This window comes from Achromobacter sp. MUI-25009338 (genome assembly GCF_057359325.1).
The window spans coordinates 3,210,965-3,265,541 of record NZ_CM170627.1 but is presented as its reverse complement, the minus strand read 5'-3'; the positions used below and the strand labels follow the sequence as shown (position 1 = coordinate 3,265,541).

Genomic DNA, 54,577 nt, shown 5'->3' with positions numbered 1-54,577 from the left:
TCGAACTGAACAACACCGATTTCGGCACGGCCCAGAACGTGGCGGCGGCGCTGAACAAGAAGTTCGGCCAGGGCACGGCCACGGCGCTGGACGGGCGCGTCGTGCAGGTGCGCACCCCGATGGAGCAGGCCTCGCAGGCGCGCTTCCTGTCGCTGGTGGAAGACCTGCAGGTTACGCGCGCGCCCACGGTGGCCAAGGTCATCATCAACGCCCGCACCGGCTCGGTGGTCATGAACCGCACGGTCATGATCGAAGAGGCTGCGGTGGCGCACGGCAACCTGTCGGTCATCATCAACCGCCAGAACCAGGTGTCGCAGCCCGACACCCCGTTCACCGAAGGGCAGACGGTGGTGGTGCCCAACACCCAGATCGAAGTGCGCCAGGAAAACGGCTCGCTGCAGCGCGTGCGCACCAGCGCCAACCTGGCCGACGTGGTCAAGGGCCTGAACGCCCTGGGCGCCACGCCGCAGGACCTGCTGTCCATCCTGCAGGCCATGAAGTCGGCCGGCGCGCTGCGCGCCGAACTGGAAATCATCTGACGGCCATGGCATACACGCATGACGCGGCGCGCGGCGCCCAACGCCAGGATTCGGTCTTCGACCTGGGCCGGCTGTCGGACCTGAAGCGCGAGGTCAAGACCGATCCGGCCGGCACCGACCAGCAGAAGCAGGTGGCCAGGCAGTTCGAGGCCCTGTTCCTGCAGATGATGCTCAAGCGCATGCGCGAGGCCACGCCCAAGGAGGGCCTGTTCGATTCGCAGCAGACGCAGATGCTGCAGTCCATGGCCGACGAGCAGCTGGCGCTGCACCTGGCTTCGCCCGGGATCGGCCTGTCGGCGGCCATCCTGGCGCAGATGCAGGAAGGCAAGCCGGGCGAGCTGCCGGCCCAGTCGGTCGAACGGCTGGGGCAGGGCGGCGGACTGGATTTCCGCAGCGGCAACTCGCGCGAGGTGTCGGCGCTGCTCAACGTGATGCGCAACAACCGCCCGAGCGACCGGGCGCTGGCGGCCGCCGAGGGCGCGCCCGATCACGTGGTGGATTTCGTCTCCAGGATGTCGCGCGCGGCCAACCTGGCCGCGCAGCAGAGCGGGGTGCCGGCGCGCCTCATCATGGGCCAGGCGGCGCTGGAATCCGGCTGGGGCAAGCGCGAGATCAAGTTCGACGACGGCAACACCAGCTACAACCTGTTCGGCATCAAGGCCGGCGCCAGCTGGAAGGGCAAGGTGGTGCACGTGCTCACCACGGAGTACGAGAACGGCGTGGCCAAAAAGGTGACGCAACCCTTCCGCGCCTACGCCTCCTACGAGGAGTCGTTCGCCGACTACGCCCGCCTGATCGGCAACAGCCCGCGCTACGAGGCCGTGACGCAAGCGCGCAACGAGATCGAGGCCGCCCGCAAGATCCAGGACGCCGGCTACGCCACCGATCCGCAGTACGCCCAGAAGCTGATCGGCGTGATGGGCCAGCTGCGGGGCGCGGCGTCCAGGGTGGAAATTTCCCGCCAGATGTTGGAAGGACTCTAAATTCGGATCATCTGCTGCCGTTAATGGAGTATCCAGACATATCGGTTGCGGTTAAACACGGGGCATTGTCAGTATGAATTTGTATAACTCGGCGTTGGGCGGGCTGAACGCAGCCCAGGCAGGTTTGGCCACCACCAGCCACAACATCAACAATGCCACCACGGCCGGCTACAACCGCCAGCGCGTCATGACCTCCACGGCCGGCGCCCAGGCCACCAGCAACGGCTTCATCGGCCGCGGCGTGCAGGTCGACACCGTCGTGCGCAGCTACGACAGCTTCCTGTACCGCCAGCTCGTCGGCGCGCAGGGCAGCGGCGCACAGCTGCAGGCCCAGTTCGACCAGGTTTCGCAGATCAACAACCTGTTCGCCGACCGCACCGTCGGCATCGCGCCGGGGCTGAACAACTTCTTCACCAGCATGAACATGGTCGCCAGCAAGCCGGGCGATCCGGCCGCGCGCGCCGACCTGCTGGGCAAGGCCAACAGCCTGGCCACGCAGATCCGTTCGGCCTACACCGAGATGCAGAACCAGCGCGTCGGGCTGAACACGCAGATCACCACCACGGTGGAGCAGGTCAACAGCTACCTGGCCCGCATCGACGACCTGAACACCCAGATTTCGCTGGCTTCGGGCAAGGCCGGCGGCAGCCCCCCGAACGACCTGCTGGACCAGCGCGACCTGGCCGTGATGGAGCTGAACCAGCTGGTCGGCATCACCACGTACCAGCAGGGCGACAAGATCAATATTTCGCTGGCCAACGGCGGCCAGGCGCTGCTGTCGGGCAACACCATCTATCCCCTGCAGGCCGTGGCCTCGTCCAAGGACGCCGGTCGCACGGTGCTGGCCTATACCCTGCCGGCCGGCGCGGGCAAGACGGTCGCCGTCGAACTCGACGACAGCGAAGTCACCGGCGGCAAGCTGGGCGGCCTGCTGCAGTTCCGCAGCCAGTCGCTGGACGTGATGCAGAACCAGCTGGGCCAGATGGCGGTCGGGCTGGCGCTGTCGTTCAACGCGCAGCACCGTCAGGGCCTGGACCAGAATCGCAACCCCGGCGGCGACTTCTTCGGCATCAGCGATCCGCAGGGCGTGCCCAACGCCCAGAACAAGAGCAACGCCCAGATCTCCGGAAAATTCACGAACCTGGACAACATCAACGCCAAGGACTACGAGATCTCGTTCGACGGCGCGAATTACCGGGTACTGCGCCAGCCGGAAGGCACGCAGGTCTATAACGGCCCGGCCAGCGGCACGCCGCCCACGCTCAACCTGGAAAAGGAAATGGGCGTGACGCTGACCATCAGCGAGCCGCCGCGCGCCGGCGACAAATGGACGCTGTCGCCCACCCGCGACGCGGCCCGCGACATCGAAGTGCTGATCCGCGATCCGGAAAAGATCGCCGCGGCCGACGCCGAGGGCGGCGACGCCAACGGCAAGAACGCGCTCAAGCTCGCCCAGCTGGAAAACGCCAAGGTGCTGGGCCACGGCACCATGAGCACCACCGACATGTTCGCCCAGGTGGTCAACACCGTGGGCGTGCAGACCGCGCAGATCAAGGCCGCCGCCACGGCACAGGGCAACCTGATCAAGCAGGCCACGGCCGCCCAGCAGGCGGTGTCGGGCGTGAACCTGAACGAGGAATACGTCAGCCTGTCGCTGTACCAGGAACAGTACCAGGCCAGCGCCCGCATCATCGACGTGGCCAGCACCATATTCGACACCTTGCTGGGCCTGCGCGGTTGAGCGCTTGGTTGTGATGAATAAACAGATTTTCGGAGTTGCGCCATGCGCCTGAGCACCTCGATGATGTACACCAACGGCCTGAACGGAATTCTGGGCCAGGAATCCGACATGAACCGGCTGGTCGAGCAGATCGGCAGCGGCCGCAAGAACCTGACCCCGGCCGACGACCCGCTGGCGGCCTCGCTGGCCATCGGCGTGGCGCAGACGCAAAGCATGAACGCGGCCTACGCCATGAACCGCCAGACCGCCAACACCTATCTGGGCCAGGAAAGCAACACCCTGGACGCGGTCACCAACGCGCTGCAAGAGGCCCGCACCCGCATCATCCAGGCCGGCGGCGTGCTGTCCGACAGCGACCGGCAGGCGCTTTCAACCGCGCTCAAGAGCACGCGCGAGGCGCTGCTGGGGCTGGCCAACGCCACCGACGGCAACGGCCAGTACCTGTTCTCGGGCAACGACGGCACCAAGGCGCCCTACGCCAAGGACACCTCGGGCAAGATTTCCTATAGCGGCTCGGTCGGCGAGCGCACCGTGCAGGTCGACCAGAGCCGCCAGATTTCCACCAGCGACCTGGGCAAGGACATCTTCGGCCGCGCCAACCCCGGCTCGCAGGCCTATGTGGCCTCGGCTGGCCAGGACAACGCCGGCACGGCGGAGTTCGGCTCGGTCTCGGTGACCCCGGGCAGCGCGAACCTGGCCCGGAAGTATTCGGTCGAGTTCGTGACCGATAACGCTACCGGCGAACTGGGCTACCGCGTCACCGCGACGGCGGCCGACGGCACCAAGCAGGTGGTGCCGGATCTCTCGCAGCCGCCGACCCCTTACGTGGACGGCGCGACCATCGATTTCGGCGGCGTGTCCACCTCGATCAAGGGCACGCCGGCCGTCGGCGACGTGATCGAGGTCGAGAACGTCCAGTCGGCCGACATGGACGTGTTCGCCACCCTGGACAACCTGATCGCGGCGCTGGACGCGCCCAGCGCCGGCGACCCGGTGGCGACGGCCAGGCTGAACAACGCGCTGGCCACGGCCAACAAGAAACTGGCTTCCAACTACGACAACGTGCTGACGGTGAACGCTTCCGTGGGCGCGCGCATGAACGAGCTGGAAGCCCTGGATGCGAGCGGCACGCAGAAAGGACTGTCGTACGCCAAATCGCTGTCGGACCTGGAAGACCTGGATTATTACCAGGGCGCCAGCCAGCTCGCGTTGCGCCAGGTGGCGCTGCAGGCGGCCTCGGCGGCCTTCATGACCATCCAGGGTTCGAGCCTGTTCAGCCGCAATTGACGCCGCGGCGTAGCGCAACGCGCGCCTCTGGGCGCGCCATAGCGTGCACGCGGACGCCGCCGGCCCGGGCCGGGGCGTCCGTGTTCATGTGCAGGGTAGGAAACAGTCGGTTCATGTAGCTCAACACTCGGAAGTCCCATGCTTGTCAATCTGAAAGTCCGCACCTGCATCATCCTAGTGCTGCTGCTGTTCACGGCGGCCATGTTCATCTCCAACGGCGTGGCGTGGCTGGGGCTGGATTCGAGCAACCAGAAGATGGTGCAGGTCAATAGCGCCTATTCCACGCAGGCCTTGCAGCTCGACCGCGCCTACACCTTGCTGCTGCGCGGCCGGCTGCTGCTGGCGAACTCCCTGCTGGACATGCAGCAGGGCAAGACCGAGCAGGCGGGCTCCCAGGCGCAGCGCGCGCAGGTCCAGATGCAGGAGGGCGCCAAGGCGCTGGAGGCCTACCGCAAGGCGCCGGCCATGCCTGGCGCCGAGGCGCTCAACGCCAAGCTGGACACCGCCTTCCGGCAGTTCGACGACATCTCCAAGCGCCAGGCCGCGGCCCTGGCGGCGATGGAGGTACAGACATTCCTGGACCTCAACGACGCTGGCGGCGCCGCCAACACGGCGCTGCGCGAAGCGGTGGGCGCGGTTCAGGACTTCGTGGACAAGTCCACCGACAAGCTGGTGGAAGAGGCCGAGGCCGAACACGCGGCCGCGCGCGTCGTCACCATCGTCCTGTTGGCGATCGCGCTGGCGCTGTCCCTGGGCTGTTGGGTTTTCATCAACCGCACGGTGCTGCGTCCGCTGCGCGAGGCTGGCAATCATTTCGAGAAGATCGCCGGCGGCGACTTCACCGGCCGCGTCGAAGTCCGCAGCAGCAACGAAATCGGCCAGCTGTTCGCCGCGATCAAGCGCATGCAGGAAAGCCTGACGCGCACCGTGGCCTCGGTACGCCGTGGCGTGGACGAGATCAACGTGGGCTCGCGCGAGATCTCGGCGGGCAACACCGACCTGTCCAGCCGCACGGAAGAGCAGGCCGCCTCGCTGGAAGAAACCGCGGCGTCCATGGAAGAGCTGGCTTCGACGGTCAAGCAGAACGCCGACAACGCGCGCCAGGCCAACCAGCTGGCGGCCAGCGCTTCCGAAGTGGCCGAGCGCGGCGGCGCGGCGGTGTCGGAAGTGGTCGGCACCATGGAGCAGATTTCGGCCAGTTCGCGCAAGATTTCCGAAATCGTGTCGGTGATCGACGGCATTGCGTTCCAGACCAACATCCTGGCGCTGAACGCCGCGGTGGAAGCCGCGCGCGCCGGCGAACAGGGCAAGGGCTTTGCCGTGGTGGCGGGCGAGGTGCGCGCGCTGGCGCAGCGCAGCGCCCAGGCGGCCAAGGAAATCAAGGGCTTGATCGAGGATTCGGTCAGCAAGGTGGGCGCCGGTTCGCAGCAGGTGGAACGCGCGGGCGCGACCATGCAGGAGATCGTGGCCTCGGTCAAGCGCGTGACCGACATCATGGGCGAGATCTCGGCGGCGTCCGAGGAGCAATCCAGCGGCATCGACCAGGTCAACCGCGCGGTGTCGCAGATGGACGAGGTGACGCAGCAGAACGCGGCGCTGGTCGAAGAGGCCGCGGCGGCCGCCGGCTCGCTGCAGGACCAGGCGCAGCGCCTGGCCGAAGCCGTGGCGGTGTTCAAGATCAACGCCGGCGAAGTGATCGAAGTGCCGGCCCAGCAACTGGCGCACGCACGGCCCGCGCCGCGCATGCCGGCGCCGCGGCCGGCCGCCGGCGACCATGCCGAGGCGGCCGAGGCGCCCGCGCAGCAGGCCGAGGCGCCCGCGCCCAAGCTGGCTGCGCCGGCGCAGGCAGAACCCAAACCCGCCGCATCCAGGCCGGCCCGGCCGGCGGCGGCCAAACCGGCCATGTCGGCCGCCCGGGCGCCGCGGCGCGCGGCCAGCCGGACGGCGAACGCCACCGACGCCAAGCCCGCCGCCCGCCGGCCGCCGCCGTCGGACGACGATTGGGAGTCTTTCTGACGGCGTAATCCGTTGCTGCTTTGACCTGTTATTTCACTTTTCGCATCGGCGGCGTCGCCGCCGGGGCGCTTACCGGAATATATCGAAGTGTTTAGCAATCTGAAGGTGCGCACGGGCCTCATGCTGGCCCAACTGGTGGTCGCCCTGGCCGCGCTTGCCGCGATCGTGCTGGGTTGGAACAGCATGCGATCGAGCAGCGAGTCGATCAACGCCCTCAATACGCTGGGCGTCCAGCAGGCGGATCTGCTCAAGGACGCCTATGCGCTGATGCTGCGCGGCACGATACGCGCCGATATCGTGGTGGGATTGCGCAATGCCGGCGATACCGCCGGCGTGGCCGAGAACACGCGCACCCTGAAGCAGCAACTGGCCGAGGCCAGGACCAAGATGGAGGCGTTCAAGGCCATTCCCAAGGTTACCGAGCAGGGCAAGGCCGCCGAGTCCGAACTGCTGTCCTCGTTCCAGCGCTTCGCCGATGCGCTGCAGGCCATGGTGGTGGCCCTGGAGCGCGGCGACATGGAGGCCTATCTCAAAGAGAAGAACACCACCGGCGCGGCCGCCAGCCAGGCATTTTCCCAACGCCTGGCCGCGTTCATGGAGAACATCAACGCCTATAGCGTGGCGGCGGTGGAGGCGGCGCGGTCCCAGTCGGCGACCATGGCCATCGTCTACCCCGTGCTGGCGGTGCTGATCCTCGCGGTGTGGCTGGCCGCGTTCCTGTTCATCAACCGGGCGGTGCTGCGCCCCTTGCGCTCGGTCAGCGAGAGCTTCGACAAGATCGCCGCGGGCGACCTGACCGTGCGGGTGGAAGCCACCTCCACCAACGAAATCGGCACGCTGATGGCGGCGGTCAAGCGCATGCAGGAAAGCCTGACGCGCACGGTGGCGGCGGTGCGTCGCGGGGTGGACGAGATCAACGTGGGCTCGCGCGAGATTTCGGCGGGCAACACGGACCTGTCCAGCCGCACCGAGCAGCAGGCGGCTTCGCTGGAAGAAACCGCCGCCTCCATGGAGCAGCTGGCTTCGACGGTCAAGCAGAACGCCGACAACGCGCGCCAGGCCAACCAGCTGGCGGCCAGCGCGTCCGACGTGGCCGAGCGCGGCGGCTCCGCGGTGTCCGAAGTGGTGGGCACGATGGAGCAGATTTCGGCCAGCTCGCGCAAGATTTCGGAAATCGTGTCGGTGATCGACGGCATCGCGTTCCAGACCAACATCCTGGCGCTGAACGCCGCGGTGGAAGCGGCGCGCGCCGGCGAACAGGGCAAGGGCTTTGCCGTGGTGGCGGGCGAGGTGCGCGCGCTGGCGCAGCGCAGCGCCCAGGCGGCCAAGGAAATCAAGGGCTTGATCGAGGATTCGGTCAGCAAGGTGGGCGCCGGTTCGCAGCAGGTGGAACGCGCGGGCGCGACCATGCAGGAGATCGTGGCCTCGGTCAAGCGCGTGACCGACATCATGGGCGAGATCTCGGCGGCGTCCGAGGAGCAATCCAGCGGCATCGACCAGGTCAACCGCGCGGTGTCGCAGATGGACGAGGTGACGCAGCAGAACGCGGCGCTGGTCGAAGAGGCCGCGGCGGCCGCCGGCTCGCTGCAGGACCAGGCGCAGCGCCTGGCCGAAGCCGTGGCGGTGTTCAAGATCAACGCCGGCGAAGTGATCGAAGTGCCGGCCCAGCAACTGGCGCACGCACGGCCCGCGCCGCGCGTGGCCGCGCCGGCGCCCGAAGCGCCCGCGGCGCAAGCGGAGACGCCCGCCCAGGCGGCGCCTGCCGCGCGCCTGACGCATGCGCCTCGCGTCCGCGCCGCCGCCAAGCCGGCCGCGCCCGCGCCGGCCGCGGCTGCCGCGGAAGGCGCCACGGCCACGCGCGGTCCGCGCCGGCCCGCGGCCAGCGCGGCGGCCGAAGGCAGGCCCGCGAGCAGGCCACCGGCCAGCCGGCGGACGCCGCCCGCGGACGACGACTGGGAATCTTTCTGACAGGCGGGTATGCGAGCCTATCTACACCTACTTGCGGCGGCTGTCCTGGCCGCCACGCTCGCCGGTTGCACGGCGACCGGACGCAATTTCGACCCGGACGGGCTGTCCAGCCTGAACCCGGGCCGTTCCACGCTTGCGGATGCCACGCACGCGCTGGGCGCCGCGCCCGACAAGATCTATCCGCAGCCCGACGGCAGCCTGCTGGCGCTCTGGTCGTACAAGGTCACGGTCGTCACCGACGGCCTGTACGGCCGCAAGGAAGCGCTGCTGCGCTTCGGCCCTGACGGCCGGCTGGCGAACCTCGTGGACAGCACCAATATCCTGCTCGAACCCTGGGAGCGCCGCAATCTGCTGGGGCCGGCGCCCGCGTCCGAGCCGCTGCCGGACTGGGCGCTGCCCAAGGTCGAGCCCGGAGAGTCCTACATCTACATACCCGGTCCGGGAGAATCGGCCGGATCGCGGCCGCAAGGCGGGTAACTCCGCCGGGCGGCACAGAGCGTCGCGGCGCAGACCGCGATGTCCGTCGCCCTGAATGCATGCCCTGTGTAACAGGGCATGTCAACAGGGTGCTTTTTGTTTGATCATGCAGTTCCTGGAGGCATGGGGAAATAATATGGAAGCGAGTCTCGAATCCGGTATCAAGTCCGGCAAGGCAGGCAAAAGAAAGGCGCGCGCGCCCAAGGTGAAGAAGAAGCTGCGCCTGCGCGATGCGCGCGTGGGCACGATGCTGCTGTGGGTCATGGCGTTCTTCGCCGTGCTGATCGCGGCGGTGGGCGGTCTGGCCGCGTATTTCCTGCAGCACAACTACGAATCGATCCGCGAGATCAACGGCCTGACCGAAAGGGCGCGCCAGGTCGAGGTGATCAATAGCGACATGCTGCGCGCTCGCGTGGGGCTGATGGTGGCCGCGCGCCACCTGCAGGAGTCCGGCTGGGGCAGCGGCGAGAATTCGGCGCGCGACGCCGCGGCCTCGCTCAAGGACGCCACCGACCTGCTGACCGGCGTGCGCAGCAGCTTCGCCGAGTTCCAGAAGAACATGCTGCAGGACGACACCGGCCGCCAGCTGTCCATGAATCTGGTGCGGCGCTATCGCTCGTACATCGACGACGGCGTGGACACCATGGTCGAGGCCCTGCGCAGCGAAGACTATTCGACGTTCTACATGGTGAACAACGAATACGGCACGCCGCGCAGCGCCGCCTTCATCGCGGCGCTCAGCGAATTCGGCAAGTACATCAATGACCAGCAGAACGCCCTGATCGAACAGGCCGAGGCCAACTTCAACCGCGCCATGATGGCGGTGGGCGTGGCGGTCGCGCTGGCGCTGGTGCTGATGGTGCTGGCCCGCGTGCTGTTCGGCCGCCTGGTGGTCCGCCCGCTGGTGGAAGCCGGCCAGCATTTCGACAAGATCGCTTCGGGCGACCTGACCAGCCGCGTCGAGGTGCGTTCGCACAATGAAATTGGCCAGCTGTTCGCGGCGCTCAAGCGCATGCAGGAAAGCCTGACGCGCACCGTGGCCTCGGTGCGCCGCGGCGTGGACGAGATCACCGTGGGGTCGCGCGAGATCTCGGCGGGCAACACCGACCTGTCCAGCCGTACGGAAGAGCAGGCCGCCTCGCTGGAGGAAACCGCGGCGTCCATGGAAGAGCTGGCCTCGACCGTCAAGCAGAACGCCGACAACGCGCGCCAGGCCAACCAGCTGGCGGCCAGCGCGTCCGACGTGGCCGAGCGCGGCGGCTCCGCGGTGTCCGAAGTGGTGGGCACGATGCAGGGCATTTCCGCCAGCTCGCGCAAGATCTCGGAAATCGTGTCCGTGATCGACGGCATCGCGTTCCAGACCAACATCCTGGCGCTCAACGCCGCGGTGGAAGCCGCGCGCGCCGGCGAACAGGGCAAGGGTTTCGCGGTGGTGGCGGGCGAAGTCCGTTCGCTGGCCCAGCGCAGCGCGCAGGCCGCCAAGGAGATCAAGGGCCTGATCGAGGATTCGGTCGCCAAGGTGGGCGCCGGTTCGCAGCAGGTGGAACGCGCCGGCGCGACCATGCAGGAGATCGTGGCCTCGGTCAAGCGCGTGACCGACATCATGGGCGAGATCTCGGCGGCGTCCGAAGAGCAATCCAGCGGCATCGACCAGGTCAACCGCGCGGTGTCGCAGATGGACGAGGTGACGCAGCAGAACGCGGCGCTGGTCGAAGAAGCGGCGGCCGCGGCCGGTTCGCTGCAGGAACAGGCGCAGCGTCTGGCCGAAGCCGTGGCGGTGTTCAAGATCAACGCCGGCGAAGTGATCGAGGTGCCGGCGCACCAGTTGAGCGGCTATGCCGCGCCCACGCTGACCCAGGCCTGACGCCCGGGGCTTGAACAAAGAACCGCGGCCGCGCACAAGCGCGGCCGCGGTTTTCGTTTTTTCCGCCAACGGGTTATTGACGGTTAAGTTTTCGAAAATATGACCGTTAACGAAAAAAATAGCGCCCGAATCGGGCAATGAAGTGTTCGACGGCCGTCACGCGCCAGCGTGCGCCTGGCCTTACGAACCGGGCGGAAACGTATACGCGGGGCGTCAGGTCCAGTTTGTCCGCCGTTGTTCATTTGCTGTTCTTTGACGAAACCGGAGGCAAGCTGTGCGTGTCAATCTACCCGTCCATAACGTGGAAACCAAGCTGCGCGCCGATCAGTACCTGATCTCGCGCACCGACACCAAAGGCCGGATCGTGTATGCGAATCCGGCCTTTATCGAGGTGAGCGGCTTTTCGCGCGAGGAACTGATCGGCAAGGCCCACAACATCGTGCGCCACCCGGACATGCCGCCGCAAGCCTACGAGGACCTATGGGCCACGCTGCAGGCCGGCGGCTCGTGGCTGGGCCTGGTCAAGAACCGGCGCAAGGACGGCGGTTTCTATTGGGTGCTGGCCAACGCCACGCCCATCGTCGAGCACGGCGAGGTGGTGGCTTATTCGTCGGTGCGGGTGCAGGCCTCGGAAGAGCAGATCCAGATGGCCGAGGAGCTGTATGCGCGCATGCGCGAGGGCACGGCCCGCGGCGTGCGCATCCGGCGCGGGCGTCCGGTGCGGGCCGGCTGGCGGCGCGGCCTGGACGCGCTGGCGTTTCCGTTCAGGCAATGCGTGCGCAGCCGCATGCTGCGCCATGCGCTGCTGTCGGCGGGCATCGTGACGGCGGCGGGGGCCTATGGGATGTATGCCGGTTGGGAACGCATGGATGCGCAGCAGGTGGGGCTGGCGTGCGCCGCCTTGGGCGCCGGCGTGCTGGCGCTGTTCGCAATGAGCTGGCGTCTGTCGCGGTTCGTGCTGGATCCGATGGTGGATGCGGCCAACATGGCGCGGCAGGTGGCGGCGGGGAACCTGACGACGCAGATCGTGCCGTCATCGGATGACGAGATCGGCAGCCTGATGTTTTCGCTCGACGTGATGCGCAAGAGCCTGATCGGGATTGCGCAGGATGTGTACCGAGGCATCGAGGGTACGACCCAGGCGGCCTCGCATATCGCGCGCGGCAATCAGGAGCTGGCCGGCCGCACGGAGGGCCAGGCGGCGTCCCTGCAGCAGACCGCGACGAGCATGGCGCAGCTGACCGCCACGGTGCGGCAGAACGCCGACAATGCGCGGCAGGCCAATGAGCTGGCCGCGAGCAGCATGGACGTGGCGCGGCGCGGCGGAGTCGCGGTGGGCCAGGTGGTGGAGACGATGCACGGGATTTCGGACAGTTCGCGCCGGATCGCCGATATCGTGAGCATCATCGAAGGGATTGCGTTCCAGACGAATATCCTGGCGCTGAACGCGGCGGTCGAGGCGGCGCGGGCCGGCGAGTCCGGCAAGGGGTTCGCGGTGGTGGCGGGCGAGGTGCGCACGCTGGCGCAGAAAAGCGCGCAGGCCGCCAAGGAGATCAAGGGGCTGATCGAGGATTCCGCGGACCGTGTGACCGAGGGGTCGCAGCAGGCCGAGCAGGCGGGCGCGACGATGCAGGAAATCGTGGCGGCCGTGCACCGGGTGACCGATATCATCGCCGGGATCGCGCGGGCGTCGCAGGAGCAGTCCAGCGGGATCGAGCAGGTGGATACGGCGGTGTCGCAGATGGACGTGATGACGGCGCAGAACACGGAGCTGGTGCAGGAGCTGGGGGGAGCCGTGCGCGAGCTGGGCGGGCAGTCGGCGGCGCTGCGGGATACGATCCGGGTTTTTCGCCTTACCGGGCACCAGTAGCTGTCGATGACGCCGTTCGCGGCCGGAGCGCTTGGCGTTCCGGCCGCGATGTTGTCTTTGCCTACTTGCCCGCCAGGGCGTCGGCGACGCGGCTCATGGCGGTCAGGCCGGATTCGAACAGGGATTCCAGGAACGGGCCGGCGTGCGGCAGGACCACGGTCAGGACGGTGACGCCCACGATCAGGGTGACCGGGAAGCCGATGGAGAAGACCGACAGCTGTTGGGCGGCGCGGTTGAGGATGCCCATGGCCAGGTTGATGGTGAGCAGGGCGCAGATGAGCGGCAGGGCCAGGAGCAGGCCGGAAATGAACACGGTCTTGCCCCATTCGACGATCACGCCCCAGCCGTTCTGGTGCAGCTGGATCATGGCGATGGGCAGGGTGTCGAATGAGCGCACCAGCGCGGCCAGGACCAGGAGGTGGCCGTCCAGCGCCAGGAAGGTCAGCATGGCGATGATGTTGAACAGGCGCGAGAGCACGGCCGTGTTGGCGCCGGAGCCGGGGTCGAAGAACGAGGCGAAGGATAGGCCCATCTGCAGGCCGACGAATTCGCCGGCGGTCTGGACGGCGGCGAACACCAGGCGCATGGTGAAGCCCAGCGCGACGCCGATCAGGACCTGCTGCATCACCATCCAGAGGCCGGCGTAGGAGCCTGGCGAGACCGGGGGCATGGGGTCCAGGGCCGGGCCGACCGCGACGGCGAGGACGAAGGCCAGGCCCACCTTGACCTTGATGGGGATGAGCGATTCCGAGAACAGCGGGGCGGTGCCGACCAGGGCCAGGATGCGCACGAACGGCCAGAGGAACTGGCCGATCCAGCCGTTGAGCTGTTCGAGCGTGAAGGCGATCATGGCGGGGCGCTGTTGCGGCGGGTCTGCGATTGCCGGCCGCTCAGGACACCAGCATGGGGATCTGGCCGATCAGTTGCCGGATGTAGTCGACCATCACGCCGATCAGCCAGGGGCCCAGCAGCACCAGCACGCCGCACATGGCCAGCAGCTTCGGAATGAACGACAGCGTCATTTCGTTGATCTGCGTGGCGGCCTGGAAGATGCTGATGACCAGACCCACGACCAGTGTGACCAGCAGCAGCGGGCCGGCCATGGCCAGGACGATCTTCATCGCCTGGTAGGTCATGGTCATGACGGTTTCGGCGGTCATGGCGGCTCCTTGCGGCGTTATTGGTAGAAGCTCTGGGCCAGCGAGCCCATGAGCAGGTTCCAGCCGTCGGCCAGCACGAAGAGCATGAGCTTGAAGGGCAGCGCCACGGTGACCGGGGGCACCATCATCATGCCCAGCGCCATCAGCACGCTGGCGATCACCAGGTCGATGATGAGGAACGGGATGAAGATGGTGAAGCCGATCTGGAAGGCGGTCTTGAGTTCGCTGGTGATGAAGGCCGGCACCAGGATGCGCATCGGCACCTGGGCCGGGTCTTCCATGGCGGGCTGGTTGGCCAGGTTGGCGAACAGCGACAGGTCGTTCTCCCGCGTCTGGTGCAGCATGAAAGTGCGCAGCGGCGCGGCGGCGCGTTCGACCGCGGCCTCGAACTGGATGGAGCCTTCGGACAGCGGTTTGTAGGCGTCGGTGTAGATTTTGTCGAACACCGGCGACATCGTGTAGAAGGTCAGGAACAGGGCCAGGCCGATCAGCACGTGGTTGGGCGGCGACATGGCGGTGCCCATGGCGCTGCGCAGCAGGCCCAGCACGATGATGATGCGGGTGAAGCCCGTCATCATGAGCAGGGCCGCCGGCAGGAACGACAGCGAGGTCATCAGCAGCAGGGTCTGCATGCTGAGCGAATAGGTCTCGGAGCCGTTGGGGCCGGGCGTGGCCGTCAGGGCGGGCAGCGTGGCCTGGGCGACGACGCCCGCCGGGAACAGGGCCAGGCCGAGCAGCGCGGCCGCCCCGAGCAGGGACGGCGCAAGCATGCGGGCGCGGGCGAGAGGCGTGCGGGAGGGCAAACTCATGGGTATGGCGTGTCGCGCGCGAGAGCGCTAGCGGCGCTTGAGCGCCTGGCCCAGCTTGGCCGCGAACGCGGCCGCGGGCAGGGGCGATGCCTGCGGCAACTGGCCGGCGGGCAGGGTATGCAGGGTATTGAGCTGGTTCGGGCCTACGCCCACCACCAGCCAGGTGTTTTCGATTTCGACGACCACGATGCTCTGGCGCGGACCCACCGGCAGGCTAGCGACCTGGCGCAGCAGGTTGCCGCCGCCGCGCTGGGCCAGGCCGGCGCGGCGCGCCAGCCAGGCCGCGGCCAGGATGGCGGCCACCACCAGCAGCAGGCCGAGAATGACGCGGGCGAGGGCGGCTTCGGTCATGGCGCCAGAATCAGCGGCGGTTGTTCAAGCGGTTGATCCGCTCGGACGGGGTGATGATGTCGGTCAGGCGGATGCCGTACTTGTCCTCGACCACCACCACTTCGCCCTGGGCGATCAGGTAGCCGTTGACGAAGATGTCCATCGGTTCGCCGGCCAGGCCGTCGAGCTCGACCACCGAGCCCTGGCCCAGCTGGAGCAGGTTCTTGATGGTCAGGCGGGTGCGGCCCAGTTCTACCGTGAGCTGGACGGGCACGTCCATGATCAGGTCGATGTCGGTGCCCGTGCCGCCGCTGGCGCCGGCCAGCGGCTTGAACACCGAGTGCGCGGCGGATTGCGCGGCCGGCGCGGCTGCGGGTGCGGCGGCGGGCGCAGGCGCGGGAGCGGCGGCCGGAGCCGGCGCCGCGGCGGCCTGTTCGGCCATCGCGGCGGCCCAGTCGTCCTGCGGCTTGAGGCCGTCGGCCTGCGTGGGCGGGGTGGCGCGGGATTGTTCGGCGAGCGCGTCGGCCCAGTCGTCGGCCGGGGACGAGCCGGTGCCGGGCTCGTTCTTGTCAGTCATGGTCAGAGGCCTCGTTGGGTTCTGTATCGTGGGTAAACATGTTCTGCACGCGCAGGGCGTAGCGGCCGTTGAAGACGCCGTAGCCGCATTCCATCAGCGGTACGCCGTCGACGCTGGCGATGACGGTTTCGGGCACTTCCACCGGCAGCACGTCGCCGACCTTCAGGTGCATCAGCTCGCGGATCGACGACGGGATGCGGGCGAATTCCGCGACCACGTCGATGTCGGCGCTGCGCACCTGGCGCGAGAGCTGCTGCGACCAGCGCTGGTCCACTTCGTCCAGCGTGGTTTCCTGCAGCGGGCGCGTGAGCAGGTCGCGCACCGGCTCGATCATGGAATAGGGCAGGCAGATGTTCAGGTCGCCGCCGGTGGCGCCGAATTCGATGTGGAAGGAGGTGACGACCACCACTTCGTTGTTGCCGGTGATGCTGGCGAACTTGGTGTGCATCTCCGAGCGCACGTACTCGAATTCGATCGGGTAGACCGGGTCCCAGGACTTGCCGTAGCTTTCCAGGGTCAGGTTGAGCAGGCGCCGGATGATGCGCTGTTCGGTGGTGGTGAAGTCGCGGCCCTCGACGCGCGTGTGGTAGCGGCCGTCGCCGCCGAACAGGCTGTCGATGACCAGGAACACCAGGTTCGGGTCGTACGTGAACAGGGCCGTGCCGCGCAGCGGCTTCATCTGGACCATGTTCAGGTTGCTGGGCACCGGCAGGTTGCGTTCGAAGTCCGCGTACTTCTGGATCTTGATGGAGCCGACGGTGATGTCGGCGCTGCGCCGCATGAAGTTCAGCAGCACGCTGCGCATCTGGCGGGCGAAGCGCTCGTTGATGAGCTCCAGGGTCTGCATGCGGCGGCGCACGACGCGCTCGGGCGAGCTCAGGTCGTAGGCGCGCGCGCCGGCGTTCTGGCCGGCCGCCTGGGTCTTGTCGTCGCTTTCGCCGGTGACCCCGGCGAGCAGCGCGTCGACTTCGTCCTGCGAAAGAAATGCCTCGTAGGCCATGCTTATTGCACCACGAACGCCGTGAAGAGCACGTCGGTGACGTACTGGCCGTCAGGCAGGGGCGAGAACGGGCGGTTGACGCTCTGCTTGATGGCTTCGGCCATGTCGGTCTTGCCCTGCTGCGTCTGGACGCCGACGGGCGATTGCGAAGACAGCACCATCAGGATGCGGCTGCGCACTTCGGGCATGTACTTTTCGAGCCGGCTGCGGCTTTGCTCGTCGCTGACGCGCAGGGTCAGGCCGACGTGCATGATGCGCTCGGTGTCCGGGTTCTGCAGCGTGACGGTAAAGGGTTCGAGCGGCACGAAGATCGGGGCGGGCACGGCGATGGGCGCGGCCGGCGGCGCGACGAAGTTGGCCGGCGTGGCCTGCGGGCCTTGCCCGGCATGGCCGGCGGCTCCGGGCTGGCCGGGCTGGCCCGCGGGAACCTGGCCGACGCCCAGCTGGACCGGCGCGGCGCCTTGCTGCTGCAGGCGTTGGGAGATGTACCAGGTGGCGCCGGCGCTGGCCGCGGCCACGAGCAGCAGGACCAGTAGCGCCAGCAGCGGACGCAGGATGCGGCCCAGGCCGCCCGGGCGGGGGGTAGATGCGCCGCGCGCAGGCATGGGTGTGGTTTTGGTAGTCGCCATCTCGGTGTCGAAGCTTATTTTGCCGCTGATGAAAACGGGTTCTTAGTGGATGAAAGCATTCTGCCCCAAATGCCGCCCCGGCTTGGGGGCGAAAAACAGGGCGAAAGCCGCGTATCTCAAGCTATTGCTGCACTGCCCCCCCAGCCTTGCCGGCGGCGGGCCGCCGGCAGTTCAGGCGAAGGTGTCGACCAGCGCATTGGCGTTGCGCGCCGGCAGGGCCGCGGCGGGCGCATCGGCCACCGCCACGGCGCCCGCGGCGGCGCCGCCCGCGCCGCGCTGCGAGCCGTTGCCGCCTTGCTGCGCGAACTCCTGCTGGGCGGACTGTTCGCCCACGCTGGTCTGGCCCAGCGAGATGCCGGCCTGGGCCAGCGCCTGCTGCAGTTGCGGCATGGCGGCTTCGACCGCGTGGCGCACGGAGGCATGGGCCGACACGAACGAGGCGCTGGCCACGCCGTCGGCCAGGTTCAGGCTGACGCGCAGCGGGCCCAGGTCGGGCGGGTCGAGCCGCAGTTCGGCGGTCTGCACGCCCTGGCGGACGTTGTGGCTCATCACGACCATCTGCTGGCCGAGCTCGGTGCCCCAGTGCGTGCCGCCCACGGGGGTGGAGACCTGCATCACCAGCGGTATGGCGGGCGCGGCGAAGGCGGCGGGGTTGGCGATGGGCGCGGCAGGACGCTGGGCGGCGGCCAGGGCCTGGGCCACGCCTTCGTGGGGCGCGGCGCCAGCTTGCGGTGCCTGGAACTGCGGGTCGGCCGCGGCGATGGCGGCCTGCGCTTCGTCGCGCAGCGGCGTCTGGGCCTGGGCGGCGTCGTCTTGCGGCTGGCGGGCGGCCTGGGGCTGCACGGCCTCGGGCGCCAGGCGCGGCGCTTCCGTGCGCGGCGCGGCGGGGCGGCCTGCCGGCGCCTGGACGGCCGCCGGAACGGCCGGAGCCGCCTGCTGCGCGCTGCCGGGCTTGGCCGCGGCGGTCAGCACCGGCAGCGCCGCTTCGGCGTCGCGCGCGATCTGCGCGGCGGCGGCCTGGGCCTGCTGGGCGCTGGCCGCGACCGGCGCGCCCACGACCAGGGCGGCGTCCGCGGCGCCCAGCGCCGAGGTCAGCACGGCCGCGCCGGCGCCCATGGCGCTGGCGGCGGCCGCGGCGTCGCCGCGCGCCAGCTGCACCTGTTGCGCGGCCTGGGCGGCGATTTCCAGCGCCTGCTGCGGCAACACCACGGTCGTCTGCGCGGCCACGGCCAGCGCGCCGGCCTCGCCCTGGGCGGCGGTCTGCACCGCTTCGTCGATGGCGCCGGCGGCGGCGTTTTCCGCATGCGCGGCGGGCTCGGCCGGGTTCGGGTTCCGGGCCGGCGTCTTGGCCGGCGGCTTGGACTGGCTCTCGGCGGGGCGCGAGCCAGCTCCCTGGTCGGAGCGCTGGCGCGCCATCACTTCGGAAAAGCTGGGGCCCTTCTGGTTGGCAGGAGTCGGCCGGGCGCCGAGCGTATCGGCGATCGAGGCCTTGGCGCCGGGCGCGACGGCGGGCAGGGGCAGGGGAGCGTTCATCTGGGGCTTCCTGTGGGATATCGCTTAATGCATGCCGGCCTGGCGCTGGACCAGGCGGGCCGAGTATTCGTCGTTGGCGCGCTGTTCGCGGCGGGATTCGGCCACCGCCCGGGCGCGCACTTCGCGCTGGGCCAGCGCGTCGTAGGAGTTGAGCTTGCGCTTTTCCTGTTGCCAGTGCTGGCGGCCCTTGGCCAGGTTTTCGTCGGCCTGGCGCAGCACCGCCTGCTGCTGGCCGATGGCGTCGTCCAGGGTGCCGATGAAGCGCTGGTAGTTGTGGCAGTCGCTGGCCGACATGCCGCTGACCATCGCCTGCTGCAGGCGCGTCAGGTAGTCCTGGCGGTAGTCGTGCAGCATGCCGAGCTGGCGCTCGGCGTTGCCGCGCTCGGCGTTGAGCCGGCCCAGCAGGCGGGCGGCTTCGTCCGTGCTTTCCTTGGCCAGGTTGATGAGCATGTCCAGGGGCAGTTGGCTAGGCATAGGTCGCTCTCATCTCGAAGGTGGCGCGCAACTGGCCGATGGCGTCTTCGTAGCCGATGTTTTCGCCGATGTCCTGCTGCAGGAAGGCTTCCAGCCGCGGATAGCGGGCGATGGCGTCGTCGAGCTGCGGATCGTTGCCGGCGGCGTAGGCGCCCACGGCGATCAGGTCGCGGTTGCGCTGGTAGCGCGACAGGGTTTGCTTGAAGCGGCGCACCACGGCGAACTGTTCCGGCGGGATCAGCGCGGTCATGGCGCGCGAGATCGACGCCTCGATGTCGATGGCGGGGTAGTGGCCGGCCTCGGCCAGGTGGCGCGACAGCACCACGTGGCCGTCCAGGATGGCGCGCGCCGAGTCGGCGATGGGGTCCTGCTGGTCGTCGCCTTCGGCCAGCACGGTATAGAAGGCCGTGATGGAGCCGGCCTTGCCGGATGGGCCGGGCGCGCCCATGCCGGCGCGTTCGACCAGCGTGGGCAGCTTGGCGAAGACCGAGGGCGGATAGCCCTTGGTGGCCGGCGGCTCGCCGATGGCCAGCGCGATCTCGCGCTGCGCCATGGCGTAGCGGGTCAGCGAGTCCATGATGAGCAGCACGTCCAGGCCCTGGTCGCGGAAGTGTTCGGCCAGCCGGGTGGCGTAGGCCGCGCCCTGCAGGCGCAGCAGCGCCGACACGTCGGCCGGCGCGGCCACCACGACCGAGCGGGCCAGGCCTTCCGGACCCAGGTTGTGTTCGATGAATTCCTTGACTTCGCGGCCGCGCTCGCCGATCAGGCCCACCACGATCACGTCGGCCTTGGTGTAGCGGGCCATCATGCCCAGCAGCACGCTCTTGCCCACGCCGGAGCCGGCGAACAGGCCCATGCGCTGGCCACGGCCCACCGTGAGCAGGCCGTTGATGGCGCGCACGCCGGTGTCGAGCACGGTGTCGATGGGCGCGCGCGACAAGGGATTGATGGGCTGGGCCGACAGCGGCGCGAGTTCGGCGCCGGTCAGCGGGCCCAGGCCGTCCAGCGGCCGGCCGGCGCCGTCGAGCACCCGGCCCAGCAGCGCGTTGCCCACGGGCAGGTGGCGGCCCAGCTGGGGCTTGGCGTTGCCGTTGAGTTCGGCCTTGCGCGGCAGGGGAATCTGGCGCTGCACCGGCGGCTCGCCGGGCACCACGCGGGCGCCGGGCGGCAGGCCGGAGATGTCGGCCTGGGGCATCAGGTACAGCGTGTGGCCGTCGAAACCCACGACTTCGGCGTCGGCCCAGTGGTCGTGGCCGCGCGCGATTTCGATGCGCGCGGCCGCGCCCACCGGCAGGCGCAGCCCGGTGGCGTGCAGCACCAGTCCGGTGGCGCGCGTGATCTTGCCGCTGACCAGCCAGGGGTCGGTCGAGGCGGCGCGGATCGAGCCGATCTGCAGCTGGGTCTGCCAGCGGTCGATCACCGGTGCGGCCGGCTTAGGTGCGGCCGGCGCAGGCTGCGGCTTGCCGTTCACGCCGGGTCCTCCCAGGCCACGTTGCGTCCGAGCGAGGCCGCGACCCGGCGCCAGCGCGTCTGCAGCGTGGCGTCGATGTCACCGAACGGCGTCTCGGCGCGGCAGCCGCCGCGCGTGATGGACTCGTCGGCCAGCACGCGCCAGTGGCCTTCTTTCAGCTCGTCGGCCAGGTGCAGGCGGATGAGTTCGATGTCTTGCGGGTTGGCCCACAACCGCATCTGGCCGCCGGCCGAGGGGTTGATGTGCAGCACTTCGCGCACGGCGGCGGCGACGGCCTCGGGCTGTTCGGCCAGCGTGGTGCGCACGACCTGCTGCGCGATGTCCAGCGCCAGGGTCAGCAGGCCCTGGCCCATTTTTTCCTCGAGCGCGCCGAGCGAGGCCGCGCAGGACTGCATCAGCGCGTGCAGCTGCTGCGCCTCGGCGGCGGCCTGTTCGCGCGCCTGGGCCAGGCCTTCGGCGTAGCCCTGTTCGCGGCCGGCGGCCAGCCCGGCTTCGAAGCCCGCCTGGCGGCCGGCTTCCAGGCCGGCGGCATGGCCTTCGGCGTGGCCGGCCTCGCGGCCCTCGGCCATCGCCTGGGCGCGCAGCTGCGCCATGACGACTTCGGGGTCGGGGCCGGGATCGGGTTGGGGCTCGGGCTCGGCCTCGACGGCCGCGGGCTCGTCGAACGACAGCATCTGCCAGCGCCGCCAGGCGGCGCTGCGCGAGATCGGCGCAGCGGCGAGGCTGTCCGCGTCAGACATAGGTGTCGTCCCCCTGGTTGCCCAGGACGATCTGGCCGCTTTCGGCCAGGCGGCGCGCGATCTGCAGGATCTTCTTCTGTTCGGCCTCGACCTTGGACATGCGGATCGGGCCCTGCGCCTCGAGGTCCTCGCGCAGCATTTCGGCGGCGCGGCTGGACATGTTGCGCAGGAACTTGGCGCGCAGCTCTTCGGGCGCGCCCTTGAGCGCGACCATGAGGGTGTCGTTGTCGATTTCCTTGAGGATGAGCTGGATGGCGCGGTCTTCGACGTCGAGCAGGTTGTCGAACACGAACATCTCGTCGATGATCTTCTGCGCCAGGTCGTTGTCGCGCTCGCGCAGGCTGGCGACCACGGTTTCCTCTTCGGCCGAGTTCATCATGTTCAGGATTTCGGCCGCGGTGCGCACGCCGCCCATCTTGCTGCGCTTGGCGCCCTGGCCGGCGAGCACGGAATTCAGCACCTCGGTCAGTTCCGACAGGGCCGCGGGCTGCACGCCGCCGAAGGTGGCGATGCGCAGCATCACGTCGTTGCGCAGGCGGTCGGTCAGCAGCGCCAGCACGCCGGCGGCGCGGTCGCGCTCCAGGTGCACCAGGATGGTGGCGATGATCTGCGGATGCTCGTCGCCGATGAGTTCGGCCACGGTGGTCGGGTCCAGCCAGTTCAGCGCGTCGATGCCGCTGCCGCCTTCGCCGGCTTCCAGGATGTCCTCGATCAGGCCGGCGGCGCGGTCGCTGCCCAGCGCCTTGGTCAGCACGGTGCGGATGTAGTCGTCTGAGCCCAGCGTGACGGCCATGAACTGGTCGGCCTCCTGGCGGAATTCTTCCAGCACCACGGCCACGTCGTTGCGGGTGACCTGCTTGAGGGTGGCCATGGCCGCGCCGACCTGCTGGACCTCACGGGCGGTGAGGTACTTGAACACTTCGGCGGCGGCGTCCTCGCCCAGCGACATCATCAGGACGGCGCTGCGCGTCATGCCGTCGAGCGGCGTGGAATCATTTTTCATCTTTGCTTATCCAAGTGCGCAGCACCATCGCGACGGCGCGCGGGTCTTTCTCGGCCATCGTGCGGGCGCGCTGCAGGTTGTCCTGGTAGCGGTCGACTTCCTTGGCGCGGGCCGTTTCCTGGGCCTCGCGGGCCGCCTCGATGCGTTCGGCCTCGGCCTGCTCGGGATCGACCGGCGGGTACAGGTAGTTGCCCACCGTGCGGCGCAGCACGCGGTACAGCCACAGCGCCAGCACGCCGCCGACCAGCCAGGCCAGGATCGTCTTGAACAGGGCGATCATTTCCGGATCGCGCCACACCGGCACCGGCGGCGGGCCGTCGTTGAACTGGCTGTTGACCAGGTTCAGCGAATCGCCGCGCGCTTCGGAGTAGCCCATGGCTTCGCGCACCAGGTTGGTGAGCTTGGTGAGCTCTTCGGGCGGCAGGGCCTGCGGCTCGCCGTCCTTGTCGCGGATGTAGTTGACGACCACGGCGACCGACAGGCGCTTGAGCATGCCCACCGGCTGCTTGATATGGCTGATGGTGCGATCGACTTCGTAGTTGGTGGTCGCGTCGCGGCGTTCGTTGAGGTTGGCGGCGGCCGTCTGCGTGCCGGTCTGCTGCGCGCCCTGCGCCTGGCCCTGGGCGTTGGCCGCTTGCTGCGGCGGCTGGCCCGGACGCTGCGGCTGGGGCGGGTTGACGATGGGCGCCTGGGCGTTGGCCGGGGCCTGGTTCGACAGCGCGCCGGGCACGCCCTGGGCGGGGTTGACGCCGCGCTGGGTGGAGTCGCTGGTCTGCTGGCTGCGCACGGCGGCCTGGCCGGGCTCCTGGTTGGGGCGGTAGACCTCCGAGGTTTCCTCGCGGCGCGCGAAGTCGACGTCGGCGCTGGCCTGCGCGTGCACGTTGCCCGGGCCGACCAGCGGATTCAGGATGGTGAGGATGCGTTCGACCGTGCGCTGTTCCAGTTCGCGCACGAAGCGCATCTGGTCGGCGTCCATGCCGCGGCCTTCGCCCAGGGGAGCCGACAGCAGGCGGCCGTTCTGGTCGACGATGGAGACGTTTTCGGCGGTCAGTTCGGGAACGCTGGAGGCCACCAGCCAGGAGATCGCGGAGACCTGGGCGTCGCTCAGGCTGCGGCCGGGGTAGACGTTGAGCAGCACCGAGGCGGTGGGCGCCTGGCGCTCGCGCACGAACAGCGACTGGCGCGGCATGGCCAGGTGCACGCGGGCCTGCTGCACGGTGTGCATGGCTTCGATCGAGCGCGCCAGCTCGCCTTCGAGGCCGCGCTGGTAGTTGATCTGCTCGGCGAACTGGCTGGCGCCGAAGCGGGCATTGTCCATCAGTTCGAAGCCGACGTTGCCGCCGCGCGGCAGCCCCTGGGAGGCCAGCTGCAGGCGGGCGTCGTAGACGCGGTCGGCCGGCACCAGCACGGCGGTGCCGGCGTCGTTATAGCGGTAGGGCACGTTCATCGCGCCCAGCGCCGTCACGATGGCGCCGCCGTCGCGGTCGTCCAGGTTGGAGAACAGGACTTTGTAATTGGGCTCGCTGCTCCACATCGCCACGGCGACGACGACTGCGACGAGGCCGGCCGCCGCGCCGAGCAGGAGGGGCTTGGGCAGCGCGCGCACCTTTTCCAGCACGGGAAACCGGGTCAGCAGCGACGAGCTCAGGGTGGCCTGCTGGGTCATCGACGGCTCCCGCTGGCTACGCGGAGCTGGGAATGGAGCTTCATGTCTTGGTAGGGCAGATTACACATGCAACGTGCTTCTGGTCTGGGGAGAGCGTGGATTATTGCCCCTGAGACGACAATCCCAATCGTCGAAAACGACGGGTTTTTGGCGTTACTTATCCCCTATGTCGGCGGCCGGGCGCGCAGGCCGGCCGCGCCGCCGGACCGAGTCGGGCGCATTCGCGGAAATGTCGGGGTTTTTGGCGCTTCTTGTGGGCTATGGCCGCGCGCGTCCGGCGTTACGCTGTGCGCATATTCGGCGTAATCCCCATCAGCAAGGAACCAGTAATGGCTGTATCAGGCTTGTCCGGCATCGAAAGCATGCTCCAGCAGATGCGCGCGGTCGTCAGCAAGGCGCAGACCGGCAATCTCTCCGCCGGCGAAAGCGTCGCCCAGCCGGACGGCTTCGCCGCCGAGCTGCAGCGCTCCATCCGCCGCGTCACGGGCGCGCAGAACGCGGCCACGGCCCAGGCCAAGGCTTTCGAGCTGGGCGCGCCCGACATCTCGCTCAACGACGTCATCATCGACATGCAGAAAGCCAGCATCGGCTTCCAGACGGCGGTGCAGGTGCGCAACAAGCTGGTTGCGGCCTACAAGGAAATCTCCTCGATGTCCGTCTGATTCCGCGGGGCCGGGCGGCCCCGGTTTCAAGTGCGCTGCGCGCCTCGCTCCAGGCGCCACACGACCTGCTGCAGCCAGTTTTCCTGGCGCGCGCTCAGGTCCAGGAACATGGCGCCCAGGTGGCTGACGGCCGGTTCGCCGGTCAGCGACACATGGCGCGGCGCGGCGCCGTCGGCGCCGGCATCCTGCGCCATGGGCTGTCCCGACACCGGATACACATTGCGCACTTCCAGGTCGGCGCTGATCTTGCCCAGCTGGCCGAAATCCAGTTCCACGTTCTTCATCACCGTGCCGCGCGCGGGCAGGGCGCCGACTTCCATGACGGCGCGCAGGCCCACGCCGTCGACGGAGATGTCGCGCACCGTGAAGCGACAGGCGGGCTTGCCGGGCTCGGCCTGCCAGCTCGCATGGCACATGGCGGCGTTGGCGATCAGCGAGGCGCGGAACATCTTGCGGCGCTGGATGCGGGCCAGGCGCTCGGGAAACGGCGATACCAGGGCGGCGCTGCCGTCGTCGAACTGGATCACGTCGGGCCGCGCCACGCGGAAGCGGATCTGCACGCCGCCGTAGGCCGTGGCGTGGAAATAGAAATTGGTGCCGCTCAACAGGCCCATGCTGTCGGACTGCTGGAAATCGGCGCCGGCGTAGTCGCGCGGCCGCCAGAAGAACTGCAGGCTCTGCTTGTCCGCGCCGAGGATGAGCACGGCGATTTCGCGATCCGCGGCGTCGCGCACCAGGATGTGGCTGTCGGGGTGCGTCAGCTCGAACAGGGCTGCGCGCATGTCTTCCGGGCGGGTCAGCAGGAATTCCGGATCGCTGGCGTCCAACACGATGATCGTCCTTGATTTGAGGGTCAGGCCGTGGGCGCGGTCTCGGGCATGTCGCGCGATTCCAGGCGATACAGCCAGGCCAGCAATTCTGCCACTGCTACGTAGAGTTGGGGCGGAATCTGGGCGTCCAGGTCCACCTGCATCAGCAGGCCGACGAGTTCGCGCGACTCGTGGACATAAAGGCCGTTGTCGCGCGCGGCGCGGACGATGGTGTCGGCCAGCTGGCCGTAGCCCTTGGCCACCACGCGCGGCGCGCCGTCCTTTTCCTCGTAGGAAATGGCGACCGCGGCGTTGCGGTTGGCGTTCGGATCGGGATTGGAGCCGGGATCGGCGGGCGTGCGCATCAGATATCAGCCGGAATCACGGGGCGCGGCTCGACCACGCTCACCGACAGATTGCTCAGGGTCAGGCCCGCGGCCAGCAGGCGCGAACGCAGCGTGTCCGAGTCGTCCTGGAGTTCGGACGCGCTGTGAGGCGCGACGAGCTGCAGCACCAGTTGGTCGCCGGCCAGGTTCAGGCGGGCGTCGACCAGGCCCAGGCGCGGCAGGTCCAGCTTCACCCGGGTGGCCCAGGTGGACGTGGCGGCTTCGGGGTCGCCGCCATAGGGCTCGCGTTCGACTTCCCATTCCATGGGCGTGCCGGGCCAGGCCTCGCCCTGCCAGGCCAGCGCCTGGTTGGCCAGCACGTCGAGCTGCTGGCGAACCAGCACGGTGAGGTCCTGGTGGATGCCGGCGATGGGCGCGCCCGGCGCGGAGGACGAGCCGCCGGCGGGGGCCGGGGACGCGGGGTCCGCGCCGCCGGCGCGCGCCGGGGCGGGCGTTTCGCCGCGCGCACGCGCCGGCGCCGGGGCGTTCGCGGTGCTGTTCGCCGCCGCGTTCGGGTCCAGCCGGGCTTGCGGCTCTTCGCGCAACTGGGCGGGAGAGGTCCGGCCGTAGACCATGTCGGTCAGGTGCGATTCATAGAAGAGGCCGCTGGTCTGCAGCGCCTGGCGCAAGGCCTGGCCCAGCACGCGCGCGCTGGGGGCGGCGGCCGCATGCGCCTGGACCGCGGCATCGGCGCCGCGCAGCGCGGCGGTTGGCACGGCGGGCAGCTCGGGCTTGCCGGCGGCGGGAGCGGGAACCTGGGCCGTGGGCGGCGCCGGCTGTCCCGATGGGGCGGCTTGGGCGGGTTGCGCCGGCTGGCCCGCGGGCGCCTGGGCAGGCGCGCCCGGGGCCTGGCCGCTGGCCTGCCCGGCGGGCGCGCCGGCGGTCCACAGCGGCGCGCGGCCCTGCAGCGCGGGCGCGGCCTCGGGATATTGGGCCAGCAGGGCGAGTATGGTGCGCGCGGTCGTGCCCAGCGTGGTCGGGGCCGAGGCCGTGGTGTCGCTGCTGGTGACCAGCCCGCGGGCCGCCAGGGCCAGCGCGGCGGCGGTCTTGGCGTCCACGACCGGATTCTGGCGTTCGCCGCGGGCGCCGCCGCCTTGCACCCCTTGGCGCGGATCGCGCGCCGAGCCGTCGGCGGAGCCGGATCGGTCCAGGCTGCCGGGCTGGCTGACCGCGTCCGGCCGCGCGCCGGAAGCCAGGTTCGCGTTGGCGGCGGACATCGTCGTGCCGAGCACGGCGTCCAGCCGCTGCACCAGGACGTTGCCGAGTGCGGCGGGGCCTACGCTCATTCTTCAGGCGCCTGGTGGCCGTAGGCGGAAAGCAGGGTCTGCTGGCGCTTCATGCGGCCCAGCAGTTCGCCCAGCCGCGCCAGCTGCGGCAACGCCAGGTCGCGCGTCTGCGCGTCGTTTTCCAGGATGCGCACCAGCAGGTCGTACTTGATGGCGCGGCCGGATTCGTCCAGCGGCGTCCTGGATTCCAGCAGGCGCAGGCGCTCGACCCGTTCGCAGTACTGCTGGCCATGTTGCATGGCTCCGTCCCAGTCGCCCACCTGGGCGGCCGCAAGCATTTCTCCCGTGATGAGAGCGATCTCCTGGTAGTGCTCCAGGATGGGCGAGGTGTACTGGGTAATGGACGTCATGGAAATCTCGGGCGTTCGAGGGCTGGGCGGTGAGCGTAAGCTGCCCTTCAGGTCTGCAAGCCGACGGCGGAGCGGTCGATGGACGTCTGCCAGGCTTCGGCCAGATCCCCCAGCAGGCGGTCGGCGGTGTCGAGCGCGGCGGCGTCGGCGCGCAGGTTCGCCAGCAGCAGCGTGCGGACGATGTAGTCGTAGAGGCGGGCCAGATTGGCGGCGATTTCGCCGCCCGCGTCCATGTTCAGTCCGGTCTTCAGGCCTTCGTCGACGATCTTGATCGCCTTCGAGATGGCCGCCCCGCGTTCCGTCGCCCGGCCTTCCTGGAGGTGAAGGCGGGCCTGCCCGATCGCCGCCCGGGCGCCCATGTACAGCAGTGAAATCAGCCTTTCCGGGCTGGCGCCCAGGACCTGGGTCTCCAGGCCGATGTCGGCATAGGAACGCACCGAGTAGGAGCCGGTGGGGCGGCGGGCGGCGTAAGTCATGAATGCATCTTCTATAAATTACTTGGATTTGCTCATGGCCGCGAACTGCTTCTCGAGGTAGCTCGCCGTCACGGTCTGCTGCGAGACGAACTTGTCCAGAGCGATGAATTGGGCGCGCATCGCGTCCATGGCCGCGGTGCTGGAAGCCTTGGCGCGGGCCAGCTGGTCCTTGACGTCCTTGATGGATTCGTTCAGGCCGTCCTGGCTGATCTTGATGGAGCCGTTGCTGCCCAGCACCGCCTTGGTGGCGGCGTCGAAGCGGGCGGCGAGGCCGTCGGGCGCGGTCATGATGCGCTTGACGTCGGCGGGGTTCTCGGCCAGGGCTTTGTCCAGTTCCTTCTGGTCCAGCTTGAGCTGGCCGGTCTTGGGGTCCATGGTGATGCCGAGGTCGGCCAGCGAACGCAGCGAGCCTTCGGTGGTGACCACCTGCAGCGCGCCGGACATGGACGACTGGATGCCGCGGGCGGTGCTGTCGCCGGTCAGGGCCTGGTTGGTCTGGGCGGCGACGTCGAAGGCCGTGTGCTTGCCGATCGTGGTTTGCAGCGCGTTGTAGGCGTCGACGAAATCCTTGACCGCCTTGCTGGCCACGGTGGTGTCGCCTTCGAGCTTGAGGGTCACGACCTTGTCGGCCCCGGTGACGCTGTCCTTGCCGGTCAGGGCGGTGAGGTTCAGCGTGATGCCGTCGATGGCGGTGGAGACGTTGTTGCTGCCGCTCTTGACGGTGATGCCGTTGATTTCGATCTCGGAGTCGGCGGCGGCGGTCTGCTGCGTGAGCTGCGCGCCGGTGCCGGAGTTGTAGCTCAGGATGTCCTGCAGCTTCTGGTCGCCGGTCACCGTGATGGACTTGACCGAGGCCTGCACGCCGGTGTCCTTGGCGCTCAGCATCAGGTAGCTGCCGTTTTCGTTGGTGATGATGGTGGCGCGCACGCCGGCCTTGTCATCGCTGTTGATGGCCTTGGCGATGCCGTTGAGCGAGGTGTCGCCGTTCAGGTTGACGGTGTGCTTCTCGCCGTTGGTGAGCTCGATCTCGAACGAGCCGTCGGCGCCGTTGGAGGCGGTGCGGTCACCGACGTTGCCGGACTGCAGCGTCTGGGCGGCCGCCAGGTTCTTGACCTTGATGGCGTACTCGCCCATGGTCGCGCCGTCTGCGCCGACGGTGGCGGTCAGGCCGTCGCCCACGACGTTGGCCTTGACGGCGTCCAGCGTGGACGACTTGCCCAGCGCCTCGGCGGCTTTCTGCAGGGCTTCCACGGCGCTCTGGATCTGGCCGAAGGCGCTCACGCGCGCCTCATAGCTGGCCTGACGGTTGGTGTACAGGCTCAGCTTTTTGTCTTCTGCGGCCTGCAGTTTCGAGAGGATCTCCTCCAGGGGCAGTCCGGTGGTCGAGCCGAGATTGGTGATAGAAGCCATGTGAAATCCTTCCTAGCAATGCGATTCTGTCAAAAATACGGGGCCGGCGATCTGGCGTGTAAGGGCAAAAGGCAACCCTAATTCGACGCTTCTGCGGCGGATTGGCGCTGAACATGCGTCAAACGCCGTTTTAATTCTGTGTTCAGGCACTCGTCTTGATGCCGTTGCCCTGCATGTTCACGATCATCTTGGCGATCCTCAGCACCGCCTCGCTGGGTATCGTGCGCACCACGTCGCCCGATTCCGCGTCCACGACCGACACCACCACCTGGTGCACGTCCGGATCGATTTCGAACTGCAGGCGGGTGGACCACGCCTTCATCTGGAGGTTGATTTCCTCCAGGGCCTTTTCCAGGGGCAGCTTGTTCGAGTCGGCCTGCTCGGAGGTTGCGTTGCCGGCGCCGCCGCCATTGGCGGAAGCGGCGGGGGGCGTGACGCTGACGGCCGGGTCAGCCGCCACGGGGGCGGGCGCGGCCTGCAAGGGAACGAACGATGCAGGGGCTAACGGGGTTACGGCCATCATGACTCCAACTGCGTTGCGGGCGTCCGGGTGGAACGCGCGGGTTTCAGGGAATTCTCAGCTACCATTACGGCAGGCCCGCGGGGAACTTTAGTGTCCGGCGGGCCAGATGTTTCACACGTAAAGGTTCGGACGGGGCAATGAGTGTCAAGACGGCGCTGCGAGTCATTGAAATCATCGAAACCTACGCCCGCGAAAAGCGCGCGCTGCCGCTGTCGGAGCTGGCCCGGCTGCTCGACGTCCCGGTATCGAGCTGCCTGGCGCTGATCCGCACCCTGACCGGGCTGGGCTATCTATATGAAACCGGGCGGCGCCAGGGCTATTACCCCACCGGCCGGCTGCTGGCCATGGCGCAGCGCATCGCGCGCGCCGATCCGGTGCTGGACCGGGTGTATCCCAGCCTGACCGAGCTGCGCGACGCGACCCGCGAAACCGTGGTTTTCGCCAAGCTGACCCAGGACGGGCGGGTGGTGTACCTGGACGTGCTGGATTCGCCGCACACCATCCGCTACGCGCCGGTCGCCGGCGAGTTCAAGGACATACACGCCAATTCGCTGGGCAAGGCGCTGCTGTCGGTGCTGGACGCGCCGGCCCGCGACGCGCTGCTGGCCGGCATGCCCATGACCCGCCACAACGAACGCACGCTGGTCACGCCCGAGGCGCTGCTGGCCGACCTGGAGCGCTCGCGCGAGCGCGGCTGGTTCATGAACAGCGGCGAATCCATCGCCGACGTGGGCGCCATCGCCTGGCCGGTCACGCTCTCGGGCGAGCGCTACGCCATCTCGGTGGGCGGGCCGATCTACCGCATCGAGCCCCAGCAGGAGAACTACGCCCGCATCCTGCGCTCGGCCTGCACGGCGCTGGAGCAGCAGGCGTAGTGCCTGGCGCTCAATACGACTTGGGCAGCCCCAGCACTTTTTCGGCGATGAAGCACATGATCAGCTGCGGGCTGACCGGGGCGATGCGCGGGATGAAGCTCTCGCGCAGCAGGCGTTCCACCGTGTATTCCTTGGCGTAGCCCATGCCGCCCAGCGTCATCACCGCGGTCTGGCAGGCGTTGTAGCCGGCCTCGGCCGCCAGGTATTTGGCGCTGTTGGCATAGGGCCCGCAGGGCTTGCCGGCGTCGTACAGGCTGGCGGCCTTGTACACCATCAGGTCGGCCGCCTCCAGCTGCATCCAGGCCTGGGCCAGCGGGTGCTGGATGCCCTGGTTCTGGCCTATCGGGCGGCCGAACACGACGCGCTCGCCGGCGTATTTCACCGCCCGTTCCAGCGCGGCGCGGCCGATGCCCACGGCTTCGGCGGCGATCAGGATGCGCTCGGGGTTCAGGCCGTGCAGGATGTATTCGAAGCCGCGGCCTTCCTCGCCGATGCGGTCGGCCACCGGAATCCGCAGGCCGTCGATGAACAGCATGTTGGAATCCACGGCCTTGCGGCCCATTTTCTCGATCTCGCGGACCTCGACGCGCTCGCGGTCCAGGTCTGTATAGAAGAGCGACAGGCCCTGGGTGGGCTTTTCCACCTCCGACAGCGGGGTGGTGCGCGCCAGCAGCAGCATCTTGTGGGCGACCTGGGCGGTCGAGATCCAGATCTTGCGGCCGTGCACCACGTATTCGTCGCCCTGGCGCACGGCGCGCGTGCCCAGCTTGGTGGTGTCCAGGCCGGCGTCGGGCTCGGTCACCGCGAAGCACGCTTTCTCGCGGCCGGCGATGAGCGGCTCCAGCCAGCGGCGGCGCTGCTCGTCGCTGCCGAACACCACCACGGGGTTGAGCCCGAAGATGTTCATGTGCACGGCCGAGGCGCCGGTAAAGCCCGCGCCGGAGGCGGCGATGGTCTGCATCATCAGCGCGGCCTCGGTCATGCCCAGGCCGGCGCCGCCGTATTCCGGCGGCATGGCGATGCCCAGCCAGCCGTCGCGCGCCAGGTCGGCGTGCAGCGGCTCGGGAAAGCCGCCTTCGCGGTCGCGTTCCTGCCAGTATTCGTCGGGATAGCGTTCGCAGATGCGGGCGACGGCGTCGCGCAGGGCCAGTTGCTCGGGCGTGAATTCAAAGTCCATCAGTCGTTTCCATCCTGGGTGATGCCACGGTCTGCCATGGCGTTGATGCTGGCTCGGTCGTAGCCGGCCTGCTCCAGTACTTCGCGGCTGTGCTGGCCCAGCCGCGGGGCGGGCCGGCGCAGGGCGGTCGGGGTGCCTTCGTAACGGCCCAGCGGGGCGGGCGTGCGGATCGGGCCTTCGCTGGGGTGGTCCACGTGGCGGATGAAGCCGGTGGCCGCCAGGTGCTCGTCCTGCAGCAGGCCGTCGATCGTGTAGAGCTGCGAGGCCGGGATATCGGCCCGCGCCAGCTCGGTCAGCCATTCCTGGCTGGCGCGCGTCGCGATCACGTCGGCGACGAAGGCATAGACCTCGTCGATATGGGCGGCGCGCGCGCCGTGGCTGCAAAAGCGCGGGTCCACGCACAATTCCGGCCGCCCGATCAGGTCGAAGAAATTGCGCCAGTGCTTGTCGTTGTAGATCAGCAGGCAGATATAGCCGTCGGCCGTGGCGTAGGGACGGCGGTGCGGCGCGAGCAGGCGGGCGTAGCCGGTGGGGCCCAGCGCCGGCTCGAAGGTGGCGCCGCCCAGGTGGTCGCCCAGCATCATGTGCGCCATGCCCTCGAACATGGGGATCTCCACCTGCTGGCCGCGCCCGCTGCCGCGGGCGTGCAGCACCGCCGACACCAGCGCGATGGCTACGTGCAGGCCGACGGCGCGGTCGGCCAGCGTCAGCGGCGCGTAGCGCGGCAGCTCGCCGCTTTGCTGGGCGGCGAGGGCGGCGATGCCGGTCTGGCCCTGGATCAGGTCGTCGTAGGCGGGCCGTCCGGCGTAGGGGCCGGCCTCGCTGAAGCCGTAGGCGCCCAGGTACACGATGCGCGGGTTGCGCGCGGCCACCGCCTCATAGGACAGGCCCAGCCGCGCCATGGCCTGGGGGCGGATGTTGTAGAGCAGGGCGTCGCAGCTTTCGGCCAGCTTGAGGCAGGCCTCCAGGCCCTCGGGCGTTTTCAGGTCCAGCACCACCGAGCGCTTGTTGCGGTTCAGGTGCAGGTACAGGTGGCCCATGCCGGGGTTGCGCATGGGACCGACGGCGCGCAGGTTGTCGCCGGCGGGAGGCTCCACCTTGATGACGTCGGCGCCCAGGTCGCCCAGGACCTGGGTGGCGTAGGGGCCCATGACGACCGAGCTCAGGTCCAGGATGCGCACGCCGGCGAGCGGTCCGGCGGCGGTGGGGGTGGGCTGGGCGCTCATTGCTGCTGGATGCCCGCGTCGCGGATCAGCTTGCCCCACAGGTCGCGCTGCTCTCCGACGAACCGGCCGAAGTCCTGCGGCGTGCCGGAGAAAGCGTCGAAGCCCAGGCCGGCCAGGCGCTGCTTGACCTCGGGCTTGGACACCACCTGGTTGATCGCCGCGTTCAGCTTGGCGACGATCTCCGGCGGCAGGCCGGCCGGGCCGAAATAGCCGTTCCAGGAGTTCAGGTCGAAGTCCCGCACGCCGGCCTCGGCCATGGAGGGCAGTTCCGGCACGATGGCGCTGCGCTCGGCGGTGGACACGGCCAGCGCCCGCAACTGGCCCGACTGCACGAAGGGCAGGCCGGAGGCCAGGTCGGTGAACATGAAGTCCACCTGGCCGCCGACCACGTCGGTCAGGGCCTGCGGCGTGCCTTTGTAGGGCACGTGCAGGATGTCGATCTTGGCGCGGTTGGCCAGGGTTGCGCCGGCGACGATGCCGGTGCTGTTGCCGCTGGCGTAGGTGATGCGGCCCGGGCGCTGGCGCGCGTCGGCCACCAGCTCGCCGACGTTCTTCCACGGACGCTTGGGGTTGACCACCAGAATGAAGGGCAGGTTGCCGCCGCGCGCGATCGGCGTGAAGTCCTTGACCGGGTCGTAGGGCACGTTCTTCATCAGCCAGGGGGCGGCCGAGTGCGAGGTGTTGGTGGTGACGAACAGCGTGTAGCCGTCCGGCTTGGCGCGCGCCACGTAGGCGGCCGCGATGGTGGCATTGGCCCCGGGCTTGTTCTCCACCACGATCTGCTGGCCCAGGATGGCCGACAGCTCGGAACCGAAAATGCGGCCCACGGCGTCCGTGCCGGAGCCGGCCGGAAACGGCACGATCAGTGTGATGGGCTTGACCGGATAGTCGGCCGCCTGGGCCTGCGGGGCGGCCGCGAGGGCCGCGCCGCCGACCAGCACGGCCTTCAGCAGGTTCAGGAATTTCATGGTTTGTCTCCTGTGTTGTCGGCCCGCGGCGCGGCTTCTGCGGCCGCGGTCGCGGGGGCTGCCGCCGCTTCAGGCGGCGGAGGGGGGCGCCGGAAAGTCCCGGATCACGCGATCCGGGGATTCTTCATAAGGGGGCGTGTAGATCACCAGCAGCCGCGCCGGCTCGTCGCTGGTGACCGTGAACACGTGCGGCACGTCGGGCGGGAAGTAGCAGCAGTCGCCCGGGCCCATGTCGGCCGCTTCGTCCTGCACCTGGGCGCGCGCGGTGCCGGAAATCAGGTAGCAGACCTGCTCGATGCCCGGATGGGCGTGGGGCAGCGCGCCTTTGCCCTTTTCGATGACGCCCAGCAGCACCTCCACGCCGCGGGCGCCGACGGTGTCCGGGCCGATGAGGCGGCGGTTCAGGGTGCCGGTGTGGTTGGCGGGGTGGTAGCCCGGGACGTCGGCTTCCCGGACCAGCCAGCGGGGCGTCTTGCCAGTGGTCATGTTTTTCCCTCAAATTTTCATATGTGAATTTATTTTTATGTATGAGAAAAGAATCGGCAAGCGGTTTTTCGGCGCGGATACCGCTTCGCGCCCTGGGGGATTAGGGAAAACACCGGGCCCGGACTGTTAAAATCCGCGGCTGGTTCCACTCTGATGCCACTTTACGGCCCCGCCATGTATTCTGTCCGCACGCCTGATGCTTCCGCCAGCCTGTCCGATTGGCTGCAGTACCTGGAATCCATCCACGCCACCGCGATCGACATGGGCCTGGACCGGGTGCGCGAGGTGGCCGCGCGCCTGGGGCTGGAGCTGAACGCCATGAAGTTCGTGGTCGGCGGCACCAACGGCAAGGGCTCGACCTGTGCCATGCTGGAATCCATCCTGCTGGCGGCCGGCTACAAGGTCGGCCTGTACTCCTCGCCGCACCTGATCGACTTCAACGAGCGCGCCCGCATCAATGGCCAGATCGCCACCGACGAGGCCCTGATCGAGCAGTTCCAGGCGGTCGAGGCGGCGCGCGGCGACGTCTCCCTCACGTACTTCGAATTCACCACGCTGGCCATCCTGCGCCTGTTCTCGCAGTCGCGCCTGGACGCCGTGGTGCTGGAAGTGGGGCTGGGCGGCCGCCTGGACGCCGTCAACATCGTCGACGCCGATTGCGCCATCGTCACCAGCGTCGACCTGGACCACACCGACTGGCTGGGCGACACGCGCGAGAAGATCGGCTTTGAAAAGGCCCACATCTACCGCGCCGGCCGTCCCGCCATCTGCAGCGATCCCGCGCCTCCGCAGTCGCTGCTCGACTACGTCGCGGAAATCGGCGCCGACCTGTGGCTGTTCGGCCGCGACTTCAACTATTCCGGCGATCGCCAGCAATGGGCCTACGGCGGGCGCGGCCAGCGCCGCAACTCGCTGGCCTATCCGGCGCTGCGCGGCGCCAACCAGCTGCTCAACGCCTCGGCCGCGCTGGCCGCGCTGGAATCGGTGCGCGACCGCCTGCCGGTGCCGCAGCAGGCCGTGCGCCTGGGGCTGCTGCAGGCCTCGCTGCCCGGACGCTTCCAGATCCTGCCCGGCCAGCCCACCATCATCCTGGACGTGGCGCACAACCCGCACGCCGCGGCCGTGCTGGCCCAGAACCTGGACAACATGAGCTTCCACCCGTATACCCACGCGGTGTTCGGCATGCTCAACGACAAGGACCTGGCCGGCGTCGTCGCCAAGCTCGGCACGCGCGTCGACTACTGGTATTGCGCCGGGCTGCCCGGGCCGCGCGGCGCCACCGGCGAGGCGCTGGCCGAGCAGGTCGCGGCCGCCTTGCCGCCGGTGCCCGCGGGCGGCGAAAGCCCCGGCGTGAGCGCCTACGCCGACCCGGCCCAGGCCTTTGCGGCGGCGCGTGAACGGGTGGGCGAGAATGATAGAATCGTGGTGTTCGGATCGTTTCTGACGGTAGCCTCGGTTTTGCAGGCGCTGGGCCGCAAGGCCTAAGGCAAGATCGGGTCAAGAACGGGTCAAACGCTCCCAGGCGGGCTCACAGGCGGCTCGCCGCCCGCCCTATAGCCGCAAGGAATTCTCCCCCATGGGTTTTTTCAAACGCAAAGATCCTGCCGACCAGGCGCAGTCCTCCAGAAGGGCGGCAGTGCCTAGCGAAGTGCAGGCTGCGGAGCTGCGCGGGCGCGCGCGGCGCCGGCTGGCAGGCGCGGTCGCGCTGGTGCTGGCCGCTGTCATCATCCTGCCCATGGTGCTCGATTCCCAGCCCGAGCCCGTGGCCGACAACATCCCCATCCGCGTGCCGGAACGCAATACGCCGTTCCAGCCGCAAGTAAGCGAACCGCAGGTCGCCGCGCCGGAAACGCCGGCCCCCGCCGACGCCGCGCCGGCCGAGCCGGTGCCCGAGCCGCCCGCGGTCGCGTCCGTGCAGCCGCCCGCCACGGCGACCCCGCCGGCCGCGCAGCCGGCGACGCCGCCGGCCACGCCGCCCAAGCCCGTGACGCCGCCCAAGCCGGAAGCCAAGCCCGAGCCCAAGCCGGCCACGCCGCCCAAGCAGGACTCGCGCTCCGACGACGGCGCGCGCGCGCTGGCGCTGCTCGAAGGCCGCGCCGAACCGGCGCCCAAGCCGGCCGCCAAGCCCGCGGCCACCAAGGGTAATTTCGTACTCCAGATCGCCGCCTACACGACCTCCGAGGATGCGCAGTCGCGCCGCAGCAAGCTGCACCAGGCGGGCGTGACCAACGCCTTCGTCGAACAGGCCACGATCAACGGCAAGCAGCAGTACCGTCTGCGGGTGGGGCCGTTCCCCTCGCGCGAGGCGGCGCAGGCGGCCCAGGCGCGGTTGCGCACCCTGGGCTATGACAATGGTTTCATCGCCGCGCAATAGTGACCGGCTTCGACTTCGTCGTGCTGGCCATCCTGGTGGTTTCGGGTGTGCTGGGACTGGTGCGCGGCCTGCTGAAAGAGGTGCTGTCGCTGGTCGCCTATCTGCTGGCCTTCGTGGCGGCGATATGGTGGGGGCCCACGGTCTACGCCTGGCTGGAGCCCTATATTGAAACAACGCTGTTGCGCATGGGAGTTTCGTACGCGGCGGTGTTCATCATCGTGCTGCTCGGCGTGGGATTGGTCAACATGACGCTTTCCGCCTTGATCCGCAGCACCGGCCTGAGCCCCGCCGACCACGGCCTGGGCGGCATGTTCGGGCTGGCGCGCGGCCTGCTGATCGTGCTGGCGCTGGTCGCCGCGGCCGGCTATACGCCGCTGCCGCAGGAGCCGTGGTGGCAGGACGCCATGTTTTCGCATTCGGCCATCGAGGCCATCAAACATATCAAGACCTGGCTGCCGCCGTCCCTGGCGACGTGGCTGCCGTATTGATCTGCTTCAAATCAACCAGGAAATCTCACCATGTGTGGAATCGTAGGGGTCATCGGGCGCGGGCCGGTCAACCAGTTGCTCTATGACAGCTTGCTGCTGTTGCAGCACCGCGGGCAGGACGCAGCGGGCATCGCGACGTCGCAAGGCAACCAGTTCAATATGTACAAGGCCCACGGCCTGGTGCGTGACGTCTTCCGCACGCGCAACATGCGCGCGCTGCCGGGCACCTCGGGCATCGGCCAGGTGCGCTATCCCACCGCCGGCTCCAGCGCCAGCGAGGAAGAGGCCCAGCCGTTCTACGTCAACGCGCCGTTCGGCATCATGTTCGCCCACAACGGCAACCTGACCAACTGGCGCGAACTGCGCGAATCGCTCTACCGCGTCGACCGCCGCCACATCAACACCAATTCCGATTCGGAAGTGCTGCTGAACGTGCTGGCCCACGAACTGCAGTCGGCGGCCAATGGCGTGTCGCTGGACGACGACGCGATGTTCCGCGCCGTGGCGGCCGTGCACAAGCGCGTGCGCGGCGCCTACGCGGTGGTGGCCCAGATTTCCGGCTACGGCCTGCTGGCCTTCCGCGATCCCAACGGCATCCGGCCGCTGTGCATCGGCCGCCAGGAAACCGAAGAGGGCGTGGAATGGATGGTCGCCTCGGAATCGGTGGGGCTGGAAGGCAGCGGCTTCGCCTTCGTGCGCGACGTCGAGCCGGGCGAGGCCGTGTTCATCGACCTGGACGGCCGCTTCGTCAGCCGCCAGTGCGCCGAGAACCCGCAGCTGGTGCCCTGCATTTTCGAATACGTGTACTTCGCGCGTCCCGATTCGCTGATCGACGGCGTGTCGGTGTATGACGCGCGCCTGCGCATGGGCGAATACCTGGCCGACAAGGTGGCGCGCAACATGCGCCTGGGCGACATCGACGTGGTCATGCCGATTCCCGATTCCTCGCGTCCGGCCGCCATGCAGCTGGCCGCGCGCCTGAACCTGGACTACCGCGAAGGCCTGATCAAGAACCGCTACGTCGGCCGCACCTTCATCATGCCGGGCCAGGCGGTGCGCCGCAAATCCGTGCGCCAGAAGCTCAACGCCATCGGCATGGAGTTCAAGGGCAAGAACGTGCTGCTGGTCGATGACTCCATCGTGCGCGGCACCACCAGCCGCGAAATCGTGGACATGGCCCGCGCCGCCGGCGCCAACAAGGTGTATTTCGCCTCGGCCGCGCCTCCGGTGCGCTTCCCCAACGTCTACGGCATCGACATGCCCACGCAGAGCGAGCTGATCGCCACCGGCCGCAGCGACGAGGAAATCGCCCGCGCGATCGGCGCCGACAACCTGGTCTACCAGGATCTGCAGGACATGCAGCAGGCGGTGCGCGACATCAATCCCAAGCTGTCGCGCTTCGAGGCCTCGTGCTTCGACGGCGAGTACGTCACCGGCGACATCACCGCCGAGTATCTGGCGCGCCTGGGCCAGTCGCGCGGCGAGCCCGGCGACGAGGGCGGCGCCAGCGGCCTGCAGTTCAACATGGGCTACGCCGCCAACGACGCCTGAATCCCGCGGGCCTTGCGAAGAACCCTCCCTTGAACCGGAGGGTTCTTTGTTTTGGGCCGTTGACGCTGCCGGGCCTGCATCGTAAATTGGCCGGAACGATCATTCCAGTCAGGCGGATTGCCATGCGCACCAAAGCGTTCGAGCCGGACGACATCGCCGACGCCGCCATGCAGGTGTTCTGGCGGCGCGGCTATGCCGCGACCTCGGTGCAGGACCTGGTCGACGGTACCGGCCTGTCGCGCAGCAGCCTGTACAACGCGTTCGAGAACAAGCAGGGCCTGTACCGGCAGGCCCTGCGCCGCTACCACGCCGTCACCGGGTCCAACGTGGCGCTGCTGTCCGGGCCTGGCTCGCCCAAGGCGCTGATCCGGCAGCTGCTGATGCGCGTGGCCGAGGACGAGTTGCGCGATCCGCAGCGGCGCGGCTGCCTGGCCGCCAACGCCTCGCTGGAACTGGCGGGGCAGGACGTCGCGGTCGCCGAACTGGTGGCGCACAACTTCCTGAGCCTGCAAAAAGCCCTGGAGCAACTGATCCGGCGCGGACAGCAATCGGGCGAGATCGCCGCCACGAAAAGCCCGCGGGCGCTGGCGCGGTTCTTCGTCGGCACCGTCCAGGGGCTGCGGGTGCTGGCCAAAGGCAGCCCCGCGCCGCAGCGGCGCCAATGCCTGCTGGATGTGATCGAGGTGGCGCTGGCCGCCTTATAGGCCCGCGCCAGCGGCCGGCCAGAGCGCTTCGCCGGCATGGTCCAGGTGGGTCAGGTACAGCCGCAGGTCGAACTCGTACTGGTGGTACTGCGGCTCCATGTGCAGGCACAGGTTGTAGAAGGCCCGGTTGTGGTCCTTCTCCTTCAGGTGGGCCAGCTCATGGACCGCGATCATCTTCAGGAATTCCGCCGGCACCGTCTTGAACAGCGTCGCCACGCGGATCTCGTGCTTGGCCTTGAGCTTGCCGCCCTGCACGCGCGACACGTAGGTATGCTGGCCCAGCGCGTGCTGGATCACGTGGATCTTGCTGTCGAAGGCGACCTTGTTGATCTGGTCGCCGTTGCGCATGTGCGTATTCTTCAGGTCCGTCACGTACTGGTACAGCGCGCGGTCCGTGCGCACGCCGTGCGCGCCCGCCGGATAGCGCGACCGCAGCGCCGCGCCCAGCTTGCCCTGGTCCAGCAGCTTGCGCGCCTGGAGCAACAGGTGTTCGGGGTAGCCGGTGAGGTATTTCAAGGTGGGTTCAGTCATGCGGGAACCGCGGGGATGACGGTCAGGCGAGGCCAGATTTCCGGATGGCGCTTGGCGGCAAGGCGCTGCGCATAGGCGGCGGGGTCGGCGTTGGGGCTGGGCCGCAGCACGAGCGCGAACAGGTCGTCCAGCCCGTGCGGTGCAACGATGCGCAGTTGGCCGTCGCGGGTCAGGCTCACCCCCACGCAGGTCGCCGTTTCGGGCCAGGCCGCCATGCCGTCGGCCAGCGAGGTCGCCGGACGCGGCGCGCGACCTGCGCCATCGCGACGCCAGAGATGCACGCGCGCCTGGTTCACGACTTCCCACGGCGCATCGGGAGCCGCCGCCCGCAAGCGAATGGCGGCCTCGGCTTCGTGCCTGGCGGACAGGTCGGAGGCGTCGTAATACACGAAATCCAGGTCCGCGGGCGCATGGCTGGCCGCGGGATATCCGTGCAGGTGGTTCCAGACCAGCGAACGGATCGCGCCGGCGGCGATGCAGCCGTCGGCCGGCCCGTGGTCGCGCGCGGCATGCAGCCAGCGCATCAGCGGCGCATGCGCGGCCACCAGTGCGCGCAGTCTGTCCGCGTGCGGGTCTGCAGGGGAGGTGTGCACTGCCTTGCGATGCGGGGCGTCACGCGCGCCCGCGTCCGAACACGACCGGCAGCGCCATGAAGAACACGATGACGAAGAGCGCCAGGCTCCACAGGGCGTATTCGATGCCCAGCACCGACACCACGGCGTCCATGCAGGTGGCGTAGATGCCGAACAGCCACGGCACCGCGCCGTCCAGCCCCGTGCCGCTCATGAAGCGGTCGGCGAAGGTCTGGTCGCAGGACAGCATCTTGGCCGCCACGCTGTATTGGTACCAGGCGGCGACGACGCCGGCGGCCGCCAGTAGCGCGGACAGCGCGCCGCAGACGCGGGTCAGCGCGCGTCCGCCGCCGAACCCGCCCACCAGCGCGACGATGCCGATCGCCAGGTAGATCAGGCGCTGCATGACGCACCAGGCGCAGGGCGGCATGTCGAAGACGTGCTGGGATATCAGGGCGATGCCGACCGCGCCGAAGCAGAAAAGGGCGATGAGGCGGAGCAGGCGTTCGGAGCGTGAGGTCATTGTTCTGCGGTAGTGGTTGCGAAAGGCAGGGGCTTAGGCCTTGGGAATCGGAATTGGTTGCATTACCTGCTGCAGGACGCCAAGCAGCAGTTCGCGCGAGCCTTCCCAGAAGATCTGCACGCCCAGGCACAGCATGATGAAGGCCGACAGCCGCATGAATACGGCGGTGCCATTATCGCCGAGCCGGTGCAGCATCTGCGCGGCGAAGCGCAGGCAGATGTAGAGCGTCACGGACACGACGATAATGCCCGGGATCGAGCCGCCCAGGCGCACCAGGCTGAGCACGTGGTTCTGGTCGCGCAGCGAGACCCCGACCGTGATGGCCGCGGCGATCGAGCCCGGGCCGCAGCTGATCGGGAAGGTAAGCGGATAGAAGGCGCGGGCCTTGGCCATTTCGGGGGTGAAGGATTCGGCCATGCGCGCCACGCGTTCGGTGTCGGCGTCGGGCGAGTTCACCAGGCGCCAGGCGCTGGCGATCACCAGCATGCCGCCGCCGACCCGCACGATGGACAGCGAAATCCCGAAAAAACTCAGCAGCACGTTGCCGGCCACCATGGCCACGATCAGCATCAGGCAGACGTTGATGGCGACGCGCTTGGCCAGCACCATCCGGGTCGCGGAAGAAGCGCCTTCCGTCAGCGACAGGAAGATGGGTGCGATCGCGGGCGGATTGAGAAACGGCAGCAGCGTGGCCAGCGCGAAGAAAAAGCTGCTCCCGAAGACGCGTAGGTAGTCATTGAGCTGCATGGATGGCGGACGCCGCGTGGCCGAAAACCGGGATTGTATGCCGTCCGGCCGGCGCTGGCGATGCCGGCCGGACGGGCGGATTCAGGCGGCGCGGCGGCCGGCTTCCTCGCCGGCCAGCGCGTCCAGGACGTCGCGCTCGAACTGCATCTGGCTGCGCGGGCGGGTCAGCGCCGCGCCGTCCACGATGAACACGTCTTCGACCCGGTCGCCCAGCGTCATGATCTTGGCCATGACCAGGTTGACCTCGTGTTCGGCGAAGACGCGCGCCAGCGCGTGCAGCAGGCCGGGGCGGTCGGTGGCGATGACGGACAGTCGCCAGGACGTGCTGCGCTCGTCGGGCTGCAGCTCGGCCTGCGGCATGATGGGGAACACCCGCGACACGCGGGACTGGCGGCCGCGGCCGTAATAGCCGCCGCCGGAGCCATGCCGCTGCGCCGCGGCATGCGGGTCCTTGAGGCGTTCGGCCAGCTCGTGCTCGACCAGGGTGGCCTGGGCGCGCAGGTCGCTGGCGCCTTCGGGCAGCAGCACGATGAAGCTGTCCAGCGCCCAGCCGTGGCGCGTGGTGTGGATGCGGGCGTCCTGGATGGAGAGCGACTTGGCGTCGAAATAGCCGCAGATCGCCACGAACAGGTCGGGCGCGTCGCGGGTGTACACCATGATCTGCAGGCCCTCGCCGTGTTCGGTGGGGCGGGCCCGGACCACGGCCTGCGCCGGCTCGACCTGGTGGTACAGGTGGCGCGTGTGCCAGGCGATGTCGGAGGCGTCGTGGCGCAGGAAATACGCCACGTCCAGCTGGTTCCAGAAGGCTTCGCGGGCGTCGTCGCGCAGCCCCGCCCGCCGCGTCAGGCGGGCTGCCTCTTCCTTGCGCTCGGCCAGCACGGTGTGGGCGTCGGCGTGCGCGCCGCCCAGCGCGGCCAGCGTGAGCTTGTACAGGTCTTCGAGCAGCTTGCCTTTCCAGGCGTTCCAGACCTTGGGACTGGTGCCGCGGATGTCGGCCACGGTCAGCAGGTACAGCGCGGTCAGGCGGCGCTCGTTCTGCACGATGGCCGCGAAGTCCTGCACCACGGCCGGGTCGGACAGGTCGCGCTTTTGCGCCACGGCCGACATCAGCAGGTGCTGGCGCACCAGGAATTCGACCAGGGCGGTGTCCTCGGCCTCCATGCCGTGGTCCTGCGCGAACTTGCGCACCTCGCGCGCGCCGAGTTCGGAGTGGTCGCCGCCGCGGCCCTTGGCGATGTCGTGGAATAGCGCCGCCACGTACAGCAGCCAGTGCCGGTCCAGCCCGGCGATCAGCTGGCTGGCCAGCGGATATTCCTGCGCGTGCTCCGGCATGGTGAAGCGGCGCAGGTTGCGCACCACGGCCAGGGTGTGCTGGTCCACGGTATAGGCGTGGAACAGGTCGTGCTGCATCTGGCCGACGATGCGGCGGAACACCGGCAGGTAGCGCGGCAGGATGTTCAGCATGGTCATGCGCCGCAGCTCGTGCACGATGCCGCGCGGCTGCTGCAGGATCTGCAGGAACAGCTTGCGGTTGACCGGATTGCGGCGGAACTGCGCGTCGATGCGGTGGCGGGAATGCCAGATGGCGCGCAGCGTGCGGGCCGACATGCCGGTCAGTTCCGGATGCTGCTGCATCACCAGGAAGGCGCGCAGCAGCAGGGTGGGGTTACGCTCGAAACCGTCGTCGCGGATGATGTCCAGCCGGTCGCGCAGGTTGCGGAAATCGTCGTCGATTTCGCGCGCGTCGCTGTCGGGGCGCGGGAACAGCCGTTCCTCGATGTTCTGCACCAGGATGCCGTTCAGCTGCGTCACCAGGCGCGCGGCCCAGTAATAGCGCTGCATCAGTAGTTCGCTGCCGCGGCGCGTGGCGGTGGCGTGGATGCGGTAGACCTCGGCCAGCGCCGGCTGCAGGTCGAACAGCACGCGGTCCTCGCGCCGGTTGGCCAGCAGGTGCAGCTCGATGCGCAGGCGCTTGAAGGCCTGTTCCGCGCGGCGCAGGTCGCGCGCCTCCGAGGAGGTCAGCAGGCCGGCCTGCGCCACCGAGCGCCAGCTGTCGCCGAAGCCGGCCGCACGCGCCATCCACAGGATCACCTGCAGGTCGCGCAGCCCGCCGGGCGATTCCTTGCAGTTGGGCTCCAGCGCGTAGGGCGTGTCGTGGTAGCGGGCGTGGCGCTGCTGCATCTCGACGCGCTTGGCGCGAAAGAAGGCGCGCGGGTCCAGGCGCGACTGCGTGGCGGCCTCGAACTTCTTCATCAGCGCGCGGCTGCCGGCCAGCCAGCGCGATTCCAGCAGCGCCGTCTCCACCGTGATGTCCGCCTCGGCCTCGCGCTCGCAGTCCTCGATGGTGCGCACGCTGTGGCCGGGCTCCAGCCCCAGGTCCCAGAGCGCGGCCACCAGCCGCCCGATGGCGGCCTCGTCCTCGCGCGTGGGGGCGTGCGGCAGCAGGATCAGCAGATCCACGTCCGAATGGGGGTAGAGCTCGCCGCGGCCGTATCCGCCCACGGCCGCCAGCGTGGCGCCGGCGGGCAGGGGGCAGTGCTTGACCAGGTCGCGCAGGGCGGCGTCGACGATGCGGCGCAGTTCGGTCAGCAGCGGGTCCGGCCTTTCGTGGCTGCGGAACTGGGCCACCGCCGCCTGCCGGGCTTCCTGGATGCGGGCGCGCAGGGCGCTGAGGGTGTCGGCGGTCATGGCGGCGGGCGTCGGGGCGTCAGACGGCGGGAATGACGAGGGGTTCGGTGATGAAGGCCGGCGGCTGGGGCATGCCGGGCGACAGGGTCAGCACTTCGTAGCCGGTTTCGGTCACGCATACGGCATGCTCCCACTGGGCCGACAGGCTGTGGTCGCGGGTGACCACGGTCCAGCCGTCGGACAGCTGGCGGATCTCGCGGCGGCCGGCGTTGATCATGGGCTCGATGGTGAACAGCATGCCGGTGGTCAGCGGCACGCCGGTGCCCGGCTTGCCGTAGTGCAGCACCTGCGGGTCTTCATGGAAGCGCTGGCCGATGCCGTGGCCGCAGAACTCGCGCACCACGGAAAAGCCGTTGGCTTCGGCGTGCTTCTGGATCGCGTGGCCGACGTCGCCCAGCGTGGCGCCATTCTTGACCTGCTGGATTCCCTTCCACATGCACTCGAAGGTGATTTCGCTGAGGCGGCGGGAAAGAATGGACTGTTCGCCCACCGCGTACATGCGGCTGGTGTCGCCGAACCAGCCGTCCTTGATGATGGTGACGTCGATATTCAATGAGTCCCCATTTTTCAGCACCTTGTCGCCCGGGATGCCATGGCAGACCTGATGGTTGACCGAGGTGCAGATGGCGCCGGGGAAGGGCGGATAGCCGGGCGGCGCGTAGCCCACGGTGGCCGACTTCACGCCCAGCTCGTCGGTCAGGTACTCCAGGCACAACCGGTCCAGCTCGCCGGTGGTGACGCCCGGCTTGACGTAGGGGGTGATGAAATCGAGAACTTTGGCGGCGTCCTGGCAGGCCGCGCGCATCTTGGCCAGATCGGCTTGATTGGTAATGGTGCCCATGGAGTAGCTTGGCTATCTGTCGCTTGAATGTCTGCTTGAAAGAATAGTAGAATTATAGGCTTCCCTAAATTTTTGGGGATGCATTAGGGTCTGGTAGGACATACCGGGGCGGAGCAAAAGCGCCTGCGGCATGACTGTCCGATTCTATAACTGGGTAGCGGCAAGAGCCGAACCCGGCGGATGTTGGCAAGGTGGGTTGACGCGGGTTTTGCGCGACCCCGGCCGTATTGGTTGGTGCGGGTCCATACATTGGGATCGTCGGCGCGCCCTGAAGTTTCACCGCAAGCGAAGGTTGTGGAGCGAATTCGGGCAGGCCGCGGGTGCCGGTGGCGGGATGCGGACATGACGGATGCGGGCCGGGCGGGTGCGGACGGCGGCAATTGCGCGGCTGGCGCGGCCGGGACGCGGTGCGCTTGCAGGCCTGGTCAGGTTTTTGAGCGGCGATGCAGGTTCAGGGTCTGTGCTCGGTGTGGATGTCGGATTAAGCTCTTGAAAACATTATTGTTTTCTTAAGAGATGCCCCGATGGTCTGATGCGCGGCTGGATGGAAGTTCAAGTCCGGACGCGAAGAGCAGGATATTCCAGAGCCGGATTTCGCCGCCGACAAAACCGGGTCGGGCGCGTCTCGAAGAAACTTCCAGGAAATTCCTGGCGGGTCGGGAGACGCAATGCAGGAGCGCGGCGCAGGTTTTTCGTCGTGGCGGCCGTCTGGGTTTATCGCGGCAGCGTAGTAAGCGGCATTCGAGGCGCCAGGCGCCGTGGGCGCCGGCATTATTGCGGCAGTGATCGGCCGGCCCGGTTAGAATTTTGTCATCCCGCCGTTGCGGGAAATCGCGCGCAACACCACCCAGGGTGTCAGCCAGAGGCTGATGCAGGTGCGGCGCAAGAAACAACCCTTGGAGAAAGTTATGTCTTTGATGCGCGAAATGCTGGAAGCGGGTGTCCACTTCGGTCACCAGACCCGTTACTGGAACCCCAAGATGGCCCCCTATATCTTCGGCCATCGCAACAAGATTCACATCATCAACCTCGAAAAGACGGTTGACAAGTACCAGGAAGCCACCAAGTTCGTGAAGCAGCTGGCTGCTCGCGGCGGCAACATCCTGTTCGTCGGCACCAAGCGCGCTGCGCGCGAGCTGGTCGCCGCCGAAGCTGCCCGTTGCGGCATGCCCTACGTCGACGCCCGCTGGCTCGGCGGCATGCTGACCAACTTCAAGACGGTCAAGACCTCGGTCAAGCGCCTGAAGGACATGGAAGCCGTGGTCGCCGAAGGCGGCGCCGAGCGCATGATCAAGAAGGAAGGCCTGCTGTTCCAGCGCGAACTGGAAAAGCTGAACAAGTCGATCGGCGGCATCAAGGACATGAACGGCCTGCCCGACGCCATGTTCGTGATCGACGTCGGCTACCACAAGATCGCCATCGCCGAAGCCAAGACGCTGGGCATTCCGGTCGTGGCCGTGGTTGACACCAACCACTCGCCCGACGGCATCGACTACGTCATCCCCGGCAACGACGACTCGGCCAAGGCCATCGCGCTGTACGCCAAGGGCATCGCCGACGCCGTGCTGGAAGGCCGCGAGCAGAACCTGAACGGTCTGGTCGAAGAGCTGGGCGAAGGCCAGGAAGAGTTCGTCGAAGTCCAGGACAACCAGGCCTAAGCCATAGTTGTCATGTCCGGCGCTTAGCGTCCGGGAGCGGCCCGGCATTCCGATCCGCTCCCGCCGCGCCGGCACAGCGAAGGTGGGCTCCCATCTTCCCGATCCGCCTGGCGCGGATGTCCCATCGAATCACACCACTGTCCCGGCCCGCCGGGACAAGTCCCTAGCAAAATTGGAGCAAACATGGCTGAAATTACCGCTGCCCTGGTCAAGGAACTGCGCGAAAAGACCGACGCCCCCATGATGGAGTGCAAGAAGGCCTTGACGGAAGCCGAAGGCGATCTGGCTCGCGCCGAGGAAATCCTGCGCGTCAAGCTGGGCAACAAGGCCAGCAAGGCCGCCGCCCGCGTCACCGCTGAAGGCCTGATCGGTCTGTTCATCTCCGCCGACGCCAAGCAAGGCGCCGTCATCGAAGTCAACTGCGAAACCGACTTCGTCGCCAAGAACGACGACTTCGTCGCCTTCGTGAACAAACTGGCCGAACTGGTCGCCACGCAGAACCCGGCCGACGTGGCCGCGCTGTCGGCGCTGCCGTACGGCGAAGGCACGGTCGAAACGACCCGCACCGCCCTGATCGGCAAGATCGGCGAAAACATGTCGATCCGCCGCTTCGAGCGCATCGAGACCCCCAACGCGCTGGCCAGCTACGTGCACGGCGGCCGCATCGGCGTGCTGGTCGAGTACACCGGCGCCGAAGAAGTGGGCAAGGACCTGGCGATGCACATCGCCGCCACCAAGCCCAAGGCCCTGAACGCCGAAGGCGTGAACCCGGCCGACATCGCCGCCGAACGCTCGGTCGCCGAGCAGAAGGCCGCCGAATCGGGCAAGCCGGCTGAAATCGTCGCCAAGATGGTCGAAGGCTCGGTCCAGAAGTTCCTGAAGGAAGTCACCCTGCTGTCGCAGCCGTTCGTCAAGGACGACAAGGCCACCGTCGAGCAGATGCTGAAGGCCAAGGGCGCTTCGATCAGCAAGTTCGTGCTGTTCGTCGTCGGCGAAGGTATCGAGAAGAAGACCAGCGATTTCGCCGCTGAGGTTGCCGCCGCCGCCGCCGGCCGCGCCTAAACGGTAGTTTGCTTACAGGCCGGCACTGACTAAAATCAGGCCGGCCTATTTCTTGTCTTACACTTTCGTCGGATTGTTCTTCGGGATATCACCTATGAGCAGCAGATCATACAAACGGGTTCTTCTCAAACTTTCCGGCGAGGCGCTGATGGGCGAGGATGCCTTCGGCATCAATCGTTCCACCATCGTCCGCATGACCGATGAGATCGCCGAAGTCGCCGCCGCAGGCGTCGAGTTGGCCATCGTCATCGGCGGGGGCAACATCTTCCGTGGCGTCGCCCCGGGCGCGCAGGGCATGGATCGCGCGACCGCCGACTACATGGGCATGATGGCCACCATCATGAACGCGCTTGCGCTGCAGGACGCGCTCAAGCACAAGGGTATCGACACCCGCGTACAATCGGCCCTGAACATCGATCAGGTCGTCGAGCCTTATATCCGTCCCAAGGCCCTGCGCTACCTCGAAGAGGGCAAGGTCGTCATTTTCGCGGCCGGCACCGGCAATCCGTTCTTCACCACCGACACCGCCGCCGCCCTGCGTGGCGCCGAGATCGGCGCGGAGATCGTGCTGAAGGCCACCAAGGTGGACGGCATCTATAGCGCGGACCCCAACAAGGATCCCACCGCTACGCGTTACGCGCGCATCAGCTTCGACGAAGCGATCGTGCGCCGTCTGGAAGTGATGGACGCCACCGCCTTCGCGCTGTGCCGCGACCAGAAACTGCCGATCAAAGTGTTTTCGATCAATAAGTCCGGCGCCCTCAAGCGGGTGGTCAGCGGCGAAGACGAAGGCACCTTGGTACACGTTTAAAGAAAAGGAAATTCCATGAGCGTCGCAGAAATCCGTAAATCCGCCGAAGCCAGGATGGCCAAGTCGCTTGACACGCTCAAGACCAACCTGGCCAAGATCCGTACGGGCCGCGCCCATACCGGCATCCTGGACCACGTGCAGGTCGAGTACTACGGCTCGCCCGTGCCGATCAGCCAGGTCGGCAACGTGAACCTGGTCGACGCCCGCACCATCAGCGTGCAGCCTTACGAGAAACAGATGGCCGGCCCGATCGAGAAGGCCATCCGCGAATCGGACCTGGGCCTCAACCCCATCTCCATGGGCGACACCATCCGCGTGCCGATGCCGGCCCTGACCGAAGAGCGCCGGCGCGACCTGACCAAGGTGGTGCGCAGCGAAGGCGAGGACGCCAAGGTGGCCGTGCGCAACCTGCGCCGCGAAGCCAACGAAGCGCTCAAGCGCCTGGTCAAGGACAAGGAGATCTCCGAGGACGACGAACGCCGTTCGCAGGACGAGGTCCAGAAGCTGACCGACCGCAGCGTGGCCGACATCGACAAGATGGTCGCGCAGAAAGAAGCGGAAATCATGACCGTATAATTTCGGCACGTTCCGGACGCGGCCGGCATGGCCGCGTCTGTTCTTCGCGCGCCGTCTTTTCCATTGTTTCGCGGCTTTCCTACGCAACGGTGGAACGACGGCGCAGGCTTTTCCCGTATTCCGTTTGCACCGCTCAACGCGCAGTAATCAACCCATGGCAACCAGTTCGACCCAGGCGGTTCCCGAGACTCGCGACGTTCCCGAGCATGTGGCCATCATCATGGATGGCAATGGCCGGTGGGCCACGCGGCGCCTGCTGCCGCGCACCGCGGGCCATGCCAAGGGCGTGCAGGCGGTGCGGCGCGTGGTCGAGGCCTGCGGGCGCGCCGGCGTGCGCTACCTGACGCTGTTCGCCTTCAGTTCGGAGAACTGGCGCCGTCCCGCCGAAGAAGTGTCGCTGCTGATGCGCCTGTTCGTGCAGGCGCTGGAGCGCGAGGTCGGCAAACTGGAAGAGCAGGGCGTGCGCCTGCACGTCATCGGCGACCTGAGCGCGTTCGAGCCGCGGCTGCAGGAACTCATCTTCGCGGCGCAGGAACGCACCGCGCACAACGACCGCCTGCACCTGACCGTCGCCGCCAATTACGGCGGACGCTGGGACATCCTGCAGGCCACCCGCGCCATGCTGGCCGCCGAGCCGTCGCTGGCGACGCAGCCCCAGCTGGTGGACGAAGCGCGCCTGTCGCGCCACCTGTCCATGGCCTGGGCGCCCGAGCCCGACCTGTTCATCCGCACCGGCGGAGAGCAGCGCATTTCCAATTTCCTGATCTGGCAGATGGCCTACGCGGAGTTCTACTTCACCGACCGCTACTGGCCGGATTTCGGCGCGGCCGAGCTGCAGGCCGCCTTCGACTGGTACCGCACGCGCGAGCGCCGCTTCGGCCGCACCAGTGCGCAACTCCACGAAGACGGCGCGAAGTAATTCAAGCGGACGGCGACTAGCGCGTCTTTCCAGAGCCGTACACGAGGAGACCGTCACATGTTGGGCCAGCGTATCGTTACCGCCGTCATCCTGTTGGCCATTCTGGCCGCCACGATGGTCAGTGCGAATCCTTGGTGGTTCGTCGCCTTGCTGGCCCTGGCGGCCGCCTGCGCCAATTGGGAGTGGCTGCGCCTGACGCTGCCGCAACCGCCTTCCCCCCTGATTTCCGTCGGCGTGGCCGCGCTGCTGCTGGCCGGCATGCTGGCGCTCGCGTCCGCGTGGCTTGCGGGCCAGCGCGGCGGCGTGGCCGATCCGGCCTGGGTGCTGCGCTATGTGGTGCCGGCGGTGTGCGCCGTATGGCTGTTCGGCGGCGTCACGGCAGTGGTGCGCGGGCGCGCCGACGCGCCGCCGGCCAGCGCGGGCTGGTCGCTGTTTTCGGTGCCCGCGGCATTCGCCGCCTGGGCCGTGCTGGCGCAGATGTTCATGGCGCGCGGCGCCGGTTTCGTGGTGTCGCTGCTGGCGCTGGTGTGGGTGGCCGACATCGCCGCCTATTTTGCCGGCCGTGCGTTCGGCAGGCGTAAACTGGCTCCGCGGGTCAGCCCCGGCAAGACCATCGAGGGCGCCATCGCCGGCGTGCTCGGCGCGGTCGTCTGGATCGGCCTGTCCAGCCTGTGGGCCGGCACCTTCGGCCACGCCCTGGTCGAGCGCTGGACGCTGTGGCTGGCGCTGCCGATCGCCGCGCTGCTGGGCGTGCTGTCCATCGTCGGCGACCTGTTCGAATCGTTGCTCAAGCGCCGCGCCGGCCGCAAGGATTCCAGCTCGCTGCTGCCCGGCCATGGCGGCGTCTACGACCGCATCGACGCGATCCTGCCGGTCGCGCCGTTCGCGCTACTTTTGTCTGGAGTGTTGTTTTGACGGCTTTTCAACGCGTCGTGGTGCTGGGATCGACCGGTTCGATCGGTGAAAGCACGCTGGATGTGATCGCCCGCCACCCCGAGCGGCTGGCGGTGTATGCCTTGTCCGCCTACAGCCGGATGCAGCGCCTGGCGGAACAGGCCGAAGCCAGCGGCGCGGCGGTGGTGGTGGTGCCCGACGAGGCCGCCCGCCGCCAGTTCGCCGCCGCCTGGAGCGGCGCGCGGCCCATGCCCGAGATCCGGGTCGGCGCGCAGGCGCTGGCCGATACCGCGGCCGACCCGCAGTGCGATTCGGTCATGGCGGCCATCGTCGGCGCCGCGGGCCTGCCCGCCGCGCTGGCGGCCGCGCGCAGCGGCAAGCGCGTGCTGCTGGCCAACAAAGAGGCGCTGGTAGCCGCCGGCTCCCTGTTTATGCAGGCCATACGCGACAACGGCGCCGAACTCCTGCCTATCGACAGCGAACACAACGCGATTTTCCAATGCATGCCCACCGGCGGGCGCGCCCTGGCGCCGGATGCGCCGGCGCCCGGCGTGCGGCGCCTGCTGCTGACGGCCTCGGGCGGACCGTTTCGCGGCCGCGACCTGGAAGACCTGCACGACGTCACGCCGGCCCAGGCCTGCGCCCACCCCAACTGGAGCATGGGCCGCAAGATCTCGGTGGATTCCGCCACCATGCTCAACAAGGGCCTGGAGGTGATCGAGGCGCACTGGCTGTTCGCCATGCCGGCCGAACGCATCGAGGTCGTGGTGCATCCGCAGAGCGTGGTGCATTCCATGGTCGAGTACAACGACGGTTCGGTGCTGGCGCAGCTGGGCCAGCCCGACATGCGCACGCCGATCGCCTACGGCCTGGGCTTTCCCGAGCGGCTGGAAAGCGGCGTGGGGCCGCTGGACCTGACGCGCCTGGGGCGGCTGGACTTCGAAAAACCCGATCTGGCCCGGTTCCCGTGCCTGGCGCTGTCGTTCGCGGCGCTGCGCGCCGGGCAGGGCGCCTGCGTGGCCCTGAACGCCGCCAACGAAGTGGCCGTCGAGGCCTTCCTGGCGGGCCGGCTTCCCTATACCTGGATCGCGCGGGTGATCGAGGCTTCCCTGGAGTGGCAGGCGCGACAGGGTTCTGTTACGCTCGGTAGTCTTGACGACGTGCTTGCCCTGGACGCCGCCACGCGCGCGTACGCGGGCAACCTGGGGCTGGCCTGAAAGGCAGGGCAAGGTCCGGTTGAATCCAGACCCGCCCGCCACCGATTCCCCGGATTTTTAAGAATTTCATGCTTTTTACGCTGCTGGCCTTCGCGGTTGCGCTTGGCACCCTGATCGTCTTTCATGAGCTGGGGCACTATTGGGTGGCCCGGCTGTGCGGCGTCAAGATCCTGCGGTTCTCGGTAGGCTTCGGCAAGGTCGTCGCCAGCCGGCACGACCGCCACGGCACCGAGTGGGCGCTGTCGGCCTGGCCGCTGGGCGGCTACGTCAAGATGCAGGACGATCCCCCTCCCGGCGCCAGCGCCGAGGAAGCGGCGGCCGCCTTCAGCCGCAAGCCGGTCGGCCAGCGCATCGCCATCGTCGCGGCCGGCCCCATCTTCAACCTGATCCTCGCGGTATTCCTTTATGCCGGCCTGAACATGGCCGGCACCGAGGAGCCCGTGGCCGTCATCGCCCAGCCCGCGGCCGAGACCCCCGCCGCCCGGGCCGGCCTGCTGCCGGGCGACCGCATCCTGGCCATCGACGGCGAGCAGATCGCCTCCTGGTCGGACGCGCGCTGGCGCCTGATGGACGTGATGGCCACCGGCGGCACCACCCAGATCGAGGTCCGCAACGCCAGCGGCTCCGTGCACCTGCGCGAACTGGCGCTGCCCTCCAATTCCATGGACCCCTCCGGCGGAGACCCGCTGGCGGCCGCCGGCATCCGGCTGGCCCAGCCCCGGCCCGCGGTGCGCGCCGTGATCGACGGCGGGGAAGGGCAGGCCGCCGGCCTGCGGCCGGGCGACCTGGTGGTGGCGGTCGATGGCGCGCCCACGCCCGACACCGGCGCCCTGGTCCGGCAGATCCAGGAAAGCGCCGGCAAGACCCTGGCGCTGACGCTGGTGCGCGACGGCGCCGAGATCTCCCTGAACGTCACCCCGCGCGTCGAAACGGTGGACGGCCGCGAGATCGGCCGGCTGGGCGTGCAGCTGGGCGGCGACGTCCCGATGGTGACGGTCCGCTACGGTGTGTTCGAAAGTCTGTGGCGCGGCGCGGTCCGCACCTGGGACACGGCGTGGTTCTCGCTGCGCATGATGGGCCGCATGGTGACCGGCGACGTGTCCTGGCGCAACGTCAGCGGCCCCGTGACCATCGCCGACTACGCCGGCCAGACCGCGAGAATCGGAATTGTTGCTTATATCGCGTATATCGCCTTGATCAGCATCAGCCTGGGCGTTCTAAATTTGCTACCCATTCCTATGCTGGACGGCGGCCATCTGCTGTACTATCTCGTCGAAATTGTGCGGGGCAGCCCGCCGCCCGCGAGGTGGATCGATATCGGACAGCGCGCCGGCATAGGTTTGTTGGCAGGCCTGATGGGGCTGGCGCTGTTCAACGATTTCACGCGTTTGTTCACCTGAGCGCGATTTAGCATAAAATCCCCCGCCATTTGCACGACCGAGGATACTCAAGGATGTCTTTTCGCCGGATGTTTCATCACAAAAAGGGTGTACTGCCGGGTCTGATCGCCGCACTGCTAGTACCGGCCATGGCCCACGCCTTCGACCCTTTTGTCGTGCGGGATATCCGCGTAGAAGGGATCCAACGCACCGACGCCGGCACCGTCTTCGGCTATCTGCCCGTCAAGGTTGGCGAACAGTTCACCGAGCA

At 68.3% G+C, this 54,577-nt stretch carries 55 protein-coding genes (2 of these 55 cut by a window edge); 25 read left to right on the top strand and 30 right to left on the bottom strand.

Translation table 11 applies throughout. The features are described from left to right. The 9 genes from flgI to AC1IQ6_RS15445 form a co-directional block, all read left to right on the top strand. Positions 1-539, top strand: partial view of a flagellar basal body P-ring protein FlgI gene (flgI, locus tag AC1IQ6_RS15485; protein WP_485864883.1) — the 3' end only. It extends 586 nt beyond the left edge of the window; only the last 539 of its 1,125 coding nucleotides appear in the window; the start codon falls outside the window, past its left edge; its stop codon occupies positions 537-539. Between the two features lie 5 nt (positions 540-544). Beyond that, a complete protein-coding gene (flgJ, locus tag AC1IQ6_RS15480) occupies positions 545-1,522 on the top strand; it encodes a flagellar assembly peptidoglycan hydrolase FlgJ (RefSeq protein WP_485864882.1) in 978 nt (325 codons plus the stop codon). A gap of 73 nt (positions 1,523-1,595) precedes the next feature. After that, positions 1,596-3,263 (top strand): flagellar hook-associated protein FlgK, encoded by a 1,668-nt coding sequence (gene flgK / locus AC1IQ6_RS15475; protein ID WP_485864881.1) that lies wholly within the window; start codon positions 1,596-1,598, stop codon positions 3,261-3,263. Positions 3,264-3,305: 42 nt separating this feature from the next. Beyond that, positions 3,306-4,550: a flagellar hook-associated protein FlgL gene (gene flgL, locus AC1IQ6_RS15470; RefSeq protein WP_485864880.1), complete on the top strand. Its 1,245-nt coding sequence runs from the start codon at positions 3,306-3,308 to the stop codon at positions 4,548-4,550. A gap of 138 nt (positions 4,551-4,688) precedes the next feature. Further along, on the top strand, positions 4,689-6,566 hold the full coding sequence (locus tag AC1IQ6_RS15465) for a methyl-accepting chemotaxis protein (RefSeq protein WP_485864879.1): 1,878 nt from the start codon (positions 4,689-4,691) through the stop codon (positions 6,564-6,566). An 87-nt stretch (positions 6,567-6,653) separates the two neighbouring features. Next, entirely contained in the window at positions 6,654-8,534 is a 1,881-nt protein-coding gene (locus AC1IQ6_RS15460; protein WP_485864878.1) for a methyl-accepting chemotaxis protein, read from the top strand. Positions 8,535-8,543: 9 nt separating this feature from the next. Next, the gene (locus AC1IQ6_RS15455) at positions 8,544-9,011 is read left to right on the top strand and encodes a hypothetical protein (protein ID WP_111825286.1); all 468 of its coding nucleotides are present in this window, start codon (positions 8,544-8,546) and stop codon (positions 9,009-9,011) included. 136 nt (positions 9,012-9,147) lie between these two features. Then, on the top strand, positions 9,148-10,875 hold the full coding sequence (locus tag AC1IQ6_RS15450) for a methyl-accepting chemotaxis protein (protein WP_146196857.1): 1,728 nt from the start codon (positions 9,148-9,150) through the stop codon (positions 10,873-10,875). A gap of 274 nt (positions 10,876-11,149) precedes the next feature. Beyond that, on the top strand, positions 11,150-12,745 hold the full coding sequence (locus AC1IQ6_RS15445) for a methyl-accepting chemotaxis protein (protein ID WP_485864877.1): 1,596 nt from the start codon (positions 11,150-11,152) through the stop codon (positions 12,743-12,745). Between the two features lie 61 nt (positions 12,746-12,806). Here AC1IQ6_RS15445 and fliR read toward each other — a convergent pair whose 3' ends face one another. From fliR to fliF, 13 genes are all read right to left on the bottom strand, one after another. Then, positions 12,807-13,595 carry a flagellar biosynthetic protein FliR gene (fliR, locus tag AC1IQ6_RS15440; protein WP_102770912.1) on the bottom strand — a complete coding sequence of 263 codons (789 nt, stop codon included), beginning with the start codon at positions 13,593-13,595 and terminating at the stop codon, positions 12,807-12,809. A gap of 40 nt (positions 13,596-13,635) precedes the next feature. Beyond that, the gene (gene fliQ, locus AC1IQ6_RS15435) at positions 13,636-13,905 is read right to left on the bottom strand and encodes a flagellar biosynthesis protein FliQ (RefSeq protein WP_008163193.1); all 270 of its coding nucleotides are present in this window, start codon (positions 13,903-13,905) and stop codon (positions 13,636-13,638) included. A gap of 17 nt (positions 13,906-13,922) precedes the next feature. After that, positions 13,923-14,675: a flagellar type III secretion system pore protein FliP gene (gene fliP / locus AC1IQ6_RS15430; protein ID WP_111825284.1), complete on the bottom strand. Its 753-nt coding sequence runs from the start codon at positions 14,673-14,675 to the stop codon at positions 13,923-13,925. A 66-nt stretch (positions 14,676-14,741) separates the two neighbouring features. Next, positions 14,742-15,065: a flagellar biosynthetic protein FliO gene (gene fliO, locus AC1IQ6_RS15425; protein ID WP_102770914.1), complete on the bottom strand. Its 324-nt coding sequence runs from the start codon at positions 15,063-15,065 to the stop codon at positions 14,742-14,744. Positions 15,066-15,075: 10 nt separating this feature from the next. Next, entirely contained in the window at positions 15,076-15,621 is a 546-nt protein-coding gene (gene fliN, locus AC1IQ6_RS15420; RefSeq protein ID WP_102770915.1) for a flagellar motor switch protein FliN, read from the bottom strand. Continuing rightward, the gene (gene fliM / locus AC1IQ6_RS15415; protein ID WP_102770916.1) at positions 15,614-16,621 is read right to left on the bottom strand and encodes a flagellar motor switch protein FliM; all 1,008 of its coding nucleotides are present in this window, start codon (positions 16,619-16,621) and stop codon (positions 15,614-15,616) included. The genes fliN and fliM overlap by 8 nt, the downstream gene beginning before the upstream one ends. A 2-nt stretch (positions 16,622-16,623) precedes the next feature. Next, entirely contained in the window at positions 16,624-17,250 is a 627-nt protein-coding gene (gene fliL / locus AC1IQ6_RS15410) for a flagellar basal body-associated protein FliL (RefSeq protein WP_168202123.1), read from the bottom strand. Between the two features lie 171 nt (positions 17,251-17,421). After that, the gene (locus AC1IQ6_RS15405; RefSeq protein WP_485864876.1) at positions 17,422-18,783 is read right to left on the bottom strand and encodes a flagellar hook-length control protein FliK; all 1,362 of its coding nucleotides are present in this window, start codon (positions 18,781-18,783) and stop codon (positions 17,422-17,424) included. A gap of 24 nt (positions 18,784-18,807) precedes the next feature. Then, the gene (gene fliJ / locus AC1IQ6_RS15400; RefSeq protein ID WP_102770919.1) at positions 18,808-19,257 is read right to left on the bottom strand and encodes a flagellar export protein FliJ; all 450 of its coding nucleotides are present in this window, start codon (positions 19,255-19,257) and stop codon (positions 18,808-18,810) included. Beyond that, positions 19,250-20,728, bottom strand: coding sequence for a flagellar protein export ATPase FliI (gene fliI, locus AC1IQ6_RS15395; protein ID WP_485864875.1), 1,479 nt, complete (start codon positions 20,726-20,728; stop codon positions 19,250-19,252). Before fliI ends, fliJ begins: the two co-directional genes overlap by 8 nt. Beyond that, the gene (gene fliH / locus AC1IQ6_RS15390) at positions 20,725-21,468 is read right to left on the bottom strand and encodes a flagellar assembly protein FliH (RefSeq protein WP_102770921.1); all 744 of its coding nucleotides are present in this window, start codon (positions 21,466-21,468) and stop codon (positions 20,725-20,727) included. Before fliH ends, fliI begins: the two co-directional genes overlap by 4 nt. Beyond that, a complete protein-coding gene (gene fliG, locus AC1IQ6_RS15385) occupies positions 21,461-22,471 on the bottom strand; it encodes a flagellar motor switch protein FliG (RefSeq protein ID WP_102770922.1) in 1,011 nt (336 codons plus the stop codon). Before fliG ends, fliH begins: the two co-directional genes overlap by 8 nt. Further along, entirely contained in the window at positions 22,461-24,137 is a 1,677-nt protein-coding gene (fliF, locus tag AC1IQ6_RS15380; RefSeq protein ID WP_102770923.1) for a flagellar basal-body MS-ring/collar protein FliF, read from the bottom strand. Before fliF ends, fliG begins: the two co-directional genes overlap by 11 nt. Before the next feature lie 329 nt (positions 24,138-24,466). Between fliF and fliE the strand changes: the two genes are divergently transcribed. Then, positions 24,467-24,799, top strand: coding sequence for a flagellar hook-basal body complex protein FliE (gene fliE / locus AC1IQ6_RS15375; protein WP_102770924.1), 333 nt, complete (start codon positions 24,467-24,469; stop codon positions 24,797-24,799). A gap of 26 nt (positions 24,800-24,825) precedes the next feature. Here fliE and AC1IQ6_RS15370 read toward each other — a convergent pair whose 3' ends face one another. The 7 genes from AC1IQ6_RS15370 to AC1IQ6_RS15340 form a co-directional block, all read right to left on the bottom strand. Further along, complete coding sequence (locus AC1IQ6_RS15370; protein ID WP_479729900.1) at positions 24,826-25,629, bottom strand: flagellar brake protein; 804 nt, start codon at positions 25,627-25,629, stop codon at positions 24,826-24,828. Between the two features lie 23 nt (positions 25,630-25,652). Next, positions 25,653-25,973: an EscU/YscU/HrcU family type III secretion system export apparatus switch protein gene (locus AC1IQ6_RS15365; RefSeq protein ID WP_111825279.1), complete on the bottom strand. Its 321-nt coding sequence runs from the start codon at positions 25,971-25,973 to the stop codon at positions 25,653-25,655. Continuing rightward, positions 25,973-27,280, bottom strand: a complete 1,308-nt coding sequence (gene fliK / locus AC1IQ6_RS15360) for a flagellar hook-length control protein FliK (RefSeq protein ID WP_485864874.1) — start codon at positions 27,278-27,280, stop codon at positions 25,973-25,975. Before fliK ends, AC1IQ6_RS15365 begins: the two co-directional genes overlap by 1 nt. Continuing rightward, positions 27,277-27,630 carry a flagellar protein FliT gene (locus AC1IQ6_RS15355; RefSeq protein ID WP_102770929.1) on the bottom strand — a complete coding sequence of 118 codons (354 nt, stop codon included), beginning with the start codon at positions 27,628-27,630 and terminating at the stop codon, positions 27,277-27,279. The genes fliK and AC1IQ6_RS15355 overlap by 4 nt, the downstream gene beginning before the upstream one ends. Positions 27,631-27,677: 47 nt before the next feature. Then, on the bottom strand, positions 27,678-28,106 hold the full coding sequence (gene fliS, locus AC1IQ6_RS15350) for a flagellar export chaperone FliS (RefSeq protein WP_102770930.1): 429 nt from the start codon (positions 28,104-28,106) through the stop codon (positions 27,678-27,680). Positions 28,107-28,124: 18 nt separating this feature from the next. Then, positions 28,125-29,516, bottom strand: a complete 1,392-nt coding sequence (gene fliD / locus AC1IQ6_RS15345; protein ID WP_111825277.1) for a flagellar filament capping protein FliD — start codon at positions 29,514-29,516, stop codon at positions 28,125-28,127. A gap of 142 nt (positions 29,517-29,658) precedes the next feature. Further along, positions 29,659-30,036 (bottom strand): flagellar protein FlaG, encoded by a 378-nt coding sequence (locus tag AC1IQ6_RS15340; protein ID WP_102770932.1) that lies wholly within the window; start codon positions 30,034-30,036, stop codon positions 29,659-29,661. Between the two features lie 140 nt (positions 30,037-30,176). On the opposite strand from AC1IQ6_RS15340, the gene AC1IQ6_RS15335 reads away from it, so the two are divergent. Beyond that, positions 30,177-30,914, top strand: coding sequence for an IclR family transcriptional regulator (locus AC1IQ6_RS15335; RefSeq protein WP_485864873.1), 738 nt, complete (start codon positions 30,177-30,179; stop codon positions 30,912-30,914). A 10-nt stretch (positions 30,915-30,924) separates the two neighbouring features. On the opposite strand, the gene AC1IQ6_RS15330 is transcribed toward AC1IQ6_RS15335, so the two are convergent. The 4 genes from AC1IQ6_RS15330 to AC1IQ6_RS15315 form a co-directional block, all read right to left on the bottom strand. Then, positions 30,925-32,091 (bottom strand): acyl-CoA dehydrogenase family protein, encoded by a 1,167-nt coding sequence (locus tag AC1IQ6_RS15330; protein WP_102770934.1) that lies wholly within the window; start codon positions 32,089-32,091, stop codon positions 30,925-30,927. Continuing rightward, the gene (locus AC1IQ6_RS15325) at positions 32,091-33,317 is read right to left on the bottom strand and encodes a CaiB/BaiF CoA transferase family protein (RefSeq protein ID WP_102770935.1); all 1,227 of its coding nucleotides are present in this window, start codon (positions 33,315-33,317) and stop codon (positions 32,091-32,093) included. Before AC1IQ6_RS15325 ends, AC1IQ6_RS15330 begins: the two co-directional genes overlap by 1 nt. Continuing rightward, positions 33,314-34,285: a Bug family tripartite tricarboxylate transporter substrate binding protein gene (locus AC1IQ6_RS15320; protein ID WP_181390866.1), complete on the bottom strand. Its 972-nt coding sequence runs from the start codon at positions 34,283-34,285 to the stop codon at positions 33,314-33,316. Before AC1IQ6_RS15320 ends, AC1IQ6_RS15325 begins: the two co-directional genes overlap by 4 nt. Before the next feature lie 69 nt (positions 34,286-34,354). Beyond that, a complete protein-coding gene (locus tag AC1IQ6_RS15315) occupies positions 34,355-34,771 on the bottom strand; it encodes a cupin domain-containing protein (RefSeq protein ID WP_111825275.1) in 417 nt (138 codons plus the stop codon). Positions 34,772-34,945: 174 nt separating this feature from the next. On the opposite strand from AC1IQ6_RS15315, the gene folC reads away from it, so the two are divergent. From folC to AC1IQ6_RS15290, 5 genes are all read left to right on the top strand, one after another. Then, positions 34,946-36,256 (top strand): bifunctional tetrahydrofolate synthase/dihydrofolate synthase, encoded by a 1,311-nt coding sequence (gene folC / locus AC1IQ6_RS15310; RefSeq protein WP_485864872.1) that lies wholly within the window; start codon positions 34,946-34,948, stop codon positions 36,254-36,256. A 91-nt stretch (positions 36,257-36,347) separates the two neighbouring features. After that, positions 36,348-37,145, top strand: a complete 798-nt coding sequence (locus tag AC1IQ6_RS15305; protein WP_102770937.1) for an SPOR domain-containing protein — start codon at positions 36,348-36,350, stop codon at positions 37,143-37,145. Further along, positions 37,145-37,633 carry a CvpA family protein gene (locus AC1IQ6_RS15300; RefSeq protein WP_102770938.1) on the top strand — a complete coding sequence of 163 codons (489 nt, stop codon included), beginning with the start codon at positions 37,145-37,147 and terminating at the stop codon, positions 37,631-37,633. Before AC1IQ6_RS15305 ends, AC1IQ6_RS15300 begins: the two co-directional genes overlap by 1 nt. Positions 37,634-37,663: 30 nt before the next feature. Continuing rightward, a complete protein-coding gene (purF, locus tag AC1IQ6_RS15295; protein ID WP_485864871.1) occupies positions 37,664-39,184 on the top strand; it encodes an amidophosphoribosyltransferase in 1,521 nt (506 codons plus the stop codon). 122 nt (positions 39,185-39,306) lie between these two features. Then, positions 39,307-39,888, top strand: coding sequence for a TetR/AcrR family transcriptional regulator (locus tag AC1IQ6_RS15290; protein ID WP_485864870.1), 582 nt, complete (start codon positions 39,307-39,309; stop codon positions 39,886-39,888). On the opposite strand, the gene AC1IQ6_RS15285 is transcribed toward AC1IQ6_RS15290, so the two are convergent. From AC1IQ6_RS15285 to map, 6 genes are all read right to left on the bottom strand, one after another. Next, positions 39,883-40,419 carry a YgjP-like metallopeptidase domain-containing protein gene (locus AC1IQ6_RS15285; protein WP_485864869.1) on the bottom strand — a complete coding sequence of 179 codons (537 nt, stop codon included), beginning with the start codon at positions 40,417-40,419 and terminating at the stop codon, positions 39,883-39,885. The two genes, AC1IQ6_RS15290 and AC1IQ6_RS15285, sit on opposite strands and share 6 nt — an antisense overlap. Then, a complete protein-coding gene (locus AC1IQ6_RS15280; protein WP_485864868.1) occupies positions 40,416-41,012 on the bottom strand; it encodes a nucleotidyltransferase family protein in 597 nt (198 codons plus the stop codon). The genes AC1IQ6_RS15285 and AC1IQ6_RS15280 overlap by 4 nt, the downstream gene beginning before the upstream one ends. Before the next feature lie 19 nt (positions 41,013-41,031). Continuing rightward, the gene (locus tag AC1IQ6_RS15275) at positions 41,032-41,514 is read right to left on the bottom strand and encodes a disulfide bond formation protein B (protein ID WP_102770942.1); all 483 of its coding nucleotides are present in this window, start codon (positions 41,512-41,514) and stop codon (positions 41,032-41,034) included. Positions 41,515-41,547: 33 nt separating this feature from the next. After that, a complete protein-coding gene (locus tag AC1IQ6_RS15270; RefSeq protein ID WP_102770943.1) occupies positions 41,548-42,261 on the bottom strand; it encodes a MarC family protein in 714 nt (237 codons plus the stop codon). Positions 42,262-42,342: 81 nt separating this feature from the next. After that, positions 42,343-44,949 carry a [protein-PII] uridylyltransferase gene (locus AC1IQ6_RS15265; RefSeq protein ID WP_479729897.1) on the bottom strand — a complete coding sequence of 869 codons (2,607 nt, stop codon included), beginning with the start codon at positions 44,947-44,949 and terminating at the stop codon, positions 42,343-42,345. A gap of 19 nt (positions 44,950-44,968) precedes the next feature. Further along, positions 44,969-45,790, bottom strand: a complete 822-nt coding sequence (gene map, locus AC1IQ6_RS15260; protein ID WP_102770945.1) for a type I methionyl aminopeptidase — start codon at positions 45,788-45,790, stop codon at positions 44,969-44,971. A 908-nt stretch (positions 45,791-46,698) separates the two neighbouring features. On the opposite strand from map, the gene rpsB reads away from it, so the two are divergent. The 9 genes from rpsB to bamA all read left to right on the top strand — a co-directional run. Beyond that, positions 46,699-47,448, top strand: a complete 750-nt coding sequence (gene rpsB, locus AC1IQ6_RS15255) for a 30S ribosomal protein S2 (protein ID WP_043542854.1) — start codon at positions 46,699-46,701, stop codon at positions 47,446-47,448. A 183-nt stretch (positions 47,449-47,631) separates the two neighbouring features. After that, positions 47,632-48,510 carry a translation elongation factor Ts gene (gene tsf, locus AC1IQ6_RS15250; protein WP_102770946.1) on the top strand — a complete coding sequence of 293 codons (879 nt, stop codon included), beginning with the start codon at positions 47,632-47,634 and terminating at the stop codon, positions 48,508-48,510. A 94-nt stretch (positions 48,511-48,604) separates the two neighbouring features. Further along, entirely contained in the window at positions 48,605-49,321 is a 717-nt protein-coding gene (gene pyrH / locus AC1IQ6_RS15245) for a UMP kinase (RefSeq protein WP_102770947.1), read from the top strand. Positions 49,322-49,336: 15 nt separating this feature from the next. Continuing rightward, positions 49,337-49,897, top strand: coding sequence for a ribosome recycling factor (gene frr / locus AC1IQ6_RS15240; RefSeq protein WP_102770948.1), 561 nt, complete (start codon positions 49,337-49,339; stop codon positions 49,895-49,897). A 154-nt stretch (positions 49,898-50,051) separates the two neighbouring features. Next, positions 50,052-50,816, top strand: a complete 765-nt coding sequence (uppS, locus tag AC1IQ6_RS15235) for a polyprenyl diphosphate synthase (RefSeq protein WP_102770949.1) — start codon at positions 50,052-50,054, stop codon at positions 50,814-50,816. A gap of 57 nt (positions 50,817-50,873) precedes the next feature. Continuing rightward, on the top strand, positions 50,874-51,731 hold the full coding sequence (locus AC1IQ6_RS15230) for a phosphatidate cytidylyltransferase (protein WP_485864867.1): 858 nt from the start codon (positions 50,874-50,876) through the stop codon (positions 51,729-51,731). Next, positions 51,728-52,927, top strand: a complete 1,200-nt coding sequence (locus AC1IQ6_RS15225) for a 1-deoxy-D-xylulose-5-phosphate reductoisomerase (RefSeq protein ID WP_102770951.1) — start codon at positions 51,728-51,730, stop codon at positions 52,925-52,927. The genes AC1IQ6_RS15230 and AC1IQ6_RS15225 overlap by 4 nt, the downstream gene beginning before the upstream one ends. Before the next feature lie 68 nt (positions 52,928-52,995). After that, positions 52,996-54,327, top strand: coding sequence for an RIP metalloprotease RseP (gene rseP, locus AC1IQ6_RS15220; protein WP_485864866.1), 1,332 nt, complete (start codon positions 52,996-52,998; stop codon positions 54,325-54,327). Between the two features lie 53 nt (positions 54,328-54,380). Continuing rightward, positions 54,381-54,577, top strand: the start of a protein-coding gene (gene bamA, locus AC1IQ6_RS15215; protein ID WP_102770953.1) for an outer membrane protein assembly factor BamA. Its footprint extends 2,137 nt past the window's final position; 197 of the gene's 2,334 nt are visible here — the first part of the coding sequence; it begins with the start codon at positions 54,381-54,383; its stop codon lies off the right edge, out of view.

Excerpts from the sequence above, each read along its gene's own strand:
- flgJ (WP_485864882.1), top strand. The coding sequence starts at position 545 with ATGGCATACACGCATGACGCGGCGCGCGGCGCCCAACGCCAGGATTCG.
- flgK (WP_485864881.1), top strand. The coding sequence starts at position 1,596 with ATGAATTTGTATAACTCGGCGTTGGGCGGGCTGAACGCAGCCCAGGCA.
- flgL (WP_485864880.1), top strand. The coding sequence starts at position 3,306 with ATGCGCCTGAGCACCTCGATGATGTACACCAACGGCCTGAACGGAATT.
- AC1IQ6_RS15465 (WP_485864879.1), top strand. The coding sequence starts at position 4,689 with ATGCTTGTCAATCTGAAAGTCCGCACCTGCATCATCCTAGTGCTGCTG.
- AC1IQ6_RS15455 (WP_111825286.1), top strand. The coding sequence starts at position 8,544 with ATGCGAGCCTATCTACACCTACTTGCGGCGGCTGTCCTGGCCGCCACG.
- AC1IQ6_RS15450 (WP_146196857.1), top strand. The coding sequence starts at position 9,148 with ATGGAAGCGAGTCTCGAATCCGGTATCAAGTCCGGCAAGGCAGGCAAA.
- fliR (WP_102770912.1), bottom strand. The coding sequence starts at position 13,595 with ATGATCGCCTTCACGCTCGAACAGCTCAACGGCTGGATCGGCCAGTTC.
- fliQ (WP_008163193.1), bottom strand. The coding sequence starts at position 13,905 with ATGACCGCCGAAACCGTCATGACCATGACCTACCAGGCGATGAAGATC.
- fliP (WP_111825284.1), bottom strand. The coding sequence starts at position 14,675 with ATGCTTGCGCCGTCCCTGCTCGGGGCGGCCGCGCTGCTCGGCCTGGCC.
- fliO (WP_102770914.1), bottom strand. The coding sequence starts at position 15,065 with ATGACCGAAGCCGCCCTCGCCCGCGTCATTCTCGGCCTGCTGCTGGTG.
- fliN (WP_102770915.1), bottom strand. The coding sequence starts at position 15,621 with ATGACTGACAAGAACGAGCCCGGCACCGGCTCGTCCCCGGCCGACGAC.
- fliM (WP_102770916.1), bottom strand. The coding sequence starts at position 16,621 with ATGGCCTACGAGGCATTTCTTTCGCAGGACGAAGTCGACGCGCTGCTC.
- fliL (WP_168202123.1), bottom strand. The coding sequence starts at position 17,250 with ATGGCGACTACCAAAACCACACCCATGCCTGCGCGCGGCGCATCTACC.
- AC1IQ6_RS15405 (WP_485864876.1), bottom strand. The coding sequence starts at position 18,783 with ATGAACGCTCCCCTGCCCCTGCCCGCCGTCGCGCCCGGCGCCAAGGCC.
- fliJ (WP_102770919.1), bottom strand. The coding sequence starts at position 19,257 with ATGCCTAGCCAACTGCCCCTGGACATGCTCATCAACCTGGCCAAGGAA.
- fliH (WP_102770921.1), bottom strand. The coding sequence starts at position 21,468 with ATGTCTGACGCGGACAGCCTCGCCGCTGCGCCGATCTCGCGCAGCGCC.
- fliG (WP_102770922.1), bottom strand. The coding sequence starts at position 22,471 with ATGAAAAATGATTCCACGCCGCTCGACGGCATGACGCGCAGCGCCGTC.
- fliF (WP_102770923.1), bottom strand. The coding sequence starts at position 24,137 with ATGACCCAGCAGGCCACCCTGAGCTCGTCGCTGCTGACCCGGTTTCCC.
- fliE (WP_102770924.1), top strand. The coding sequence starts at position 24,467 with ATGGCTGTATCAGGCTTGTCCGGCATCGAAAGCATGCTCCAGCAGATG.
- AC1IQ6_RS15365 (WP_111825279.1), bottom strand. The coding sequence starts at position 25,973 with ATGCGCACGCCCGCCGATCCCGGCTCCAATCCCGATCCGAACGCCAAC.
- fliK (WP_485864874.1), bottom strand. The coding sequence starts at position 27,280 with ATGAGCGTAGGCCCCGCCGCACTCGGCAACGTCCTGGTGCAGCGGCTG.
- AC1IQ6_RS15355 (WP_102770929.1), bottom strand. The coding sequence starts at position 27,630 with ATGACGTCCATTACCCAGTACACCTCGCCCATCCTGGAGCACTACCAG.
- fliS (WP_102770930.1), bottom strand. The coding sequence starts at position 28,106 with ATGACTTACGCCGCCCGCCGCCCCACCGGCTCCTACTCGGTGCGTTCC.
- fliD (WP_111825277.1), bottom strand. The coding sequence starts at position 29,516 with ATGGCTTCTATCACCAATCTCGGCTCGACCACCGGACTGCCCCTGGAG.
- AC1IQ6_RS15340 (WP_102770932.1), bottom strand. The coding sequence starts at position 30,036 with ATGGCCGTAACCCCGTTAGCCCCTGCATCGTTCGTTCCCTTGCAGGCC.
- AC1IQ6_RS15335 (WP_485864873.1), top strand. The coding sequence starts at position 30,177 with ATGAGTGTCAAGACGGCGCTGCGAGTCATTGAAATCATCGAAACCTAC.
- AC1IQ6_RS15330 (WP_102770934.1), bottom strand. The coding sequence starts at position 32,091 with ATGGACTTTGAATTCACGCCCGAGCAACTGGCCCTGCGCGACGCCGTC.
- AC1IQ6_RS15325 (WP_102770935.1), bottom strand. The coding sequence starts at position 33,317 with ATGAGCGCCCAGCCCACCCCCACCGCCGCCGGACCGCTCGCCGGCGTG.
- AC1IQ6_RS15320 (WP_181390866.1), bottom strand. The coding sequence starts at position 34,285 with ATGAAATTCCTGAACCTGCTGAAGGCCGTGCTGGTCGGCGGCGCGGCC.
- AC1IQ6_RS15315 (WP_111825275.1), bottom strand. The coding sequence starts at position 34,771 with ATGACCACTGGCAAGACGCCCCGCTGGCTGGTCCGGGAAGCCGACGTC.
- folC (WP_485864872.1), top strand. The coding sequence starts at position 34,946 with ATGTATTCTGTCCGCACGCCTGATGCTTCCGCCAGCCTGTCCGATTGG.
- AC1IQ6_RS15305 (WP_102770937.1), top strand. The coding sequence starts at position 36,348 with ATGGGTTTTTTCAAACGCAAAGATCCTGCCGACCAGGCGCAGTCCTCC.
- purF (WP_485864871.1), top strand. The coding sequence starts at position 37,664 with ATGTGTGGAATCGTAGGGGTCATCGGGCGCGGGCCGGTCAACCAGTTG.
- AC1IQ6_RS15290 (WP_485864870.1), top strand. The coding sequence starts at position 39,307 with ATGCGCACCAAAGCGTTCGAGCCGGACGACATCGCCGACGCCGCCATG.
- AC1IQ6_RS15285 (WP_485864869.1), bottom strand. The coding sequence starts at position 40,419 with ATGACTGAACCCACCTTGAAATACCTCACCGGCTACCCCGAACACCTG.
- AC1IQ6_RS15275 (WP_102770942.1), bottom strand. The coding sequence starts at position 41,514 with ATGACCTCACGCTCCGAACGCCTGCTCCGCCTCATCGCCCTTTTCTGC.
- AC1IQ6_RS15270 (WP_102770943.1), bottom strand. The coding sequence starts at position 42,261 with ATGCAGCTCAATGACTACCTACGCGTCTTCGGGAGCAGCTTTTTCTTC.
- AC1IQ6_RS15265 (WP_479729897.1), bottom strand. The coding sequence starts at position 44,949 with ATGACCGCCGACACCCTCAGCGCCCTGCGCGCCCGCATCCAGGAAGCC.
- map (WP_102770945.1), bottom strand. The coding sequence starts at position 45,790 with ATGGGCACCATTACCAATCAAGCCGATCTGGCCAAGATGCGCGCGGCC.
- rpsB (WP_043542854.1), top strand. The coding sequence starts at position 46,699 with ATGTCTTTGATGCGCGAAATGCTGGAAGCGGGTGTCCACTTCGGTCAC.
- tsf (WP_102770946.1), top strand. The coding sequence starts at position 47,632 with ATGGCTGAAATTACCGCTGCCCTGGTCAAGGAACTGCGCGAAAAGACC.
- pyrH (WP_102770947.1), top strand. The coding sequence starts at position 48,605 with ATGAGCAGCAGATCATACAAACGGGTTCTTCTCAAACTTTCCGGCGAG.
- frr (WP_102770948.1), top strand. The coding sequence starts at position 49,337 with ATGAGCGTCGCAGAAATCCGTAAATCCGCCGAAGCCAGGATGGCCAAG.
- uppS (WP_102770949.1), top strand. The coding sequence starts at position 50,052 with ATGGCAACCAGTTCGACCCAGGCGGTTCCCGAGACTCGCGACGTTCCC.
- AC1IQ6_RS15230 (WP_485864867.1), top strand. The coding sequence starts at position 50,874 with ATGTTGGGCCAGCGTATCGTTACCGCCGTCATCCTGTTGGCCATTCTG.
- rseP (WP_485864866.1), top strand. The coding sequence starts at position 52,996 with ATGCTTTTTACGCTGCTGGCCTTCGCGGTTGCGCTTGGCACCCTGATC.